Source organism: Thermococcus sp. 9N3 (assembly GCF_012027685.1).
In the GTDB taxonomy this organism is placed as follows: Archaea; Methanobacteriota_B; Thermococci; order Thermococcales; family Thermococcaceae; genus Thermococcus; species Thermococcus nautili.
The window spans coordinates 388060-440763 of the sequence record NZ_SNUV01000002.1; the positions used below are offsets into that span (position 1 = coordinate 388060).

The following is a 52704-nucleotide window of genomic DNA, read 5'->3' on the forward strand; positions in this document are numbered from 1 at the left end:
CCACGAGCGTGTTCAGCGTATCAACTCCGACGACCCGGTCTGGAACGCTGGGACCGAGGAGAACCCTGAGTATCGCCAGGAACGCTCCAATCGAGATTATCAGCGCCGAGTAGAAGAACACGGGCTCAATCATTTCCCCAACCTCCTGGCCCACTTCTCAAAGGGCCCCGCGACGGGTTCAGAGCTCTCGGGCCTTTCCAGTCCCTCCGGAATGTCAATCCAGTGGACGTAGAGGGCCTTCTCCTTCGGGCAGGCGTCTATGGTAAGGGTTCCCGGGGTGAGGGTTATCGAGTTCGCCAGAATCGTGTACTGGGCGTCCTTTTCGAGCTCAACCGGGACCTTGACGATTCCGGGCCTTATCTTTCCGGTTATGACGAGATAAGCTACGTGGAAGTTGGCCTTGACCATTCCCCAGAACAGGACCGGGACGTAGGCAATCCACTCGAGCCATCTTATCGGGTTCAGGAAGCGGGTTGATTCCTCCCCAACGATGTCCTTCGTCGCGTACGCTACTATCCCCGCGAATATTAGACCGGCTATCAGTTCCTGAGTGCTCCAGAGCAGTCCGTTCGTTCCCGCCGTTAAAACCAGCCAGGTGATGTAGGCGAAGACGAACGCGACTATGAAGGGCAAGCTACCACCTCCGCATTAACGCTTTTGTTTACTCTCGATTGGGACTTCTCTTTCCGGCTTAAAACGGTTTTCCAAAGCTCAGTTTGGCAAAAAAAGGTAGGAAACGCCTTGTTGTAAACCAAAGGTTTAGGAGCCCCCATGTTCTAACCTATGCAACGAAGAACTTTAACGGTTTTCGGTGAATAAAAATTGAAGAATCAGAGGTTGCGGGAAATTACCTCCGCCACCTTTGCCCTCTTCTCCTCCCCGCCGTCGGGGCCGTAGTAGATGGCATTGGCGGGACACATCTCGTGGCAGGCCGGCTTCAAACCCTCGGCCCTTCTCTCGGCGCACATGTCGCACTTGTAAACAACCCTAACGACCGGCTCGTAGCTTATCGCCCCGAACGGGCAGACCGAGAGGCACATAAGACAGCCTATGCACTTCTCCTCGTTGATTATGACCGCCCCGTCCTTATCGCGGGTGATGGCGTTTACTGGACATACCGCCATACAGGGTGCGTCGTCGCAGTGGCGACAGTTAATCGGGACGCCGACGCCGTTGCTCGCGAAAACCACCCTTATGTTGGGCCTTCCGTCGTGAATGAAGTCGCATACTGCCTCACAGGTCTCGCAACCTATGCAGGCGTTGAAATCCACGAGGAGCTTCATGCTCTCACCTCCATCAGCCAGAGGTGAACATCGCGAGCGGCGTAGAGGCCGTCTTTCGTTGCCCTGCCTACGAGTGAAGGGCCCAGAACAACGTCTCCGGCCGCGAAGATTCCCTCCCTGCTCGTCATGTGTCTCGAATCCACGACGATTCTGCCCTTTCTATCGGTCGCTATTCCGCAGTTCTCTCCGAATGGAGGCGTCGGCGTCTGCCCTATCGCGAAGACAATGTAATCCACGTCGACCGTGAACTCGCTTCCCTCGACCGGTATCGGCCTCCTCCTTCCGCTCTCGTCCGGCTCGCTGAGCTTTGTCCTGATGAGCTCCACGGCCTTGACCTTCCCGTTCTCGCCGATGATTCTCTTCGGCATCGTCAGTTCGAGCCACTCAACGCCCCTCTCGCGGAGGAGGTTTATCTCGTAGCTTCCTGCCGGGGCTTCTCTTATCGTCCTGCGATAGCTCATGTAGACCTTCTCGGCCCCCATCAGGAGGCTTTCAAGCGCGGCGTCGCAGGCCGTGTGGCCGGCTCCAACGACCATTACCCTCTTGCCCTCTATCTCGGGCACCTCGCTCCAGTCCATGTGGCCGAGCTTGGCGCTCTTTATCCTGAAGAGGTATTCCAGGGCCTTGAAGACGCCTTCAAGCTCTATTCCCGGAATATCTGCGAGCCAGGAGCGCCACGTTCCAGTGGCTATCAAAACGGCGTCGAAGTCCCTAACGAGCTCCTCAAAGTCAACGGTCTTCTCGACGAACTCGTCGCCCTCGTCCTTCCTCCCACCGGAGACGACCTTGACTCCCGTGTGGAAGACGACTCCCATGCGCTCTGCAAGGTCTCTGTAGCCAAGTCTGACCCTCTCCACCGGAATCCTGAACTCTGGAATCCCGAAGAGCATTAAGCCACCTGGCTCGGGCAGTTTGTCGTAGACGTGAACCTCGTGGCCCTTACAGGAGAGGTAGCCGGCCGCCGCCAAACCTGCGGGGCCGGCGCCTATTATCGCCACCCTCTTTCCCGTTGGTTCGGGACGTTTGAGGCAGTGGAAGGCGAAGTTCATGCCGTTCATCCTCTCACCCCCGGCTTTGCGATTCTCGCCAGGGCGAAGGTTCCGGCTATGTAGTAGACGCTCAGCACGAGCGGGAAGGCGTAGAGGTTGTTCTTGAGGGCGAGGGCTATTCCTGCTGGAATCAGGGTCGCGAGGACCCAGAAGGCCACGAAGACTACGGTGAAGTCCACTATCTCCTTCGCAAGCCTCCTGGCCGTTAGCTCCGGGTGGCTGAGGTACCAGTAGTAGAAGCTGACGAACAGGAAGCCTCCGATGGCGTTTCCAAGGGTTACTGGAATCAGGTTGTGGAAGAAGTTGGCCCAGTTTATAGCCCCGTTGCTGAGGAAGACGCCCATTGGTATTGCCCACATGTTGGCTATGGCGTGCTCGAAGCCTATGGCAACGAAGGCGAATATCGGGAACCATATTGCCAGTATCTTTCCTGCCCCGTCCTGGACCCTCGCCGACTGCCATATCGCGACGTTCACGAGCCAGTTACAGCCGATTCCGAGGAAGAGAAGGGCAACGAAGTCCTTGGAGACCTTGCCGTGCGCTATGGCGACTATCGTCTTTCCGAAGGTGTTCGGGTCTCCGACGTGGCCGAAGAGCCCGGTGAGCTGGACCGCCAGGAGTGCTATGAAGACCGAGCCTATGAAGTTGCCACCGTAGCTCCCGAACCAGTTGTAGAGGACACACCTGAAGTCTGCGTAGCCCTTGGCCTTTGCAGAGCTGAGGAACTGCACGTTGCCCGTCCACAGGTCGGCTCCCGCTAATATTACCGCGATTAAGCCGACCGGGAAGACCGCTCCGAGGAGGAGTTTGAAGGCTGAGGGGTTGTCGTGGAAGCCCGTGGCGGCTATAACAGCTAAAACGAAACCGAAGGCTATGTAAGCTCCGGCCATGAAGCCCGCGAAGAGCAACCTTCCCGGGGTCGTCTTGAACTTCGGGGTTGCCTTCTTCGCAATCCCCTCAAAGGTGGAGTCAACCCCGTACAGGATTTCGCTCATTCCAATCCCTCCCCGATTTTTCTTGCCGATTCAACCCTTCTGCAGGTTGAGCAGAGGAAAACGGTGAAATGGCCCATCTTCCGGGCCCATTCAACCTCCTTAACAGTGAAATCCGTCAGCCTTCCGCAGTTCTCACAGCGGGCCAGCTCGAAGGTGGCCGAGCTCTCCCCGCTCTCGTGGTTTGGGAAGCCCTTCACCGCGTTTACCGGGCAGACCTCAACGCAGAGCAGGTCACCGTCGCAGAGCCTCGGCTCGAAGGTTATCCGTCTAACCCCGTTTTCGTCCCTGTAGCTCAGGGCGCCGGTTTTGCAGGCCCTCACGCAGGCGAGACAGCCTATGCACCTGTCCCAGTCAAAGACCGGGCGCATTCTCAGACCTCCTGAGGGCGAGCCTCTCGGCGTAGGCCTTCCTTCTTCCCGCGGAGAAGTCGTTGGGCTCGACGTATCTCAAAGCCCCCGTCGGGCAGGTCTGGACGCAGAGCGGAAGCTTCCCCTCGGCCCTTCTCTCCGGGCATAGGTCGCACTTCACCATGACCTTTCCTGCAATCTCCGGAATCCCGAAGGGACAGGCCAGGAGGCACACCTCACAGCCTATGCACTTCTTAACGTCCACCATAACGGCCCCATCCTTGTCCCTGAAGAGCGCCCCGGTCGGACAGGCGTCTATACACGGTGCCTTCTCGCAGTGGCGACAGTTCAGCGGAACGGCCGAGCTTTCAAACTCGAAGACCGTTATGAAGCTCCTCCCGTGCTCCCTCTCGCAGGCAACCTCGCAGGCCCGGCAGGCTATGCACTTGCCGGGGTCGATTAGAATCCCGCTCAAGCTACCACCCCCTCGGCCCTCAGCTCCTCCAGAATCCGCCTCGCTTCGGCCTCCCCAACGGGCTTAACGCGGCAGGCGCAGGCTTTAGTGTCTGGAATCTTCGAGACAGGGTCGAGGGCGTCGTTGGTCAGGACGTTGACCCCCCAGTGCCAGGGAATAGCGACAACTCCGGGCTTCACAGCTTTGGTAACCTTCACCCTCGCGGCGTATCTCCCGCGCCTCGTCTCTATGAGTGCCCAGCCGTTGTCTTCAAGCCCGAAACGCCTTGCATCGCTCGGGTGGACCTCAAGGAACGGCTCCCTCCAGCGCTTCCTCAGGAGCTCGCTCCTTCCAGTCATCGTCAGCGTGTGGAAGTGCCCGACGTAGCGCGTTGTCGTCAGGATGAGCGGGTATTCATCGTCGGGCGTTTCGGCCGGCGGTCTGTGCTCGACGCTCGCCAGGTGGGCCTTTCCGTCCGGCGTTAGGAAGCGCTCGGTGTAGAGCAGGGGCGTTCCCGGGTGGTCTTCGCTCGGGCACGGCCAGTGGATTCCGGCAAGGTTGCTCTTCAGCCTCTCAGGCGTTATGCCCCTGTACTGGGGCGTGCAGGCGTTTATCTCCCTCAGAACGTCCTCCGCCGAGCGGTAGCCGAAGCCCTTCGGTCCATTCCCGGTGAAACCGAGGGCCTTTCCGACCTCGCTCACTATCCACCAGTCCGGCCTCGCCTCCCCGGGTGGTTCGATTGCCTTGAAGCTCCACTGCACGCGCCTCTCTGTGTTGGTGAGCGAACCCTCGTTTTCGAGCATTGAAGTTGCCGGCAGAACGATGTCCGCCAGTCTCGCCGTCTCGGTCGGGAAGATGTCCTGAACGACGAGGAACTCGAGCCTTCTAAGGGCCTTGACGGCGTTCTTTGAGTTGGCCTCGCTTATCACCGGGTTCTCGCCGACGATGTAGTAGGCCTTCAGCTTCCCCCTCAGAGCCTCGTGCGTCGCCTCGACCGTCGTAAGGCCGACCTCACCGCTCAGCTCAATTCCCCAGAACTCCTCGAAGAACCTCCTCTTTTCCTCGTCCGTAACTGCCTGATAGCCCGGGAAGACGTTCGGGAGAACGCCGAGGTCGCAGGCTCCCTGGACGTTGTTCTGCCCGCGCATTGGAGAGGCTCCGTTTCCGGGCTTCCCTATGTGGCCCGTGATTGCTATGAGAGTTGCAACTGCCCTGACGTTGTCGTAGCCGTGAACCGACTGCGTTAGCCCCATCGCCCACGTAACTACGGCGTTCTCGGCTTTTGCAAAGGTAACCGCCGCCTCCTCTATCAGCTCCGCGGGAACACCGGTTATCTCCTCGACCCTCTCGGGCGTGTACTTCTCGATGGTCTTCTTCAGCTCCTGGAATCCGACGGTTCTCCTCTCCACGAACTCCTTGTCGTGGAGGCCGTGCTTTATGATGACGTGCATCAGGCCGTTGGCGAGCGCTATGTCCGTTCCGGGGTAGAGCTGGAGGAAGATGTCCGAGAACCACGCAGTCCTCGTGTAGCGCGGGTCAACGACGATGACCTTCGCGCCCCTCTCCTTGGCCTTGATGACGTAGCGGAAGCCGACGGGGTGGGTTTCGGCGTAGTTGTGGCCCCAAATCATTATCACGTCCGCCTTCTCGATGTCGCGGTAGGTGTTGGTCATCGCCCCCGCTCCGAAGACGGCTTTCAAACCTGCGACCGTTGAGGAGTGGCATAGGCGGGCGCAGTGGTCGATGTTGTTGGTCCCGAGCATTCTGGCCAGCTTTTGAACGAGGTAGTTCGGCTCGTTGTAGGTCTTTGCCGAGCCGAAGAACATAAGCCCGTTGGGGTCGTCTCTGGCTATCTCCCTCAGCCTCTCGGCGACCTCTTTGATGGCCTCACCCCAGCTCACCTCGACGAACTTACCTTCTTCCTTCGCCTTCAGCGGTTTTCTAAGCCTGTCCTTCGAGAGCAAATCGAGGACGGCGTTGCCCTTTGGACAGAGGCTTCCGTTCTCGTTGGGGATGCCTGGTATATCGTCAGCGTAATCCAGCCTGTAACCGCTCGGCGTCCGCTCGATGTAGAGCCGACAGCCGACCCCACAGTAGGGGCACACGACGGGGACCTTCAAGCTCCCACCCCCATGAACAGATATGTCCACGTGCACATTTTTGTTCCCTCATTCCGAAGTTCACCGAAGAATTTAAAACGCTTTTCCAAATCCTCGGTTCCAAACAAAAGGTGTTATACGGCCTTCTTTCGCCGAAAAAAGCTCGCAAAAAGCTTTTTTGTATTCCCTTTCCGGGATGGAAAACAAAAGTGTTTAACGAATCTGCCAAAAAATAAAGGCTCAAAAGGTTCAGAGGAGCTGGGCCATGTTCCTCTGGGCCCTCGCGAGCTTCTCTCTCGCCTTTTTGAGCACGTCGCCGAGCACGTGGGAGCCGTCGCGGAGTTCAAGGTAGCCCTCCTTCTCGGCTCCCCTGACGAGCTCTTCACCGCGCTGGTTCCTCGTTATCAGCACTGTCCAGCCGGGTTCGCTCTCGACGAAGCCCGCCGAAACGTCGCTCCACACCCCGGTGTAGTCGGAGCATACCAGACAGCCCGTCTGGAGGTAGGAAAAAGCTTCCTTCAGCGGTATCGCGAGAACGCCTGTCTCCCTGTGGATTTCGAGGAATTCTCTTGAGAGCCTTATGTCCTCTATCTCCTCGGCCCTGACGCCGTACTTGACGCGCAGGTAGTTCAGGAACGCCTCGAAGGCGAAGGTGCCCATGCAGAACAGGCTGACGATGTACTTAATCCTGTTGCCGAAGTCCGTTTCGAGTATCGGAAAGTCCCTCATCTGACCGAAGAACTGCGCCTGGCAGGGAAGACAGACAACCGCGACCCTCTTCAGGTCTTCCTCCTCTATCTTCGCCTTAATCCTCGCCGCGAACGGGACTATGCTCCAGCGGTTTCCCGCGGTTTCGAGGAGCTCTTCCTTCGTCCTTGCAACGACGGCCTCGCCTTCAAGGCCCTTCGTCCTCTTCGCGGTAACTACACCCTCTATGAGGTCCTTTTCGAGGGCGTAGGTGAGCATCGCAGTAACAGCGCCGCCGCTTGCGACCTTCCGTTTCAGTATCTCTTCGTCGGTTGCCCTGCCGAGGTAAACGGCCCTAATCTGGCCGAGAAGGGTTTCCCCAACGGGCATCATGTCTTAACACCCCCGAGGCATATAATCTGGCTCGCGCGCGGACAGCGGATGTAGCAGGTTCCACAGCGTATGCACCTCTCCTGGGCCAGGGTCGGCCTCTTGTCTATGAGCTTGATGGCCCCGGTCGGACAGGAGAGCTCGCAGGCTCCACAGCCTATGCAGAGGCCCGTTAGAACGACGTCGTCGATGAGGTCGAACCCGCTGAGCTTCTTCACACCTGCCGTAACCTTAAACAGCTTGAGCCTCGTCTCGTTTCCTGCCATGAAGTACTTGAAGAATGACTGGAGCATCTGGGGCGTCGGCGGACAGCCCGGTATGGAATAGTCAACCTCTATGACGCTGTTTATCGGCTGGAAGTTCCTGTGGTCCGGCCTCGGCGCCTGACCGCCACGGCAGAAGCGCAGTATTCCTCCCAACGCCGCGCACGAACCGAATGCAACGACGACCTTGGCCTTCTCCCTTATCTCCTTCAGCTCCTCTCCGATTCTCGGCTCGTTCATGCAGACGCCGCCGGTTATGAGGGCCACGTCGTACTCGTCGTACATGCATTCCCCGTCGCGGAGGTAGGATATGTCGAGCTCTACGCTATCCATGAGCTTGGGGTAGGCCCTGATGATGCTCACGTTACAGCCCTCACAACCGCCTATATCAACGTGAAGGACCTTCAGCTTCTCCATAACCATCACCTCATCCTCACGACGTGGGTCGTGCAGGGGATGCACGGGTCGTAGAGCCTCATAACTGCCTCCGCCGCCTTAACGCTCAGCCCCTTCGCCATCTCCTCCATAACCGGGATGTTGAACATCGTCGGGACGACTATTTTCGAGCTGACCACGCGCCCCTCCTCGCCGAGCTCAAGGTAGTGTATCAGCGTCCCCCTCGGCGCCTCGTAAACGCCGACTCCCCTGCCCGGGCCGAAGGTGATGTTTTTGACCCTGAAGGCTTCGTTCATGTCAATCTCGTCGAGAATCTCTCCCAGACGGAGGATTGCGAGCTCTGTATCGAGAACCCTCGCGAGGTGGATTCCGTAGAGAGAATCGTCCTTGAACTCGCGGTAGGTCTTCATCCTCGCCCTCGGGCCGGCCTCGACCTTCTTTCCGTCATAGAAAGCAACGAGCGTCGTTGATTCCCTCGCTGGTTCCTCCTTCCTGAACTCGTAGTAGGGCATCGTCTCCACTTTGTCAGTCCTTATGTTGTAGCGGTCGCCGTAGAAGAAACTGCTCGCGAGATAGGGCATCTCCCTCCTCGCTTCCCTAAGCTCCTCCGCTATCTCGGTCTGGACGTCCTCGTCGAGGAGAACCTCCTTCAGCTCTTCCCAACTCTTCATGAGGTCTGGGAACCTCGCCTTCAGGTTGTTGAAGACGCTCCACTTCGGAACGCGGAGCATTCCGCCTATCGTCAGGTTCGGCGGGTGCGTCGCGGCGCCACCGAGCTTGAGCAGGTAGTCGCTCACCTTGGCGTGGAAGTCCATGAGCTTGAATAGCACCTCGTTCCTTTTTTCCTCCCGTATCAGGTCTCCCGCCATCATGAGGAACTGGAGCGTGTGGCTCTGGGCCCTGTTTATTAGCCCCAGCGCTTCCCTCATGAGCAGGCCGTTCCTCGGAGGGGCTATTCCTATCGCGTGTTCGACCGCTTCCACCGCCGCGATGCCGTGGGACGCGTGACAGAGGCCACATATCCTCATGACCGCCTCGACGGCGAAGAGCGGGTTCTTCCCTATCACCATCTTCTCGAAGCCCCTGACCGGCGCGGTCGCGATGAAGAGCGCATCCTGAACGGTTCCGTCCTCCTCGTAAAGTATCAGCTTCGCCTCGCCCGCGACGCGACAGACCCTGTCAAGCCTGACCTCGCCCAAGGTATCACCCCCAAAACTTGAATTTCATCTCACCCGTTATTGTGTAATCGGCTTTTGATAAAAGGGTTTCCTGAACCGAAGGTTTGGAACCGGGGATTCTCGTCAAAACACCACCAAACGCCCTTATTTTGAAAAACGGTTTTGTTTTCCTTTTCAAGAACGGCAAACGGACGCACCCAAAGCTTTATATACCCTCGAACCTACTTCCCAACGGGACTCTTCTCGGAGTCTTTCGGGAAGGTTCCAGAAATGTGTAGGTTGTGTTGTGTATGTACGGAGACAGGTTTGGTGGATATGGAAGGGACTACGGAAACGAAGCCCCGGTTAAGGTTGGAGAGCGCTACACCGTTAAGATTGAGAGCCTTGGTAAGGGCGGCGATGGAATCGCCAAGATTCAGGGCTTCGTGATATTCGTCCCGAACACCCAGGTTGGAGACGAGGTTGAGATTGTGATTAACTCCGTCAAGAGGAAGTTCGCCTTCGCCTCGGTCATCGAGTGATTCTTTTCCCTTTCCTACTCTTATTCCCAGTTCTGAACCATATATTTTTTAAGGCCCTCCTTGGAGCGCCCACCGATGGTTAAAGTTCACGTCGAGAGCTACGGCTGCTCAAGGAACAAAGCTGATGGCGAGATAATGGAGGCCCTCCTTCTGAAAGCGGGCCACGAGTTAGTCGAGACTCCGGAGCAGGCCGATTACGTTGTCGTCAACACCTGTGCGGTTAAAGACCCGACCGAGCTCAAGATGGCGAAGAGGATTAGGGAGCTCCTCAATTCCGGGAAGAGAGTAATCGTTACCGGCTGTCTCGTCCACGTCAACCCCGATGTAATAGACCCGCGCGTTTCGGGGATTTTAGGCGTTAAGAGCATAGACAGAATCGCCGAGGCGATTGACGTTGCCGAGCGCGGTGGAAAGCTCGTCAGCGTGGAAGGCTGGCGGGAAAGAAACCCCGACAAGCTCGAACTCCCGAGGCTCTGGAAGCCCGGCGTCGCCTTCGTGGTTCCCATAAGCGAGGGTTGCCTCAACGCATGCACCTACTGCGCGACGCGCTTCGCCCGCGGGGTTCTCAAGAGCTACAAGCCAGAACTCGTCGTCAAATGGGTGAAGGAAGCCCTAGCAAGGGGTTACAGGGAGATTATTCTATCGAGCGAGGACACCGGTTGCTACGGCTTCGACATCGGGACGAACTTAGCTAAGCTCCTTGACGAAATAACGGCCATCGAAGGGGAGTTTCGAGTTAGGGTCGGCATGATGAACCCCAACCACGTCCTCAAGTTCCTCGACGAGCTGATTGATGCCTATCAGGACGAAAAGGTTTACCGCTTCCTCCACCTGCCTGTCCAGAGTGGCGACAACGAGGTTCTCAGGAGAATGGGGAGAACATACACCGTTGAGGAGTTCGAGGAGATAGTTCGTGCCTTCAGGAAGGAGATTCCGGAATTGAACCTCAACACCGACATCATCGTTGGCTTCCCTGGGGAGACCGATGAGGCCTTCCGGAACACGGTCGAGCTTGTAAAGCGGATTAAGCCGGACAAGATTAACGTCTCCCGCTACTCAGCAAGGCCGGGAACGATAGCGGCAAGGTGGAAGCAGTTGCCGGGCTGGCTCGTCAAGGAGCGCTCGAGGCTTTTGCACCGCCTGAGGCTTCAGATAGCCTACGATATAAACAGGGCTTACGTCGGCAGAACCGTCGAGGTTCTCGTCCACGGCCCGGGCAAAAAAGGGGGAGTGGAGGGGAGAACCTTCAACTACAAGGAGGTAATCCTCGACTCGGGCAGTGCCGGGGAGTTCATTGAGGTCAAGGTCACTTGGGCCGGCTCCACTTACCTAAGGGGCGTTCCTGTGGAGGATTGAGTTTTCTTGACGTCTCTTTGGGGATTTCTCAAGAACTTCTGGTTTTAATTGTGTTCAATCTAATGCAGAAATCGAACCATTAGGGTTCATTTTAGAAAACTATTTATACCACAGCCTCCAAGTGGGAAGGGAAGCTCAAACGGAGGTGGCTTGAATGAGGAGGAACGCCAAGAAGAGGTTGCTCCCGCTTGTTTTTGCATTGGTTCTGACTTTACTCGGAACTGCGCTCGCCGTTCCAAAGATTGGCATAACTGTTCAGAAGGTCGGTGCCGGTACCACCGACACTGTTGCCATTGATACTACCAAGGCTGCCGTGAACTGGGAGTTCTCGGGGCTGGTAATCACTGGTGCCACAATAACCCTTGACAAGGGTCCTGGAGTTGATGGAAACTGGACGTTTTATGTAACTCTTGAGAATGGGACCGTTATCTCAAAAACGGGTTCAATAACCTCAGACCAAACTACCATAACTGTCTCAGGCCTCAACATAGACCTTGAAGACACTTACATAACAAAGGTTTCCCTCGTCATCGCAGGCAAGCAGGTTTCCGTTAGCTGATGGAAGTTTTGAATAAACAATCGCCCCGCCCCCTCTTTATTTACCATGTCTGGAGTTGTACCAACTCTACGCGTCATTGGTTCCCTGGTTCTTGTCGTCGGATTAGTGCTTTCATCCGCATATTCCGTACCTTCAATGACTCTTGAAGTCCAGCCAATTGGCTCTTGCACCATGGGAAAATATTACATCGAGCTGAACATCACGAACCTTGAGAACCGCGAGCTCGTTAATCAGACTTTTAACGTCACGATTCCTGCGGTGGAAATTCCCCTATACTCAAAGCTTAAGGCGGGTAACGTCTACGTCCTCGATTCCTCTGGAAAGCCTCTCTACTTCTGGGTCATGAGGAGAACATCAAAGGTCTTCACGGTCTTTTTCAGGGTTTCCAGGATTCCTCCAGGGGGATGGGCGGTCGTCAGGATTTATTACGGTTCTACCAATCCATACAGAAGGTACCGGAAGCCCGAGATGCTCTTTGTGTACTTCAACGGATTTAACCGGTTGGGGGATTATCCCCACGTTGACACGGGAATATTTGACGACTCGAAAAATTTTGAATCCGGGGAGTTGAGGGTTCGGAACGGGAAGTTGATAGCCAACTCGACGATATGGCCGGATTTTTCCTCTTGGGACGTTCGTTCTGTTTCAAAGGAGGTTGAACTAACCAGGTTTAAAGTTAATGACAGATACGCCGTCGTTTTCAAGTTCAAGAGACGGTCGGATGTTCAATATGCCGAGAGCTATCCGTTCTATATGTTCATCCACGCGAAGGTCGGAAACAGGCACAGGTACGACTACATCGCGGTCAAGGAGAACGCAAATTCAAAGTTCCTCTTCGAGTTTGGAAATGATAGGGCAGGGACGGTTGAGATAAATAAAAAAGTGGGCAAGCAGTACTACATAGGCGAGATTTTAGTAACCCCTACCGGTAGCTGGGGAAGGGTTGAGAAGTTTTCGAGCGGAAAGGTTATAGCCTGGCACTCCTTTGAAAACCGTGGAAGGTTCAGAAACCGTGAGGTTTCGGTTGGCTTTGGACAGGCCAACGTTGACTGGTTCCCGGTGGAGCTGACGGCTTACGTTGATTGGGTTTACGTTATGAGAACTGCTGAGTATCGGGTTAAACTTATCGGGTTCGGAGGGGAATGCGAGTTTAATTAGGGTGGTAAAATGAAGAAGCGCGTGGACTGGTATTCCCTGCTTTCATACGCGCTTGCAATTTTTGTCGCGGTCGTGTTAGTCCTCCACTTCGTCTTCGGCTTCCAGTACGTTGTTATACTGACTGACTCAATGAAGCCCCACATAAACCCCGGCGACCTCGTCGTCACCAAGCCGGTTTCTCCATCCGAGCTTCACGTCGGCGACGTGATACTCTACGAGATTCACCTCGGAAACGCCACTTACAGGATAACCCACAGGATAGTGGCAATCAAACGGGACGATTCTGGCCGAATCTACTTCGTGACGAAGGGCGACAACCGAAAGTACACCGACCCCTGGCGCGTTTATCCGGACCAGGTTATAGGGAAGGTAATCCTCGTGATTCCGAAGGTTGGCATGGTCTGGTACTACACTCCCCTGATAGTCCTCCTCATCTTCCTGTTCATCATCGGCAGCCTGGCCTACGAGATTGCCCTCATACTCCTTGAAGAAGAGCCTCCGAGGCCCAAGTGGGCCAAACCTTCACTGCTCGCAATCAAAAGGAAAAAGCTGAAGAAGTACTACCGCCGTTAAGCCCACTCCTCCTCGGGGATGGCCTCTTTCTTGGCCGGGATGAGGCAGAGGAACTCGAAGGTGTCAGTTAGGGCCTTGTAGCCGTGGGGTTCGTTGGGCGGGACGTAGAGGAAGTTCCCGGCCTTGACGTGGTACTCTTCCTTTCCGTTGGTTATTATCCCCTCGCCCTTCATTATGAAAATCTCGTGCTCCCAGTCGTGCTGGTGTATCGGAATCTCGGCGCCCTTCTTGAGAACGAAATAGCGCATCGCGAAGTTCTTCGCTCCGAGCTTCGGAGAAACGAGCCACCTTATCGTCACTCCCTCAAAACCGGTGTCCTTCTCGGGGACGTCCTTGTAGTGCCCGACGAACATGGTATCACCGATTACCTTTAGGGAGTTTCATATTTAAACCTTCACGCTTTTAAGGCTAACATAGAGTTTCGACGGGTGGTTGCATGAGGCGTTTGATTGCACTTGCCTTGGTTCTCGTTGTTCTAGCCAGCGGTTGCATAGGCTCAAACCCTGACAACGGCTCAACGACTCAAACTCCCCAGTCGAGTGGGATTAACTTCGCCAAGTATCCCACCGGAAAGGTCATCGGAAGCTGGTGGGAGCTCTTCAACGAGACGTTCTACGTCAGCGACGGCTACGAGGGCCTGGTTAAGCACTACTTCCCGAACGCAAAGGTCGAGCCCTTCTCCCAGTTCAATGGAAGCGGTATAGTCGTTCTCTCGCCGGGGGACGAGGTTAAGTCGAGGATACTCTTCGGAAAACCCGTCCAGGTTCAGAAGCTCGAGCCCTTTGGCTACATCGCCTACAAGTACGGAACCCACCTCCCAGGCCCTTGGCTCGGCGCGATAGCAATTCTCAACTCCGATAAAGGCCCCCTCATGGTCGTTACCGGAACGAGCAGGGCCGGCGTCGGTGCTTCGCTCTACTTCCTCAGGGAGCTCAAGGACGGAAAGCTTTCCGTTGACCCCAACGCTGTCGTTCGCTCAGGTTCCTTCGAGGGAATTCTCCTCAAGGAGTTCGGCGACGTTAACTTCAACGGAATCCCCGATAGCGATGAGCACTACGAGCTCTACCAGCTCCTCTACGACGAGCCCTTCAACTACTACTGGAGGGTTGTGAAAGGCGAGAACGTCACGGTCAATGGCGGCTTTATAAGGCTCGTCAACGGCACGACGGTCTACATAAGGGCCCTCGGCTTCAACGTCACCGTGAAGGTTGAGAACCCGAAGAACGTCCAGCTGACCTACGTCATCGAGAACGTCAACCCGGAACTCATGGTTCTCCCCGAGGGAGTCAAAGTCCTTGACAACACCACGATAGAGTTCCAGACGAGTGAGCCGAGCTTTTCAATAGTTGCCAGGAACGTCAGCGAATACCGCGTCCTCGCTTTCGGCGACCACAGGCCGGCGAGCGGTGACAAGCCCCCGGAGGTCTTCCTCAAGATAATGGCGGACGTCAACAACGAGAGCGGGGCCTTCGTCATAGACGGTGGCGACCTCGTTTACTCCGGCACAATCTACCAGTGGGCCGAGCTCATGAAGGTCTGGCACTGGAACAAACCCGTCTTCATAGCGGTTGGAAACCACGAGTACCAGGGCGAGGGAGTGAGCATCTTCCACTACTACTTCGGTCCAACTGATTACGCCTTCAGCCTTGGGGGCTACCGCTACATCTTCGCCAACGACATAAGCAACGACTACAGCCTGACCGACGAGCAGTTCGCCTGGCTCAAGAAGCAGTTTGAAATAGCCAAGGGGCGCGGTGAGAGGCCGGTCGTCGTTATGCACGCACCGCCCTACGACCCGAGGCCCGGCGGAGACGACCACGCGATGAGCGAGGAGAGCGCGAAGGAGCTCCTAAAGCTTATGAAGGAGTACAACGCCTTCGGAATCTTCAGCCACATCCACATATACTGGAACGGAACCTACGACGGCGTTCACTTCATCATAACCGGCGGAGGAGGCGCGCCCCTCTACGCGAAGCCCGACGAGGGTGGCTTCTACCACTACACCATACTGACGATGGAGCCCAACGGAAAGGTTGAGATAAAGGTGGTCAAGGTCTCCACCTGAGCTTTTCTCTTTATTCTATTTGTGTCTATATAGAGACCTTTAGCAGGCTATATTTTATTGCGGCAAGGTATTTATTTTGTGCTATTTAGTTCCGCCCGGTGGTGTGGATGGACCCCTGGCTGCTAATCACAATCCTCCTGGGTTTTGCCATGGCTTGGGCGATAGGTGCCAACGACGCCGCCAACTCGATGAGCACGGCAGTGGGAGCGAAGGCGATAACGCCAAAGCAGGCGGTGGTCATAGCCGGAGTGCTTGAGTTCACGGGTGCCTACTTCTTTGGAAAGAGCGTTACCGAGACGATAAGGAAGGGAATCCTTGACCCGAGCAGAATCACCGACCCCAACGTCCTCATTTACGGCTCAATAGCGGCCCTTTTAGCTGCGACGATTTGGTTGATAATAGCGACCAAGTTTGGACTGCCTGTTTCAACCACTCACTCGATAATCGGCGGAATAGCCGGCTACGGCATCGTTTACGCCGGGACGAGCATCGTTAACTGGGGCAAGATGACTCAGGTGGTCCTCAGCTGGATTCTCTCCCCAATCGTCGGCGCGATAATGGCCTACCTCGTCTTTAAGGCCCTAACGAGGAGCATTTTCATGAGCAAAAATCCCGTTAAAAACGCCCGTGTGTGGTCGCCGTTCTGGATTGGGCTCGCCTTCGTTGTCATAGGGACGATGTTCTACATCAAGGTTCTCCACGGCAAAGACCTGAAGGCAGGCGTTCTCTTCTATGGAATCCCTGCGGGTTTCCTCGTTTTCCTGATTACCTACGCTCTGATACGGCTCAGGTTCCCCATAAACGACCCCTACATAGGGGTTGAGAGCATATTCCGGCGCGTTCAGGTCATCACCTCTGGCTACGTGGCTTTAGCGCACGGTGCCAACGACGTCGCGAACGCCATAGGACCAGTCGCTGCAGTCTACGCCGTCGCGAGTATGGGAATGGCGGGAATGAAGGTTCCTGTTCCGAGGTGGATTTTGGCCCTCGGAGGTCTCGGCATAGCGGTCGGCGTCGCCACCTACGGCTACCGCGTCATGGAGACAGTTGGGAAGAAGATAACCGAGCTGACGAACACGCGCGGCTTCACGATAGACTTCTCGGCCGCGACGGTCGTCCTCTTCGCGAGCTGGCTCGGAATGCCGATTTCAACCACTCACACCGTTGTTGGTGCGGTCGTTGGCGTCGGCCTGGCGAGGGGAATCAAGGCGATAAACACTTCAATCCTGAAGGACATAGTAATCTCATGGTTCGTTACCGTTCCGGTCGCCGGCCTAATCAGCGCCGTCATATTCAAGGTCTTAATGCTCGTGGGGTGATACCATGCAGGTTTGGACCAAACTCTTCGCGAAAAGCCCATTCAAGCCCCTGATAAAGCACGCGGAAGTGGTCATCCAGACGGTTGAAACCCTTGAGAAGGCCCTCCAGGCCTGGCACGATGGAAACGCGGAGGATATGGAGAGGCTTGCCATCGAGGTTGACCGGCTCGAAGACGTCGCCGACAGGATAAAGGAGGAAATCCGCGACTCGCTCAGCTCGAAACTCATGATGGCGGTCTCGCGCGAGGACGTTCTCATATACCTCCACATGCAGGATAAGGTGGCCGATTCAGCCGAGGACACCGCCAAGTGGCTCCTCGTCAAGAGCCCGTGCGAGATTCCAGCGGAGATAAAGGACGTAATCCTCCAGATGGGAACCGAGAGCATAAAAGCTGCTAAGCTCGTTTACGAGGCGATAGTGCAGATGGACAGGGTTATAGAGAGTGGCTTCGCTGAGAACGAGATAGCGAGGGAATACGAACTTATTCGGGCAATAGAAGACGTCGAGAGCAAGATTGACGGCCTCGACACCAGGCTGATGAAGCTCGTCTTCGAGAACGCCGATAGGCTCGATTGGGGAACCGGCTTCTGCATCCTGAACATCGCGAGGACAATCAGCAACATATCGGACAAGGCAAAGGACGCCGCCGAGAGGATAAGGCTGATGATGAACAAATGAGGGTTACTTTTTTAAACCTCCTTCCTAACTTTTTCGGGTGGGAATGAGGGACGACTTTAGAATAGTTCCCAACTTTTATGGAAGAATTGCCTCATCGTTTCACCGTGCTGGCGTTACAGGTGAACCCCTTACTTCTCAGGGTGAGTTGTAGGTGGTGCGAAATGAGAACTAAGCTTCTGCTTTTCCTTATCTCTCTCTTCCCGGCCATAGCGGTCGAGATAGACGTTAACAGGTTTACCTTCCACTACCCCAACGTGTCTCCCGAACGGCTCGGCTACCTGATAACGGCCGATTTGCTCTCTAAGTGGCATCCAAACTTCATCAAGTATCTTCTGGCTCCCCTGCTCTTAATTTTGCTCCTCTCGCACTTTGGCTCGGAATTCGAGCGGGGCAACGTTCTCCTAATGCTCTCAAGGCCCCTCACAAGGAGGCGCTACTTCCTCGGCTGGTCCGTTGAGGGCCTAAAACTTGCCCTGATTTCTGCTGTGGGGGTAGCTGTTTCCGGGACACTCGCGATGCTGGCTCATGGTTTCGAAGTTAAAGACTACCTCATCGGCTCCCTCGTCCTTTCGCTCTCGCTGGTCGGCGTCCTCGGAATCGCCCTGCTCCTTCTTCCATTAGCGACCTCTCACGATTCGGGGGTCTTCCTCGGACTTGGGGCGTTCGTTGTGCTCCTGCTCCTCGGAAAGTTCGATTATTCCTTCATTCCGACGGCTTACATTGAAAGGGCAATCTCCATCGGGGAGAGCGTCTCGGTCTCTCACCGCGCCGTGGGGGAGCTCCTGGCCCTTTCTGCTGGCCTGTCGCTCGCTGGAATGGAAGTCTTCCGTGGGAGGGAGTTGAGGGGTTCTGAGTCTATCATCGTCCCCGGTTTTCCCTTCTCTCCACGCGGGCTTCACGGTGTTTTCCTCGGGCTGAGCCTTCAGAGCAAACGCTTCATGGCTTTTGTCGCCTTTACTGCCCTAATGGCGTTTTTAAATAAGGCCACTCTCAACAAGTACCACTCCCTTTACGGCCCTACTGGCGTTTTGAACGCTCTAATCTCGGCTCTGGCTGGAGTATTCCTACCATTTGTTGTCCTCCCTCTCGGGGCGGTCTCGATAGGCTCGGCCATCGAGAATGGGACCGTAAGGGTTCTGCTGAGCAAGCCGTTGAGGAGGAGGGATTTCTTCCTTGGAACGCTCCTGAGCGACATCTCTGCCGTCTTCATCGGGACCACCCTCTACCTGGCCATCCTCGTTGCCTACGCCCTCCACTTGGGTGCTCCCTTGAGCAGAACCCTTGAGCTTGGCCTTGCCTTTGGCTCTCTCCTCTTCCTCTCGCTCGTCCAGTACTTGGCGCTCGGCTATTTGCTTTCGGTCTTTATGCGGGGCAGGAGGGTGCTTTTCGTCTCGCTGGTACTGGCCTTCCTGCTGAGCTTTGCAGTTCCAATCGCCGTCATTGCAGCCTCAAACTCGGCGGGGGAGTCATTAGTTGATGTTCTGGCCAAAAACTCCCTTCCCACGCCGAGTCCTTTTCTGCACTACACCGTGCTTGGGATGGCGGTCTCTCCGAAGAGGAGCCTTCCGCCAAGGCCCCTTTCAGAGATTCTCAACTATCCCGGGAGCTTGACGATGCTAATTTTCCCTACGCTGGTTTACCTCACAATCGCCTGGCTCAAATTCAGGAAAGCCGACCTGAGATGATGAGCCCAATCTCCGCTTGTGGAGATTAAGAATCGTAGAGAGAAGAACGAGAGAATCAGATGGCTATCATCGTCGAGGTCATCTGGATTTCCGGCATGCGCCTTATCTTCTCGGTTATGAACTGGTCGAGGTCCTTGAGCGTGTCCGTTTCAACTTTGACAACGAGGTCGTACTCGCCGTAAACGACGTAGGCCTCCTTAACTTCTGGCATGGCGAGAAGCTTCTCCATAACTTCCCTTTCCTTTCCAGCGGCCGTAACCATCAAAATAAAAGCCGTCACCATGGGCTATCACCAAAAATATTTAACCCGCGACCTATTTAAGCTTATCGAGTATGACGTTCGAGAACATCATCGGTCGTAAGAAACTGGAGCGGTTTCTGAACCACCTTGAGGGTCTTGGGTTAAGTGGGGTCAGGCCGTTCTCCAAAGGCACTACGAGCCTCGTCTTCCTCGGCGAGTTCAAGGGAAGAAAGGTCGTCGTGAAGCTCCAGAGGCCGGATTCGCCGAGGAACAACTTTGAAAGGGAGGCGAGGATACTGAGGGCGATAGAGCCCTTCGGAATCACGCCCCCGCTCCTCTTCACGGGGGTCTTTGAGGGCCTGCCCTACCTCGTCAGGGAGTTCGCCGATGGTGAGCCCGTTCTCTACGCCGACATTGAAAAGCGTCACCTCTTCGGAATAGCCGAGAAAACGGCCTTACTCGACAGGCTCTACCTCGACCACGGCCAGATTCAGGGTGGCAAGCACATCATCGTCGGCGAGGGGGTTTACATTATAGACTTTGAGAAGGCCGGCTGGAGGAAGCCGAACAACCTAACCTCGGCCTTTTCGATGCTCTTCGTCGGCAGAAACGCGATTTCAGAAAGGTTATACATGAAGTTCGGTCTCGACGAGGGTTTCAGGGAGGAGGTAAAAGAAGCGCTGAGGGAGTACAAGAGAACCGGAAAGCTTTCACGCCTTCTGGGCCTTCTTTCCGGCCTTTAGCCTGTCGGCGTAGAGAGCAAGGAGCGGAACGACGATGGCGAGGGCTATGAGTCCAATCCTCGGGTCGAGGAAGTAGTTGAAGACGAGGATTACAACTATCGAGATGCCAATCATGAGGAACAGGTCCCTGTCGTAGAGCCTCGACTTCGCGAGTATGTTCTGTTCTCGGGCGGTGTATGCGAGGTACGCCGGTATTCCGAAGGCCGCTATGGCTATCCCGATGTAGTTCTTCAGGAGCAACGAAACGCCTATCCCCACGGCCAGGATTATCGCTATGGCGCTCGTTTCCTTCATTCTCTCACCTGTCCCGGCACTATCGGCGGGCTCCTTTTAAAGGTTCCCGTGTTCATTGATGTCCATTGGAGTTAAGCTTTTATACCTCGGCGCCTATCATAACTGGGTGATAGCGTTATGAGCGGTATCGAATGGAACGAGAAGACCTTTTCTCGGTTCGCCTACGTGAACGACCCTCGGATTGAAGGGAGCAGAATAGCCTACACCCTGACCAAGGTCAACATGAAGGACAACAGGTACGAGAGCACTGTAGTCGTTGAGGACCTTGAAACGGGCTCAAGGCGCTTCATAGAGAACGCCTCAATGCCGAGACTCTCGCCGGATGGGAGTAAACTTGCCTTCACGAGGCCCAACGAGGAGAAGAAAGAAACAGAGGTCTGGGTTGCCGAGCTTGAGACGATGAGCGCCAAGAAGGTTCTCTCGGCCAAGAACATCCGCTCCCTCCAGTGGAACGACGACTCGAGGAGGCTATTGATAGTCGGCTTCAAGAGGCACGACGATGACGACTTCGTATTCGACGACGACGTTCCCTTCTGGTTCGACAGCATGGGATTCCTGGACGGTGAGAAAACGACCTTCTGGGTCCTCGACACCGAGGCGGAGGAAATCATAGAGGAGTTCGAGAAGCCCCGCTTCAGTTCCGGCCTCTGGCACGGGGAGGGAATACTCATCAACGTTCCGCATCGCGAGGACGGCAAGCCGGCGCTCTTCAAGTTCTACGACATCTACCTCTGGAAGGACGGAAACGAGGAGAAGCTCTTCGAGCGCGTTTCCTTCGAAGCGGTTGACTCCGACGGAAAGGCGATTCTCCTGAGGGGCAAAAAGGAAAAGCGGTTCATCAGCGAGCACGACTGGCTTTACATCTACGACGGCGAGCTTAAGCCCGTCTACGAGGGTCCGCTCGACGTCTGGGGCGCGAAGCTAACGGAAGGCAAGGTCTACTTCCTGACGCCAGATGCGGGCAGTGTTCACCTCTGGCTCTGGGACGGTAAAGCTGAGAGGGTCGTCGTTGGTGACCACTGGATTTACGGCTTGGATGCCAGCAACGGAAAGGCGTTGCTCCTCATAATGACGGCAACGAGGATAGGCGAGCTCTACCTCTACGACGGTGAGCTCAAGCAGGTCACCGACTACAACGGGCCAATCTTTGAGAAGCTGAAAACCTTCGAGCCGAGGCACTTCCGCTTCAAGAGCAAGGATTTGGAGATAGACGGCTGGTACCTCAAACCTGAGCTCAAGGAGGATGAGAAGGCCCCGGTGATAGTCTTCGTCCACGGCGGGCCGAAGGGAATGTACGGCCACCGCTTCGTCTACGAGATGCAGTTGATGGCGAACAAGGGCTACTACGTGGTCTACGTCAACCCGCGCGGCAGCGACGGCTATAGCGAAGACTTCGCGCTCCGCGTTCTTGAGAGAACGGGTCTGGAGGACTTCGAGGACATAATGGCCGGTATAGAGGAGTTCCTCAAGCTTGAGCCTCAGGCAGACCGGGAGCGGGTTGGAATAACGGGCATAAGCTACGGCGGCTTCATGACCAACTGGGCGCTAACGCAGAGCGACCTCTTCAAGGCCGGAATCAGCGAGAACGGCATAAGCTACTGGCTGACGAGTTATGCTTTCTCGGACATAGGCCTCTGGTACGACGTTGAGGTCATCGGCCCGAATCCACTCGAAAACGAGAACTATCGGAAGCTCAGCCCGCTGTTCTACGCGGAGAACGTGAAGGCCCCGATACTGCTCATCCACTCGCTCGAGGACTACCGCTGTCCGCTCGACCAGAGCCTGATGTTCTACAACGTTCTGAAAGACTTCGGCAAGGAGGCCTACATAGCCGTCTTCAAGAGGGGCCCGCACGGCCACAGCATCCGCGGAAGCCCGAAGCACCGCTCAAAGCGCTACAAGCTCTTCATAGAGTTCTTTGAGAGGAAACTCAGGAAGTACGAAGAGGGCTTCGACGTTGAGAAGATACTGAGGGAGAAACCTTAATATACACCTTTGGACATCCCCCTTTTCGGGGGGTGTCCAATTCTGTTCATTTCTTCCCCGGTTTTCTCGCCACGACTCCAAGTGCCTCTTCAACGCGCTTAACGCTGACGAAGCCCGCTTTTCGTAACCGCTCCATGACGCCCCTTTGGAGGTCTTTTCTTCTGTATTTCTTTCCAGGGTTGCCGACGTAGTGGAAGAGCCTTCCGCCGGGCTTCAAAACCCTGAAAAGCTCGCGGTAGAACTCCTCCGAGTAGAGCTGGCCGGCTAAGGAAAAGCGCGGCGGGTCGTGGAGTACAACATCGAAGCTCTCGTCGTTAAAGCGCTTTACGACCTCGAAGGCGTCGCCGTGAATCACCTGGATTTTACCGCCCGTGAAGAGCTCCCTGCTCCAGGGGTTTATCTTTGCCAGCTCGATGACGTTTGGGTCTTTCTCGATTGTTATGACGTAGGCTCCGCGCTTTGAAGCCTCTATGGCGGTATAGCCGAGCCCCATGCAGGTATCTAAGACCGTCTCGCCTTCCTTTGGTTTTACCGTGTTAACCTTGTTCCTCGTGTCCTGGAGCGGGTTTACTTCCTTCGTCCTGTGCATCCTGATGCCGTTTATCTCAATCGTCGGCGGAATCGTCGGGACGAGCTTGTAGAAGTGCTCTCCAGCGATGGCGGCCTTGTAAACTCCCCCCTCTTTAACGAAGTAAACGCTACCCTCGTCCCTTGCTATCCTCTCGATGACGTCTCTCGAAACTCGCGTTCCGTCGGGGAAGATGAACTCATCACCTTCCCGCGTTACCTCCCACGTCCTGTTGGTCTTCCTGAGGTCGAGGTTGAGCCTGACTGTCCCCCGTGAGAGGAGCATCCTCCTCGCGTCCTGAGCAGTTAAAAAGTAAGCGTTCATGGCCTTTCCCTCTTCCAGGATGGGACACCTTTTTATATAGTTTTACCTCACTTATTAATAAGCGGGAGGCTGATAGGATGAGGGCCGGCGAGAGGGTTCGCACCGGAATCCCTGGCTTTGACGAGCTCATCGAGGGTGGCTTCGTTCCTGGAAAGGCCTACCTGGTCACAGGCCCTCCAGGGAGCGGTAAGACCACCTTTGCTATGCAGTTCCTCGTGGAGGGCGCGAGAAACGGCGAGAGGGTTGCATACATATCACTCGTCCACAATCCTGAGGAAGTCATCAAAGACTTTGAGCGCTTCGACCCGGAGGTTAGAGACCACATCGCCCACGGGAACCTAATCCTCTACGACCTTGGACGGGAACTCTGGGGCTCCACGGCCAAACCTCCCCAGTGGAGCAGCGTTATGTTCCGCATCAAAGACCTAGCGAGGGAGGCGAAGATTTCGCGCCTCGCCATAGACCCGCTTACCGCCATAGACTTCCCCACAACAGACCCCGCCGAGAAAAGGGCGGAGCTGGCGACGTTCCTCCGAACCATTGAAGACCTTGGGATAACAAGCATACTTGTTGCCGAGCTGACTGAGCTCGACCGCTACACCGAGGAGCACTACCTCGTCGATGGAGTCATAATGCTCCACTACTACCTTGACGGCGTCAAGATGGTTCGCGCCGTTCAGGTTCTCAAGATGCGCAGGACGAACCACGAGACGAGGATGTACCGCGTTGAGTTTGGTTCCCGCGGACTCTCCGTTAGGGGGCCGCTCATATGAGTATGAGAAGGCGTTTCAGAAGAAAACCCGTGACAATAGCGGAAATACTCTCGGAGGAGAGTCCTGTTCGAAAGGCCTATTTGCTCGGCTACTTTCTGGGCTACTCCGGCCACTTGGCTTGGAGCGGCTGGTCGAGGGAGCTTAAGGAGCGCGTTCTTCGGGAGGCAGAGGCGAGGAACGTTCTCGGCCCGGCCCTCGACTCCTTCAGAAAAGGAAGAACTGAGGGTGCCTCGGACAGGGAGCTTGACGTCATGCTTGGAGTTTACAGGCCTCCCGTTCTTGAGGCGGAGCTCAGTGCGGAGTCAGTTCGCTCGGTCGTTGAGCGCTCAAGGATTCTGGGCATGCTCTCCGTCCGGCTTACTGGTGAAGCGAGGTTCCTCGGCTTCGTGCGCTTTTCCAACAGCAGGGGGCATCTGGGGATACCCTCTTTTCTCAGGAGGCCTTAGGTTACCCTCTCAAAAACTCTTTCAAAGTTCTTGAAGGCTATTGCCTCCACCTCTTTCTCGCTGAAGTTTTCCCTCAGCTTTTCAATGAGCGCAGGAATCTTCGATTCATCCTCAAAGCCCTCGACGCTCCTCCCGCTCCAGCCGCTCAGGTAGTAGACGAAGTCAAAGCCGAGGCCAACGTGTTTGTAGCCTATGAGGTCGGCCATGTAAGTTATGTGCTCGACGTACTTTTCCAGCGTCGGCTTCTCCTTATCCACGAAGCCCGGTATGGCGACGGCACCAACAACGCCGTCCCTCTCGGCTATCGCCTTCAACTGCTCGTCGGTCAGGTTCCTCGGGTGGTCGCAGAGCTTCCTCGCGTTGGAGTGCGACGCTATGACCGGGAACGAGGTAACGTCCAGCGCGTCCCAGAAGCCGGCCTCGTTTATGTGGCTGAGGTCTATTACTATCCCCAGCTCCTCGGCCTTTCCAACGACCTCCACGCCGAAGTTGGTGAGGCCTCCGTTGGTCCTCTCGAAGACGCCGTCGCCTATCGCGTTCCTCAGGCTCCACGTGAGCGTCAGAACGCGGAGCCCTAGGCGGTGAAAGACCTCGAGGAGTTCTAAACTCTCGCCTATTGGCTCTCCCCCTTCGAGGCCCAGCCAGAGTGCCACTCTGCCGTCCTCTATGGTTTTTCTCATCTCCTCAACGTTCCTCACGAGCTCGAAGCGCTCGCTCTCCTCGACGTCCTTGAGAAATGCGTTCAAAACCTCGAAGCCGTAAACGGTTGCGTCCTTTCGTCTGTCCGGCCTCGTCCATATCGCCATAACCCTTGAACTAACCCAGCCGTTGAAGAAGTGCCAGTTCCCTTCGAGGACGCGCGTTTTTCCTGCCTTCCTTTCGTCGTAGATGAAGGTGGGCAAATCCGAGTGTGCGTCGAAAATCATGGGCTCACCCAAGGGACATCGTCTCGACGTCCCTTAAGGTTTCCGCCCTGACCTCGGGTAAGGGTATTGACTCGGCCACCTTTTTGGCCTCGTCGTACTCCTCCCTCTCGGCGAGGGCAATCGCTATTCCCCTGAGGGCGCTGCTCTTCCGCCCGGGGTCTTCTATCATCTCCGCAAAGGTCAGCGCGTCCCTGAGGCTTCCGAGCTGGGTCAGGAGCATCGCCACCCTCTGGGCGCTCGCCGGTGAGAGCTCAACGTTGCCGGCCTCGCGGAGTGCCTCTTCAATAACCTCTACGTAAGTCGGCTCGTTTACGCGCTTCATCCAAAGGGCCGCCTCGAGTTCCCCAATGAGCTTCGACGCACCCTTGAACTTCCTCCTTATCAGGGCCAGCGCGTAGTGGTAGCGTCCCTCAAGCAGGGCGCGCCTTATCTCCGGCAGCCCAGTCTCGCTCATTATCTCGGCGAGCTGGAGCTTCTTTTCTGTGACGCCGGCCCTCTGGTTCACGTGGAGCTTGTCGAAGATGTCAAATGCGGTCCGGTAGAAGCCTATTGCGTTTTTAGAGAACAGCTCATCACCGGCGTTCTCCATGAGTTCAGCTATCTTGAGAAGGCCGTCAACTTTAGCCCGGTATTCTACCTCCGCCCTGGCTATAACGTCGAAAGCAACATCGAAAAGTTCCATAGCGGTTTCGGCGTCGCCGGTTGTGGCAACGTAGTAGGCTACCGTTGCCAGAGCTTCCCCCTTTAGCAGTGGGTCCTTTATCTTGCCGGCCTCCTCTATGGCGGTGTTGAAGGTCTCAGCCGCCTCTTTGTAGTATCCGAGGGCATGAAAGGCAAAGGCGATTATGCCGTATCCCACCGCCCTTGTGTACGGGTCTTTTGAGTGCTCGGCGATGTATTCAGCATCCTCGAGGATTCCGGGAATCCAGTCCTCGGGGCCGCCTTTTCGTCTTATGGCTAAGGCAACGTTGATGAGGGCTTCAATCTGGTCGAGCTCATCATCTAGCTCCCACACCCTCTCAAGCGCGTCCTCGAACTGCCCCCTCTCTGCCAAAGCCCTAATCTCTTCGAGGTCGGTCATGGCAACTTTTAATTAACTTCCAAATCCTTATAAACCTTCTCGGACGTCATACAACCATGCCGATGCTAACTTTGGCCCTCTACAACACCTACGATGCCAGAAGGCTTCACGAGGCACATCTGCGCGCAATAGCTCGCTCCGCCCCGATAGCGTACGCCTACGGCTTCCATCTGGCCCTAATCGGCTTCCCTCTCGATGGAAAGCCCCTCGACGTTGCCGAGGAGGTCAGCGAGCACACGACGATAGGGGAGGGTGGCAAATACCTCGTTGAACTCGCCAGGGGAAACCGCTTTCACCTCCTTGACTTTCCGAAGAAGGGATTCCCCCCGCAGTTCGGCGTTCCCGTTGCCACGACGAGAAAGCCCTCGGAGGAAAAAGAAATTACGCCCCTTGAACTTGCTGAGAGGGCCCTTAACGGCGAGCGTTTTCTCCTCCTCATAGGGCTCGGCCGGCACGGACTGCCGAAGGAAACCTTTAAGTTGGCGCGCCACCATATGGACGTCACGGGAAAGAGGGTCAGCCTCGAAACCTGCACAGCCATAGGCGCGATAGCCGTTAGAGTTGCCACCTACATGGAGGCCTTGAAATGGAGGAGTGGAAGAAGGAAGTAGCGTGGTTTTTGGTGGCAATCGTCGTCGTTTTCGGAATTCAGGCGGGCCTCAGGGTGGCCCTTCACACGGACTCGCCCCTCGTTATAGTGGTGAGTGGCTCTATGGAGCCCGTCTTTTACAGGGGGGACGTCGTTCTCCTCAAGGGCGTTACCAACCCCGACCAAATAAAGGTCGGCGACGTGATAGTTTACAAGCGTCCCGGTTACGAGTACCCGATAATTCACCGCGTTCGCTACATCTACACGGTTAAAATCGATGGGAAGCCTGAGAAGTGCTTCGTAACCTGGGGTGACAACAACCCCGTTCCGGACCCGCCGTACCCAACTTCGGACGGCCTGCTTGAGGTCCAGCTCCCCGACGGCTACATAGCCGGATGCGTGCCGACGTACGCCGTCGAGGCCAAGGCCGAGTTTGTGTTCCCGAAGATAGGCCTCATCCCGCTCTGGATTCGCAACGCCCTCGGCCTGGGATGATGTGAGGGTAGGTAACTGAGCCGTGATGAGCTAATCGGCCCCTGACCGCTTTCTGTCAATTTTTCTTTTCATCGAAAGGCATTTTAACTTCTATATGCCAACCCCTTCGGTGGTCGAATGGACGCGAGGGATTTTCACAGGGGTAACTTCATCGGCAATGGCAAAATAGAGGTTATTCCAAAGGTTCCGCTAACGAGGGAAACCCTTCCCCTGGCGTACACTCCGGGTGTCGCCGAGGTCTCGCGCGGGATAGCTGAAGAGCCTGAGAAATCCTATGATTACACCAACAGGGGCAACACGATAGCTGTTGTAAGCGACGGGACGAGGGTTTTAGGCCTCGGCGACATAGGGCCCCTTGGCGCTCTCCCAGTTATGGAGGGCAAGGCCCTGCTCTTCAAGGCCTTCGGCGGCGTTGACGCGTTCCCGCTCGTCTTAGCAGAGAAGGACCCCGAAAGGTTCATAGAGGTCGTTAAAGCCGTCTCACCTTCCTTTGGTGGGATAAACCTTGAAGATATAGCCTCACCGAAGTGCTTCTACATCCTCGACAGGCTGAGGGAGGAACTTGACGTTCCGGTCTTCCACGACGACCAGCAGGGCACGGCGAGCGTCGTTTTAGCAGGTTTAATCAACGCCCTCAAGGTAGTTGGTAAGAAGCTTGACGAGATAAGCGTCGCGCTCTTCGGGGCAGGGGCGGCCGGTTTCGCAACGCTCAGATTAATCGTCAAAGCTGGGGTTAAGCCTGAAAACGTCCGGGTCGTCGAGCTGATTGACGGGGAGCCGAGGACTCTAACGCCGGATTTGCCCCTTGAAGAGCTGTTCCCGTACAGGGGCGAACTCCTCGCGAAGACCAACGGCGAGGGGATTGAGGGGGGCCCGGCAGAGGCGCTCAGGGGAGCGGACGTTCTAATCTCCTTCACGAGGCCGGGACCGGGCGTCATAAAGCCCGAGTGGATAGGGAACATGGCCGACGACGCGATAGTCTTTCCGCTCGCCAATCCCGTTCCGGAGATACTGCCGGAAGATGCTAAAAAGGCCGGCGCGAGGATTGTGGCAACGGGAAGGAGCGACTATCCGAACCAGATAAACAACCTCCTCGGCTTTCCGGCGATTTTCAGGGGTGCGCTCGACGTGAGGGCTAAGACGATAACGGACGGCATGATAATCGCGGCATCAAAGGCAATGGCTTCGGTCATAGAGCCGAGCGAGGAGGAGATAATCCCATCACCGTTCCACCCCGACGTTCATCCCGTCGTGGCTAAGGCGGTAGCGGAGGAGGCCATGAAGGAAGGCGTTGCGAGGGTTCGCGTTAATCCAGAGGAGGTCGCGGAGAGGCTTAGGAAGTGGAGGGAGTTCTACTCCCAGTTCATAGTCCCCATGAACGAGGAGCGTAAGGCCTACCGGTAGAGCGAGTTTCCGTGCGCGTCTATGGCCACAATCAGCGGGAAGTCCTCCACCTCAAGGACCCAGAGGGCCTCCGGTATTCCAAGGTCGAGCCAGTGGGCGGCTTTAACGCGCTTTATGCTTTTGGCGGCGAGCGAGCCGGCTCCACCGGTGAAGGCGAAGTAAACCGCTCTGCCCCTGAACGGCTCAGCTTTCATTCCTCCCTTTCCTATTATCCCCCTGACGCCCAGGCCGAGAATTTCATCGAGGTAGCGGTTCATCCTTGCGCTCGTCGTCGGCCCTGCCGAGACTATCTCGTAGCCCTCCCCGGTTTTCCTCACGACAGGCCCGCAGTGGTAGATTACGGCCCCCTCGGGGTTGAAGGGCAGTTCCTCCTTCGGAAGGCTCAGAATCCGCCTGTGGGCCGAGTCCCTCGCCGTGACGATTTCTCCCGACAGGTAAACGACGTCCCCCGCCTTCAGTCTAAGGACGTCCTCCGTGCTCAGCGGGGTTCTCAGCTTCACTGCCATATATCGACCCTCCCGTCGGGTTTTATCCTGAGAAAAGCCCTCCGGTTGGCCCAGCACTGGACTATTAGGCCAACGGGAAAGCTCGCCGGGTGCCTGTGGGCGACCTCTATCTTCACGTCCAGGGCGGTCGTTCTCCCGCCCATCCCCATCGGGCCGATTCCAAGGGCGTTGATTTCCTCCAAAAGCTCCCCCTCGATTTCCGCAATCCTTTCGTCGGGGTTCCTCTCGCCGACCCTCCTGAGGAGGGCCTTCTTTGCCAGCAGGAGGGAGTAATCGGCGCCACCGCCGACGCCTATGCCCAGAACAACCGGAGGGCAGGGCTTTCCTCCGCAGGCCTTAACCCTCTCGACCACGAAGCGCTTAACGCCCTCCCAGCCCTCGCCCGGCGTGAGCATCGCCAAAGCCGAGCAGTTCTCGCTTCCGCCACCCTTCGGCAGAACCGCTATCTCGATTTCATCGCCCCCGGTAAGCTCCCAGTGGATTACCGGAACGCCCCTGCCCGTGTTGTCGCCCGAGTTCTTTCCCGTGAGAACGTCCACCGCGTTGGGCCTGAGCGGGACTTCCTTCGTGGCAAGCCTCGTGGCTTCCACTATCGCCCCCTCGATTTCCCCCAGGAACGGGCTGTTCAGGCCGGCTTTCACGAAGAAGGTGAGCGTCCCCGTGTCCTGACAGACTGGTATTGCTTCTGCCTTTCCAATCTCTATTGCCCTCAGGATGTTCTCAAGGTTGAAGCGCGCCACTCCGTTTTCCTCGCGCTCGTAGGCTTTCTTCAGAGCGGAAACGACGTCGTCTGGAATCCTCGTCACCGCAAGCCTTATCGCCTCGACGATTGCCCCTATCAATAGGCATTCACCTGTCTAAGGCTGGGTGTGAGAGTTAAAAAGATTGACGCGAGAATGCTATACAAGCTCCTAAAGTTTACCACCATACCGGTAAACTTTTCCCCAGAACTCTACCACTATACTGGTAAACGTTTCACTCGAACGCACACACCATACCGGTAGTTTCTGCTCCCAAGAACCCTGCTTCAGCGGGCGCCAGAATTGGGAAGTAATAAGGAAAAGGGCCTCAGCCCTTCAGAATCTCGACTATCTGCTCCGCGACCTGGACTCCAGCGCGCATCTGGGCCTCCTCGGTGGAGGCTCCGATGTGCGGGGTAAGGACGACGTTGTCGAGCTTGGTGAGCGGGTGGTCAGCGGGGAGCGGCTCCTCCTCGAAGACGTCGAGACCCGCTCCGTAAATCCAGCCCTCCTGAAGTGCCTTGACGAGGGCGTTAGTGTCAACGACGGCCCCACGGGCGGCGTTTATGAGTATAGCGGTCTTCTTCATGAGCTTAAGGCGCTCCTCGTTTATGAGGTGGTAGGTGGCATCGATGAGCGGGACGTGGAGCGTTACGACGTCGCTCTCCCTGAGGAGCTCTTCAAGCTCGACGAACTTTCCGCCTACTTCCCTCGCGCGCTCCTCGTTTGGCTTGGGGTCGTAGAGGAGGACGTTCATTCCGAAGGCGTTCGCGATTTTCGCGACCTCGTAGCCTATCCTTCCGAAGCCGATTATACCTATCGTCTTGCCCTCGAGCTCGATTCCCATGCACTGCTTCTTGGCCCAAACGCCTTCCCTCATCTTCCTGTCGGCGAAGGCCACCTTTCTGGCAACTGCAAAGAGCAGGCCGAAGACGAGCTCGGCGACGCTCCTTGAGCTCGCTCCGGGGCTGTTGACGACCTTAACCCCCCTCTCCTTCGCGGCCTCAAGGTCTATGTTGTCCAGGCCGACGCCGGCCCTTCCGATGACCTTGAGCTTGGGAGCGTTTTCGATGACCTTTCTCGTCACCTTCGGCTTGCTCCTAACGATAATCGCGTCAACATCGCGGACGAGCTCTATCAGCCTCTCCTCGTCCGGATACTCCTCATAAACAATCTCAAAACCCGCTTTCCTTAAAACCTCCAAAGCTTTCTCGTGCAGTGGCGCCGCAACGAGAACCTTCATGCTTTCACCCCCTCCTTTTTATAGCCATCAGCATTACCTGGTCGGAAGCGTCTTCCGCGCGGTCGGCTATGTCGCCGACCTTCGTGATTGCCTGGTTCCATATTAGCTTTGCGTAAGTTGTTATCGTCTCGCTCTCAAACACCATCGCCTTGAGCTTGTACTCGACCTTGTCAGCGTTCTCCTCGAGGTCTTCTGTCTCCTTTGCGAGCTCCAAAGCCCTGTCAACGTCCTCGTTGAGGGCTTTTACCGCTTCCATGAGCTTCTCGTAGGTTTTTACCGCCTCCCTCACGAGGGCCATTATCTCCTCTCTGAGCTCCTCTGGAACCTTCGGCTTTGCCAGAATAAGGGTGTGGGCCGCGCTCTCGGCCGCGTCCGCCACCTGGTCTATGAGCTCGCTCAGCCTCACGTAGTCTCCCCTGCTGGCGGGCAGAAAGGCCCCCTCGTAGAGCATGAGCTCGATGCTCCTCCTCAGCTTGTCGGCCTCGCTCTCGAGCAGGGTTACCCTCTCCTCAAGCTCCTTCGCGCCCTCAAAATCACCGTTCAGGTACGCCTCGATGAGCTTCTCAAAGGCCTTGACGGTTTCGTAAACGACGTTGAGGTGCCTGTCTATGGCGTCAAAAACGTTGCTCTCCTTACCCCCAAAGAGTGGCATCTTCACACCCCGCTCAACGATTGGTTGAACCCCTATTTAGGTTTTCCTTCCCCTTGATGAGTGCCCACAGAAGTTCGTTCCTCGGGGCTTCGAGGCCGACGGAGTGAGCGTATTCCACGATTTTGCCGTGAATATAGTCCACCTCCGTCCTTCTTCCGCGCATTATGTCCTGGAGCGTCGAGTTGTAGTTCTCCCGCGTTCTCTCTATCGTGTCCCAGAGCAGTTCGAGGGGGTGAATTTCGAACTCGATGCCGAGTTGCTGTGCGACTATACACCCTTCCCGCGCTATCTCTATCGAGATTCCCTCCAGTTCTGGAACCTCGCGCAGGGCCCCATTCTTAACCTCCAGAACCGTTCCAAGCCCGTTTATGACTGAGTTCACTATGGCTTTTGCCCACTTCCAGCCGACTGCGTTTTCAGTGACCCTCGTCTCTATCCCGGCCTCGTTGAAGACCTTCGCGACCTCCTCGACGAACTCAGCCCTTCCCGTTGGATACTTCCCGATGACGGTTATCCCCTTTCCCGTCCACCTGACGACGCCCCAGTCAACGAGCATTGCGCCGTTGGTGGTTATTCCCCCGATGACGTTGGGCGTCAGCTTCAAGGCTAACTCCTCGTTTCCGAGGCCGTTCTGGACGCTCAGAACCCACGTTTCTGGCCCGATGCAGTTCCTCGCGCACTCTAAGGCGGTCTTCGTTGAGTAGGACTTCGTTGTCAGGAGGAGCAGGTCCGGAGGCTCGTCCGGCGCGTGGAGGGAAGCCTTGACCTTCACATCGAACTCCTCTACTCCAGTAACCTTCAGTCCTTTCTCGTTTACGGCTTTAACCTGCTCCTCTCGTCCTATGAGAAGGACGTCGTTTCCGGCCCTCGCCAGGAGCGCGCCGAGAAGGGAACCTATGCTCCCCGCTCCGAGCACGTAAATCCTCATCCTCTCACCTCAGGAGCTTTCTCAGGTGGTTGAGCGAGTAAACGTAAACCAGCGCGAAGAGGGCCAGCTTGACCCTCTCGGGGACCTGGTACTGGCCTATTAGGTAGAGTGCCGACGCCGGGAGGAGTCCGAAGGAAGAGAGAACCCTGTTCCTCAGGAGGAGTAACGGAACGGCGACCCCGAGAACCGCTCCTGTGCTCCCGAGGTTGTAGAGGCCGAGCGCTATGGCAAGACCAGTCCCCCCGATTACCGCGTTGATGAAGCGCTCCCAGAACTTCACCGGCTGTTTCTCGTAGGGGTAGCCAAGGGCAAGAATGAGGGCCGAGAGCGCTATTAGCGCGTACCTCTCCTCTTCCCCGAGCGGGTAGGTCAGCGCGAAGGCGAGAACTGCGCCGGCCGAGAAGGGTCTGGCCTTTTTCTTCACCGCCGGGACGATGAGCGGAATGTATAGGTAAGGAATCCACTCCATGCTCCCACCGCAAGCGTTTAAAGAGTCCTCCTTAAATGCATACCGATGATAAGCCTAGTTCTCGTCGAACCTGAGGGGCCGGCGAACATAGGCATGATTGCCAGGACGATGAAGAACTTCGGCTTCTCGCGGTTAGTCCTCGTGAACCCGAACCTGACCGAGGAGAGCTACAGCTACGCGGTCCACGCTACCGACGTCCTTGAAAACGCGGTCATAGTGGATACCTTTGACGAAGCCTTAGAGCTGTTCGATTTGACCGTCGGAACCACTGGAAAGCCGGGAAAGAGGTTCATACCCTACCGCGCACCGCTCTACCCTTGGGAGCTGAGGGAAACCCTGAAGGGCTACACCGGCGAGGTCGGCCTATTCTTCGGCCGGGAGAGCATAGGGCTTAAGAACGATGAGCTTGAGAGGCTCGACCTAATCGTCACTATTCCGACGAGCGACGCTTACCCGGTTATGAACTTAGCTCAGGCGGTCGCGGTTATACTCTACGAGCTCTCGAAGGCTAAACCGGAACCTTCCGTCGAAGCCCTAAAACCTGCGACGATGGAGGAGAAGGAGGCGCTAGTAAGAGTATGGGCCGAGCTTTTAAACGTCCTCAACTACCCCAAGGACGAGGAGAGGCGGGCTGTCTTCGTCAAGGTCTTCAGGAAGGCAATCGGTAAGGCCTTCCTCTATGGTCGAGAAGTGCACACCCTCATAGGTCCGCTGAGAAGGGCCGTTAAGAGGCTGGAGGAATGCTGAATGCTCGCGGTGGAGAGGTTTAGGGTCAGCGGCCGGGACGTATGGATTGGGGTAATCTTTCACGTTAGGATTCAGGGAATCAGCTTCGCCTTCACGAGGGGCGAGCTTTTGGGGAGAATCAGAAACCTCGCCGGGTTCCTGCGGGGGAGAAACGTTGCCGTTTCCCTCGACGTCCAGCCGAGCAATTACACAGAGCTCGTTTATCGCGTTATGGTTGGGGAGCTTGACAACGGGAAAGCCCTTTCCGAGCTCTCCTTCGAGGGTGTAACGCCCTTTGAGAGGCGCGTTTACGAGTGGCTCACGAAAAACGTTAAAAGAGGCACCGTTATAACCTACGGTAGCCTTGCGAAAGCCCTTGGAACGTCGCCGAGAGCCATCGGCGGGGCGATGAAGAGGAACCCGTATCCGATAATCGTCCCCTGCCACAGGGTCGTGGCGAGCGACGGCATAGGCTACTACAGCTCCGGGATTGAAGAAAAGAAGTTCCTGCTCGAACTTGAGGGGGTGAAAGAATGGACAAGCTGAAGGCATATATAATCGGCTTCCTCGTTGTCCTCCTTGCGGTGGCCGGTTTCATAGTCTACAACTGGGGCTTCTGGAAGCTGGTGCAGGTTGTCCTCGCGATAGGCTTCGTCGGTTTCACGCTCGCGCTGCTCTTCTTCACGGCGCTGACACTCTACGCCGAGAGCTGGAAGTACGGGACTATTCTAGCAGTCCTCACCGCGATAGCGGGCTATGGCTCCTACCTCGTGCTCACCTGGCAGAAGCTGGAAATCGTTGGAGGAATCATAGCGTTCTTCGTCTTCCTGCTGGCCTTTGGAATATGGTACATAAGCGAGCCCGATTTGAGCATAGCGGACCGCTTCCGCTCGGCTGAAAAGCTTGAGAGGATGGGACGCTACAAGCAGGCCGCGAGGAAGTACGAGAAGGCCGGAAACTATGAGAAGGCGGCTGAGATGTACCTGAAGCTCGGCTGGCTTGAGAGCGCGGCGTGGGCCTACGAGAAGGCCGGGAAGTATGAGAAAGCTGCCGAGCTCTACGAAAAGCTCTACGAGAAGGAGAAGGACACCTACTACCTGAAGGAGGCCCACGAGTACTGGAAGAAAGCTGGAAACATGGAGAGGGCCGCTAAGGCACTTGAAAAGTACGCCGAGGAGGAGCCTTGGTTCTGGGAAGATGTTGCCAAGCTCTACGAGGAGCTCGGAAACGAGGAGAAGGCCAGGGAAGCCTGGGAGAAGGCCCTTGAGTACTACACCAAGGAGGCTCAGGAGGAGGGCGTCTTCTGGGAGGACGTTGGCAACATAGCGAGGAAGCTCGGTAGAGAGGAGCTGGCCCGCGAGGCTTACCAGAAGTTCCTCGAGTACTGCCTCAAGGAGGCGGAGGAGGACCCGATGTGGTGGAAGCACGTTGCAGAGGCCTACGAGTACCTGGGCGAGGCGGAGAAGGCTGAAGAAGCCAGGAAGAAGTACGAGGAGTACAGGCAGAGAATCCTTAAGGCCAACGAGGAGACCTCGCACTTCCCGGGGAATTAACCTTTTAAGCTCTCCCTCCCTACCTTTTCTTCGGGGATTGCCTTGGACGAGGAAAAGCCGAAGCTGAACGTTATCAAGCTCTCCAAGATGCCGATAAGGCTCGCGATGGAGGAGAAGTTCCTCCGCCTGAGCCCGGACGACAGGGTCGAGGACCTAATCAAGGGCCTCGAGCACAGAACCTGCGCCGTCGTAACCGACGAGTCCGGAAAACTGCTCGGATTCATATCCGTTGACGAGATAATAAACCTCCTCCTTCCGCCGTCCGATTACGTTCTCGTTGGCCTCGACGCCCTCAGGGAGGCCCACTTCGACTGGGACAGGCCGGTAAAGGAAATAATGAACCCCCGGCCGATAACGCTCTCCCCGGACGATAAGCTCGGCTACGCACTCAGCATGATGCTCGAAACCGGCGTGAGGCAGTTCCCTGTGGTTGAGAGGAAGAAGGTCGTCGGAACCTTCTCGGCTCAGAGCGTCATACGCTTGCTCAGGGTCTTCGCGCGGTGAGGGAAGTTGATTGAGCTAATCCTCTACCTCGCGCTCATGCTCTTAACGGCAGAAACCTTCGGCTGGCTGTTCTCGAGGATTGGACAGCCCGTGGTTCTCGGTCAGATAGTCGGAGGAATCCTCCTCGGGTTGGCGTTCCCGCCGACGGAGGAAGTGAAGGACATATCCATGATAGGAGTTTTGATGCTCCTATTTCTGGCGGGCCTTGAGAGTAGCGTTGAAGAGCTCAAGAGCGCCGGCAAGAGCGGTTTTTCCGTCGCTTTCGTCGGTGTCGTTGTGGCCTTCGCAATGGGCTTTGGGATAGCCTACCCATTCAAGGGCTTCGACCAGGCCCTCCTCTACGGCGCGCTGACGACTCCAACGAGCGTCAGCTTAACCGTCAGGGTTCTGATGGAGATGGACCGGCTGAAGAGCCGTGAGGGGACTACAATCCTCACCGCGGCGATAGTCGACGACATACTCGGCATAATCGTCCTGACGGTTGTCATATCGTCCCTCGTCTCCGGGGGCGTCAGCGTCGTCAGTCTCGTTGAAATCCTCGCCAAGGTTGGCATCTTCATAGCCCTGATGCTCTTCGCGATGCCGAGGGTTCTCGACTACGCCCTCAGGAAGGTCGTGAGGATAGGCTTCGCAGATTCGACGGTTACCCTTTCAATGGCCGCCCTCTTCGCTTTCGCCTACCTTGCCGAGCACATGAACCTTGCCTCTATCCTGGGTGCCTACCTGCTCGGCCTCGCGCTGAGCGAAACCGAGTTCAGGAAGCCTATTTTCGAGCACTCGAGGATAATAGCGCATTCGGTCTTCGTCCCGCTGTTCTTCGTCGACGTCGGTATGAACATACCGGTTAAAGACCTCAAGAGTGCTGGACTCTTCGCGGTGCTCTTCAGCCTCGTGGCGATAGCGAGCAAGGTAATCGGCTGTGGAATCGGGGCGCTAATCGGTGGTATGAGCCCGAGGGAAGCCCTGCGCGTCGGCGTTGGAATGGTTCCGAGAATGGGTGTCGAGCTCGCGATGCTGGCGATAGCGATGAAGGCAGGAATAGTCGGGAGCGATGCCTACCTCGTGATAGTCCTGATGATATTCCTGAGCACCCTCGTTACCCCACCGCTTCTCAAGCTTGCCTTCAAGGGTCAGTAGACGTCTCCAGAGTCTTCGAGCTCCTTCAGTTCCTCCTCAATTTCCCTCTCTTTCCGTTCGGCGTAGCGCTTGAGGTAGTCCGCGAGAACGTAGAGCGCCACTCCGCCAAGGGCCGTGAGAAGAAACGCCGCTGCGAGGGTTCTGAGGGTTACGTCGCCTCCGGACGGCAGGGGCATCGTCACCACCGGAGACCTTTCGAAGAAGGCCGTTAAAATCTTCCGCCAACCTTTTAAGAGCCCCGGCGAACCTTAGCCGGTGGTTGAGATGATGGGAATGAACCCAAGGCAGATGAAGAAGCTCATGCGCCAGCTCGGCATAAAGATGGAGGAGATGGAAGGCGTTAAGGAGGTCGTTCTTAAGCTTGAGGGCAAGGAAATAGTCCTCAAGAACCCCGTTGTCACGGTTATGGTCGTCCAGGGCGAGAAAACCTACCAGATTGTCCCCGGGAGCGAGGAGGTAAGGGAGGTCATAGAGATTCCCGAAGAGGACATCGAGCTCGTCATGGAGCAGGCCGGCGTTGACAGGGAAACCGCGCTCAAGACCTTGAAAGAAACAAAAGGTGACATAGCGGAGGCAATCCTCAAGCTCAGCGGGGAGTAATCACTCCTTCTTGAACTTCTCTATTGCCTTCATGAGCGGTATGAGGTGCATTAACGCCGGGCCTCCGGCCATAAGAACTGCGACCAAACCGGCCTCTATGAGCTCCTCCGGCTTCGCTCCCGCCTCCAAAGCCTTCTGGGTGTGGAGGTAGATGCACCACTCACAGCCCTGGGCAATGCCGAGGGCGAGCGCTATAAGCTCTTTCTCCCTGGTTGTAAGGGCCTTGTTGTCGAGGGTCTCGCGAAGGAACCTTGAGAACGCGGCAATCTCCTTCGGGTGCTCCTTCCCGAGCCTGTCAAGGAGCTCCTCAATCTCCTTAAGCTTGACCTCAACCTCGGCGTACTCCATAGAAACCACCGAGGTAAGTTGGGAAAAAAGAATCTTAAGGCTTTCCTGAACGAAACGTTCTCAACCACTCGTTGGAACTATTCCCTGCCTGCGCATCTTCAGGATGTCGTCTATAACGTCTACCAGCCCCGCTATTATCTGGTCGTACTTGCCCCCGTCCTTTCCGTAGATTTCCTTCAGCTTGTCCTCAAGTGCGAAGAGGTCCTCGGTGTCGAGGTCAAGGAGCTTCTGGGCTTCCCTCGCAATCACGCGGAGCGTGACCCCCCTGGTTCTGTCGTCGTCGAGCAGTTTCAGAACGAGCTTGAGCATGCCTGAGAGCATTTCCCTTGAAGGAAGCCTGTCCGAGAGCCGGGCCATGAGCTCAAGGGCTCCTTCAACGTCCCTCTCCTTACCGGACTTGAGGAGCGTGTCTAGTAAACTGCTGAAGAACTTGGAGGTTCCCGGGTAGAGGGCGTAGATATCAGCTAAAACCCTCGCGGCGGTTTCCCTTGCCCAGGGGTTCTTGCTCTTCAGGAAGTCCCCGAGAACCGGGAGAATTCTGTAGGCGTCGCTCGGGGTTAGATGACTCGTCAGCCTCGCCACAATCCAGAGCGCGTCCATTCTCCTGCTGTAGTCGTCGCTCTCCAGCATGCCGAGAACCCTGTCCATGACCTCCGGGTCGAGCTTTGCCATCTCCGCCACTATCTCCGTTTTTCCGGCGTCCAAGAGCCTCTCGATGTCGTCTATGCTGTACTGGCTTATTTCGAGCCTCTTCTTGGCTTCGGTCTCGCTCACGAGCTCTTCGCTCGTTACCGCGCTTTTCTCGAGCTTCTCAAGAACCTGCGACGCCTTGACACCGAGCTTGACGTCTCCCTTGAGCTCCTTTATCCTCGTTATCGCCTTCAGCTTGTTCCTCGTGCTTATATCCTTCTCGCGGGAGAGCATCCTCTCGATAGAGTACAGTGCCCTCTCAACGACGTAGGGGTCGGGATGGGCAAGTAAATCGGCTATCCCGTCGAAAACTTCGTTCAGGACCTTTCTATCGTCGGTCTTCATCGCCATCTCTGTAAGGGCCGTTATAGCCGCGCTCTGAACTTCCCTCTTCTTGCTCGACCCTATGAGCGAGAACAGCCAGCGGATAATCTTGTACGCTATCTTTGCGACCTTTGCGCCGAGTTTTCCAAGTCCCTCCGCCGCGTACTCGCCGAGGACGGGCATTCCGGACTTCACCACGTCCTTCAGGGCCTCGGTGACCCTCTCGTACTCCTCGTCGGTGAGCTCGCCGGTTTCGAGGAGTGCGTTTATGAACTCCAGCGCCTTCAGCGCCACCCGCTCATCGTCGTCCTTCACGAGCCCAAGAACCGCGTCCAGCGCGAGCTTCTTCCTCTCACCGTCAAGCTTTCCCTCGGAGAGCATGTCTATAAGCACTTGAACCACGTTGGCACGCACGTGGGGGTTCTCGTCGTTCAACAGTTCGAGCAGAACCTTGAAGACCTTGTCGTACTCCTCGGCCAGCGCCCGAACCTCCTTGAGGCGCCAGGCGAGCAAATCTTTTCTAAGGCCCTCCTTGTCAACTATGATATCGCCACCTTTTAGCACGGCGAGAAGCGTCAAACCCAGCATAGTCTCCCCCCACTATATTACGGTGCGTTAGGATTTAAGCTTAGCCCAAAGGTTATTAAGGGCCCCTCCGATGGGGTGGACGATGAGGGCAGTAGGCGTCATAAGGTACTCGCGAAGGGAGAGGCTCAGCAGGGAGGAGTTCGAGGAGCTCTTGAGGAGCGCTGGTTATGAAGTTCTGGCGGTTCTTGAGCAGAACAGGGAAGAGCATCCGCGCTACAACATCGGAAAGGGGAAGCTGGAGGAGCTTAAGGAACTCGTCAGGGAGCTTAAACCGGACAAGGTGGTTTTTGCGAACCGGTTAACGCCTTCCCAGGCCTACAACCTCTGGAAGGAGCTTCGCGTTGAGGTCATCGACCGCTGGCAGCTCGTCCTTGAGATTTTCGAAAAGCGGGCCCACTCAAAGGAGGCCAAACTTCAGGTGGAACTCGCGAGCCTCCAGTACGAGGTTCCGCTCGTGAAGGAAGCGATAAGGCGGATAAAGCTCGGCGACAGGGCCGGTTTCAAGGGAATGGGTGAGTACCAGACCCAGCAGTACCTCAAGCACATCAGATACAGAATGGGCAAGATAAGGAAGGAACTTGAGAGGGTCAAGGCCGAGCGGGAAATCAGGAGGAAGAAGCGCGAGGAAGTCGGCTTTATCCTCGTCTCTCTGGCAGGTTACACGAACGCCGGCAAATCAACGCTCCTCAACGCCTTAGCTGGAGAGAGCGTCGAGGCAAGGAACCAGATGTTCACGACCCTCGACACAACTACCAGGCGCTTCAAGCTCGGGAGCAAGAGGGTTCTCGTCACAGACACTGTCGGTTTCATAGATGGCCTTCCTCCCTTCATAGTTGAAGCCTTTCACTCGACGCTTGAGGAGATTGTCAAGGCCGACATAGTTCTCCTCGTCCTCGATTCGAGCGAGCCCTGGCGCGAGATAGCGAGGAAGTTCCGGGCGTCGGTAAACGTTCTCCGCGAGCTCAAGGCCCTCGACAAACCATTGGTCGTTGTCCTCAACAAGGTTGACCTGATTGAGAGAGGAGATGCCGAGGAGAAGGCGAGGCTCCTGGTTGAGCTGAGCGAGAACCTCGGGGTCTCGATTGAGGGGGTGGCGAAAGTTTCGGCCAAGGAGAGGCAGCTTGACGAGCTCTACTCGCTCCTCGAACGGGTTCTCCTCAAGCTCCCCAAGTACGGGGCCTTTGAGATAGTTGTTGAAGACCCCTCAAGGGTTCCGGCGGTGATGGCCTTCCTGAGCTCGGTTGGTGAGGTTCTGTCGGTTGAATACGGCGACGTAACGAGGATTAGAGCCTACGTCCAGACCGGCATGCTGAAGGAGCTCACGAGAATGGGGGTAAAGATAGAGAGGTCTTCGTAGTATGGGACGTAATTCTTTTATCCCTCTTTGTTCTAAAACCTTCGGTGGCGAGGCATAGGGAAGCTACGCGTTCTTATCCTTGTCGTTTTTCTGGTGGTTTCGCTGGGTTGCATGGGGAGTGGAGTCGAGGAAAAGGCTTCTCAGCCTGAGTTCTCGGTCAATATATCGGCTGGGGAGGGTGGCATTAGGTTCAACCTGTCTTTCGACGGGCGTTCCTTCGCTTACCTGCTACCCGGGGAATTTGGAGGATACGTCAACGTTTCTGGGGGAGTCCTTCTCTACGCCCTAAGTCCCTCTAACGGCACGAGCGAGTACGCATTCGTTGATTCAGCGGGGGCGGAGAGATGGAGAAGGGCCATTGAGGGAGTTTTCCATCCCGTTGGAGGTGGAGAAGGGCTCGTGGTTCTGGCGAGGGAGGTTGAGGACTGGTCTGAAAACACCATCGTGTACGTTATTGACGTTCCCACGGGGAATGAAACGCGGTTCGTGATTCGTGAGAGGGCCTTTCACGTGAGCGATGCTCTGGTTCTCAACGGAACCCTTTATCTCGCAGGTGCGAGCGCCTTCTCGGGTGATGCCTTTGTTTACGCTTTCGGTAAGAACTCGAGCAGAAGAGCCTTGGTGGACTCCGCTGGAGACCGTTTGGTTGGTGTGAGAGTTCTCATGGATTCCGATGGAAAGAGAATCGTCATCGCCTACGACCTCTACACCTGGCAGGGTGAATTCAAGAGAGGCCTTCGCGTTTTCAGTCTGCCCGGGCTTGAAGAAGAGGCAAGTTTTGAGGTTCCTGAGGGGCCACTTGTAGACGTTAAAATCAATGGGGGAAAGATAACCGTCAAAACAGAGGAAACAACCGTTAGCTACTCTCTTAGCTAAAGCATCCCGGCGAAGCTGAAGAGCTTAACTAGTGCAAAGGATATCCCTATCGCCGTTAGCGGCGTTGCGACCCACCCGAAGAGGATGTCCTTGATTACTCTCTTTTCAACGCCCTGACCAGCGAGCAGGCCAACCCCGACGACGCCGCCGACTATTGACTGGCTTGAGCTGACCGGCAGTCCGAGGAAGTTCGCGAGGCTGACCGATATCGCCGAGCCGAACTGGGCCGCGAAGGCCGAAACTGGTCCGAGGGCGGTTATCTTCTTTCCAACGGTGTGCATCACCGCGTAGCTGAAGGTCAGGGAACCGATGGCCAGGCTTATCGCGACCAGAATCCCGGCCGTTTTGGGCTCCATGAAGCCCGCCCCGACTATTGGACCCGAGGCGTTCGCGACCTCGTTGGTTCCGAAGTTGAAGGCCATGTATGAGCCACCGAGAATCGCGAGGGCCTTGTAGAGGGCTTCAATCGTCGAGACGCTCTTTATACCAGAAATCACGCGTGAGTAGAACTTGTAGAGAACCATCGCAAGGATTCCCGAGAGTATCGGTGAGATAACCCACGCGGCCGCTATTTTCCCGAGGGTGGACCAGTTCACCGGGGCGTTCATCGCCAGGCCAACGCCTATAACGCCGCCGACTATGGCCTGGGTGGTTGAAACCGGAAGGCCTTTGACAGTTGCCACCGTAACCCAGATTCCGGCGGCGAGGAGAGCTATCAGGGCCATCTCCATCGTGAGAAAGCCCTCCGGGACTATGCCCTCTCCGACGGTCTTCATGACCTTGTAGCCCTTCAGGTAAGCCCCGAGAATGACGAATATCGCTATCGTGAGAGTCGCCTGCCGAAAGCTCAGTATTCCCGAACCGACGGCGGTTCCCATAGCGTTCGCCGAATCATTTGAGCCTATGTTCCAGGCTATGTAGAAGGCCACTGCGATTATAGCAACCGCAAGTCCCTCCATCGCTCACCACTGGCTATATAGTCTATATAGTCAATTAAAAAAGTTTTCGAGAAACGATGAGCGGAAAAAACCATCGGAGGAATTTAAAGTTCACCCTTACCCAGAAAATCCCGTTTAGGGTTCCTTAACACGATACCGAAACCTAAATAAATGTTTCGGACTAACTACCGGTGAAAAACCCACAGGAGGCAGGGAAGATGATTGAGATACGTTTTCACGGTAGGGGTGGACAGGGTGCCGTTACGGCCGCCAACATCTTAGCCTCTGCAGCGTTCAAGCAGGGAAAGTACGTCCAGGCGTTCCCCTTCTTCGGTGTTGAGAGGCGTGGAGCACCGGTTACCGCATTCACCAGAATTGACGACAAGCCGATAAGGATTAAGACCCAGATTTACGAGCCCGACATCGTCGTCGTTCTCGACCCGAGCCTTCTCGACACCGTTGACGTTACCGCCGGTCTCAAGGACGGCGGAATCGTTATCGTCAACACCGAGAAGAGCAAGGAGGAGGTTCTTGAGAAGCTCAAGAAGAAGCCGGCCAAGCTGGCCCTCGTCGACGCCACCACCATCGCCCTTGACATACTCGGCCTTCCGATTACCAACACGGCCATCCTCGGTGCCGTTGCCAAGGCCACCGGCGTCGTCGAGCTCAAGTACGTCCAGGAGGCCATCAAGGAGACCTTCTCAGGAACCCTCGGCGAGAAGAACGCCAAGGCCGCTGAAGAGGCCTTCAACAAGACCGTTGTCTACGAGCTCTAATCTTCTCTTCCCTTCCTTAACCGAGGCGGGTGGTGGTAAAGTTGAACACCTTGTTTGGAGAAAAGAAAGCCCAGGCTGAGAAACTCGTCTTCACGTCAGTGGAGCAGTACCCCGAGGCGCCGATAACCCTTGGAACGACCCTCAGCAACTTCACGGGTGACTGGAGAACCTTCATACCCGTTGTGGACGACGACAAGTGCGTCAAGTGCTACATCTGCTGGAAGTTCTGCCCCGAGCCTGCAATCTACATCCGCGAGGACGGTTACGTCGGGATAGACTACGACTACTGTAAGGGTTGTGGAATCTGCGCGAACGAGTGCCCGACCAACGCCATAACGATGGAGAAGGAGGAGAAGTGATATGGCGGAGTACAAGCCGATTAGGAAGGTTGTGAGCGGTAACTATGCAGCTGCCTACGCGGCCAAGCACGCCCGCGTCCAGGTCGTTGCCGCTTACCCAATCACCCCGCAGACGAGCATCATCGAGAAGATAGCCGAGTTCATCGCCAATGGAGAGGTGGACATCCAGTACGTCCCCGTCGAGAGCGAGCACTCCGCCATGGCGGCCTGCATAGGTGCTTCCGCCGCTGGAGCGAGAGCTTTCACCGCAACCTCCGCCCAGGGTCTCGCTCTCATGCATGAGATGCTCCACTGGGCGAGCGGTGCGAGGCTCCCGGTTGTGATGGTCGACGTCAACAGGGCCATGGCTCCCCCGTGGAGCGTCTGGGACGACCAGACCGACAGTCTCGCTCAGCGCGACACCGGCTGGATGCAGTTCTACGCCGAGAACAACCAGGAGGTTTACGATGGCGTGCTCATGGCCTTCAAGATAGCCGAGACCGTCAACCTTCCCGCGATGGTGGTCGAGAGCGCCTTCATACTGAGCCACACCTACGACGTCGTCGAGATGATTCCGCAGGAGCTCGTTGACGAGTTCCTTCCGCCGAGGAAGCCCCTCTACGACTTAGCGGACTTCAGCCAGCCGTTCTCGGTTGGCGCCCTCGGTGGGCCGAACGACTACTACGAGTTCAGGTACAAGATAGCCAAGGCCATGGAGGACGCAGTCAAGGTCATCAAGGACGTCGGTAAGGAGTTCGGCGAGCGCTTCGGCAGGGACTACAGCGAGATGATTGAGAAGGGCTACGTTGACGATGCCGACTTCGTCTTCATGGGTATGGGTTCACTCATGGGAACCGTCAAGGAAGCGGTGGACCTGCTCAGGAAAGAAGGCTACAAGGTCGGCTACGCGAAGGTTAGATGGTTCAGGCCGTTCCCGAAGGAGGAACTCAGGGAGATAGCCGAGAGCGTCAAGGGCATAGCCGTCCTCGACAGGAACTACTCCTTCGGCCAGGAGGGCATACTCTTCAACGAGTCCAAGGGCGTTCTCTACAACACCGACGCCAGGCCGATAATCAAGAACTACATCGTCGGACTCGGTGGCAGGGACTTCACGGTTGGAGACGTCAGGGCCATAGCGGAGAACATGAAGAAGGTTATCGAGGCAGGAAAGCTCGATAGAGAGGTTGAGTGGTACCACCTCAAGAGGTGAGAACGATGGAGATTCCTGAGAACGTTAGAAAAAGGCTGAGCATCCCCGCTGAGGAGCACTTCTTTGCCGGCCACACGGCCTGCCAGGGCTGTGGCGCCTCGCTCGGAATAAGGTACGTCCTCAAGGCCTACGGCAGGAAGACCATCTTCGTCATCCCCGCGTGCTGTTCGACCATCATAGCCGGTCCCTGGCCCTACACCGCGCTTGACGCTAACCTCTTCCACACCGCCTTCGAGACGACCGGAGCTGTCATAAGCGGTATCGAGGCGGCACTCAAGGCGAGGGGAATAAAGGTCAAGGGCGACGACGGGGTTATGGTCGTCGGCTGGGCCGGCGACGGTGGTACAGCGGACATAGGCCTTCAGGCCTTGAGTGGCTTCCTTGAGAGGGGCCACGACGCCGTTTACATAATGTACGACAACGAGGCTTACATGAACACCGGAATTCAGCGTTCGAGCTCAACCCCCTACGGAGCCTGGACCACCAACACACCGGGAGGAAAGAGGCACTTCCTTGAGAAGAGGCACAAGAAGAAGGTCATTGACATCGTCATCGCCCACGAGGTTCCCTACGCGGCCACGGCAAGCGTCGCCTTCCCGGAGGACTTCATAAGGAAGCTCAAGAAGGCCAGGAAGGTTGAGGGTCCGGCTTTCATACAGCTCTTCGCCCCCTGTCCGACGGGCTGGCGCTCACCGACTGACAAGAGCATCGAGATTGCCCGCTTAGCGGTTCAGACCGCCTACTTCCCGCTCTTCGAGTACGAGAACGGAAAGTACAAGATAAACATGCCCTCGCCCAAGAAGGAGCCGAAGCCAATTGAGGAGTTCCTCAAGCTCCAGGGCAGGTTCAAGTACATGACCAGGGAGGACATTGAGTACCTCCAGAGCTGGGTGCTTCGCGAGTGGGAGAAGCTCAAGAAGCTCGCCGAGGTCTTCGGCTGACCTTTCCTTTTCCAACTTTGGGTTTCCATAAGGTTTAAGTTTCCATCTGACAACTCACCAGAGGTGATACATATGGCTGAGAGCCCGTTTAAGGCCGACATAGAGAGGGTTCAGAAGGAGTATAGCGAAAAAATGACGCCGGGAGCGATTGCCTACATCCCGGGGAGTAGCGTAATCAACAAGACCGGTTCCTGGCGTGTCTTCATGCCCGAGTTCCACAGGGACAAGTGCGTTAGGTGCTACCTCTGCTACATCTACTGCCCGGAGCCGGCCATCTACCTCGACGAGGAGAACTACCCGGTCTTCGACTACGACTACTGTAAGGGTTGTGGAATCTGCGCCAACGAGTGCCCGACCGACGCGATAATAATGGTTAGGGAGACCAAGTGAGGTGGTGAAAGATGCCGATTAGGACGGTTATGAAAGCCAACGAGGCGGCCGCCTGGGCCGCGAAGCTTGCCAAGCCGAAGGTCATAGCGGCCTTCCCGATTACGCCGTCAACCCTCGTCCCCGAGAAAATCAGCGAGTTCGTCGCCAACGGCGAGCTCGACGCGGAGTTCATCAAGGTCGAGAGCGAGCACTCGGCAATTTCAGCCTGTGTCGGTGCCTCAGCGGCGGGCGTTAGGACCTTCACCGCGACAGCTTCACAGGGTCTCGCTTTGATGCACGAGATACTCTTCATCGCCGCTGGAATGCGCCTTCCGATAGTTATGGCCATTGGAAACCGCTCTCTGAGCGCGCCGATTAACATCTGGAACGACTGGCAGGACAGCATAAGCGAGCGCGACACCGGCTGGCTCCAGTTCTACGCAGAGAACAACCAGGAGGCCCTCGATTTAATCCTGATAGCCTTCAAGGTCGCCGAGGACGAGAGGGTCCTTCTCCCGGCGATGGTCGGCTTCGACGCGTTCATCCTCACCCACACCGTCGAGCCCGTTGAGATACCTGACCAGGAGCTCGTTGACGAGTTCCTCGGCGAGTACGAGCCGAAGCACGCTTACCTCGACCCGAAGAGGCCGATAACCCAGGGTACTTTAGCGTTCCCGGCCCACTACATGGAGGCCCGCTACAAGGTCTGGGAGGCCAATGAGAGCGCGAGGAAGGTCATCGACGAGGTCTTTGCCGAGTTCGAGAAGAAGTTCGGCAGGAAGTACCAGAAGATTGAGGAGTACAGGACTGACGACGCCGAGATAATCTTCGTCACCATGGGTTCACTCGCCGGAACCGTCAAGGAGTACGTCGACCACCTCCGCGAGAAGGGGGTAAAGGCCGGTGCGGCAAAGCTCACCGTTTACAGGCCGTTCCCGATTGAAGAGGTTCGCGAGCTGGCCAAGAAGGCTAAGGTTCTCGCTCTCCTCGAGAAGAACGTCACCTTCAGCGTCGGCGGAGCCCTCTTCCAGGACTTCAGCAGGACCCTCGTGAACGAGAAGGAGAAGCCGGTCATAGTGGACTTCATACTCGGCCTTGGAGGCAGGGACGTCACCTTCAAGGACCTTGACGAGGCCCTCGCGATTGCGCAGAAGGCCCTCAACGGAGAGGAGTTTGACGAGGTCAACTGGATAGGCCTTAGGAAGGAGATTCTGTGAGGTGATGAAGATGGCCGTTAGGAAGCCCCCGATTACAACTCGCGAGTACTGGGCACCGGGCCACGCCGCCTGTGCCGGCTGTGGCTGTGCAACCGGAATGAAGCTCGTTACCAAGGCCTTTAGCGAGGCCATGGAGGAGAAGTACGGCGACCCCGATGCCTTCGCCATTGCCCACGCAACGGGCTGTATGGAGGTTGTTAGCGCCGTCTTCCCGTACACCGCCTGGAAGGCCCCGTGGGTTCACGTGGCTTTTGAGAACGCCGCGGCAGTGGCGAGCGGTGTTGAGGCCGCTTGGAAGAAGAAGGGACTCAAGGGCAAGATTCTTGCATTTGGTGGAGATGGAGGAACCGCGGACATCGGTATGCAGGCCCTCAGTGGTATGCTTGAGAGGCGTCACAACGTCGTTTACGTCATGTACGACAACGAGGCTTACATGAACACCGGAATCCAGAGGAGTTCCTCAACCCCCTACGGAGCCTGGACAACCACCTCACCGCCTGGCAAGTACTCCATCGGTGAGGACAAGCCCAAGAAGTGGGTCGCCCTCATAGCTGCAGCCCACCAGATACCCTACGTGGCAACCGCGAGCATAGGCAACCCCTTTGACCTGGTTAGAAAGGTGAAAAAGGCGGCAAAGGTTGATGGTCCGGCCTTCATTCAGATGCACTGTACCTGCCCTACCGGCTGGAAGAGCCCGCTCGAGAAGGGAGTTGAGATAGCGAGGCTCGCCATCGAGACAGGAATATGGCCACTCTTCGAGATTGAGAACGGCGACTTCCACAACATCAAGATACAGAGCCCAGGAGGAGGCGCGAAGGTCAAGCGCGAGGGAGGCAGAGTAGTTGCCATAGAGTTCAAGAAGCCCATCGAGGAGTACCTCAAGCTTCAGGGCAGGTTCAAGCACCTCTTCAAACAGCCAGAGGCAATCGACGTTATGCGTGAGCAGATAAAGGCCATGTGGAAGGTCCTCGGCGTAGAGGTCACCCTCCCGAAGCCGGAGGAGTGAGCCTTCTTTTCTTCTGTTTTTTCCATTTCGGAACGTTAAGTTTAAGGTTTCATTCTTTAGTCAACTCTTGGTGGATTAAATGACACTCGAAATTGAGAATATCGTGGCATCGATTGACCTGCATGGCCCCATAGATATGAACCTCGTGGTAAAAAATCTCGCTCCAATTAAGTATAACCCCAGAACTTTTCCGGGAGCCGCTTACAGAATGCAATCACCGGAGGTTACTTTTTTGATATTCTACTCCGGACGCTTGGTATGCACCGGAGCCAGAGACGTTAAAACGATAGAAACCGCAGTCCTGTATCTCAGGCATATGCTTGAATCTCTGGGAATGAAGTTTGAAGGAAGTCCATCTATTAAAATTGAGAACATTGTGGCCGCGGGTGATATAGGTCTTGGAAACGTCGAGCTTGAGGAAATCGCACTAACCCTTCCAAACGTTGAGTACGAGCCTGAGATATTCCCCGGTGTTGTTTACAGGGTGAGAGATTCTTCAATGACTATCCTTATATTCAATAGTGGAAAAATTGTCGTTTCTGGGGCAAAGACGGAGGAAGATATCAAAAAAGCAGTTGACCGCTTAAAAAATGACTTGGAGCGATACGGCTTAATCTCCAGCTAAAGGTACAAAGCTGATATTCCAAGCGCCAGATTTTCAACGCACTCTTTAATATTGAGTGTTATTGTTTTTTCACTTCCTGGCTGGCAGCCGAGAAGCAATATTTTAGTGTCAGGTAAGAGCTCGCTCACGTGCCTCAGGGTGACCTCAAGTTGCGGTCTGAACTCCTCGGGAACGTCTTCAATGGCCTCCCAGGGCTCGGCAACGACGAGCTTTCCTGGTTCCTCACCGAGCTCGAGGGGGACTGCGATGATAAGAAGCTCAGGGGCAAATCTAACCGTGACCCCGGCCTGGCTCTCCGGAACCTCCCTGCAGTTGAGGACGAGGAAGTTCGGGTTTCTAATGGCTATCATAAGGGCCTCAGCAAGATAGGCCCCGAAGCCGTAGTCGCCCCGCTTTTCGTTTCCTATTCCCCACAGGACTACTCTCCTTGCGTTCCCGATAACGTCACTCAGCCCTATCCTTTCCATTTTCACACCACCGAAACAAAAAGGTGTCAGAGAACGGAGTAGCCGGAAGTAACGCTCCTCTTCAGCTCCTCATCGCTTAGCTCGCGCTGGTGCTCCGGAATGTTCTTGGCGCGCCTCTCCTTAACGAGTTCGAGGACAATCTCAAGCGGGCCGTACTGAATCGCCTCTGCCGGGCACATAAGGGCGCAGGCCGGCTCGAGTCCCTCCTCGCGTCTGTCGGCGCACATGTCGCACTTGGTTATCGCCTTCACCTTGAGGCTGTAGAATGGAACGCCGTAGGGGCAGACCTGCAGGCAGGCTAGACAACCGATGCACTTCTCCTCGTGGATTCTAACTGCACCGTCCTCGTCGCGGTATATCGCGTGGGTGGGGCAGACCCTGAGACAGGGAGCATCGTCGCAGTGCTTGCAGTTTATCGGGACGTACTGCTTGTTCTCGGTCACGTAAATCCTGATGTTGGGATTGCCATCGTGAATGAATGCACAGACGGTTTCACAGGTCTCACAGCCGATGCAGGTGAGGTAGTCGAGGTAGAGGTACTTCCGCTCCATCAGAGCTCCCCCCTGAGCCATTTGTCTATTGAAACCGCCGTGTACAGGCCGTCCTTTATGGCCCTGCCGACTTTCGTCGGGCCGTTGACGACGTCGCCGGCCGCGAAGATTCCCTCGGCGCTCGTCATGTGCCTTGAGTCAACGACTATCCTTCCCCTCCTGTCAGTGGCGATGTAACCCCCGTTCACTGGTGGAGTTGAAACCATTCCTATGGCGAAGACGAGGTAGTCGAGCTCGACCTGAAACTCGGAGCCTGGAATGGGAATGGGTCTCCTCCTTCCGGTTTCGTCCGGTTCACCGAGCCTCGTCCTCAGGAGCTCGATGGCTTTAACCCTGCCGTTCTCACCTATAACGCGCTTCGGTGTTACGAGCTCGAACCATTTAACTCCCCTGTTTCTCAAAATGTTTATCTCGTAGGCTCCCGCCGGAGCTTCCCTTATCGTCCTGCGGTAAAATATCTCAACCTCGGCTCCGAGGCGGTTGCACTCGAAGGCAACATCGACCGCCGTCAAACCGGCTCCTATGATGCCGACCTTCTTGTCCTTTAAATCGGGAACCTTCTCCTTTGGAACGTAGCCGAGCTCGTGCCCCTTTATCCAGAAGAGGAGCTCGAGAGGCGAGAGTATGCCCTCGAGGTCGTCTCCGGGAATTCCTATCCTCCTGACGTTCCATATCCCCGTCGCTATGAGCACCGCGTCGTACTTTTCCTTCAGCTCGCTCAGCTTGACAACCCTCTCGTAGAACTCGTCGCCCTCGTCCTGTCTCTCACCTTCCATGACCTTCGTTTTTGGATAGTATGTTACCTCAAACTCTTCCTCAAGCTCTTTAGCTCCGAGGCGAACCCTCTCAACCGGAATCCTGAACTCCGGGATAACGAAGAGCATGAGCCCGCCGGGTTCCGGCATTTTATCGTAGATATCAACGTCATGACCCTTACAGACGAGGTAACCGGCGGCAGTCAATCCCGCGGGGCCGGCCCCGATTATCGCCACCCGTTTGCCGGTTTTCTCCGGTTTGCTCCTGCAGAGAAACGAAAACTTCATGCCCCTCATTTGAGCATCCCCCCGAAGAACTTCAGGTACTCGCTCGGGAACTCCTTAACGCGCTCGTGCTTGCACCTGTCGCACATGAACACAATCTCTGGGTAATCGTAGAACTTTCCGAGTTTGCGGTAAAGAAACTCCGCGGTCTTGACCGTGTAGTCGAGCTTTTTACCGCAGACCTGACAGTGGGCGTATTCAAATTCAAGGTCAATTCTCGTGGGCTTCCCTTTGATTGCCTGAGTGGGACAGATACTGTTGCACTCGTAGTTGCACTCCCCACAGAGTTCTGGGTGGAAGGAAACGACCCGTTTATCGTTATCCATAACGAATATCGCGTTGTGTGGACACACCTGAGCGCAGAGTCCACAGCCGATGCAGGCGTCGGCTTTAACCCCCTCGAATTCCTCCTCCATGGTATCACCTCAAAAAGAGTGGAGAAAGGAGAAATCAAATTCCAAGCTCTTTCCTCTTCTTCATGATGTGCTCGTACATCAGCTTTGCTGCCTTGTACGGGTCTGGCTCCACTATGAAGGCCGCTCCAACGATGTCGTAGAGATCCTGCGTAAGAATCTTCACGACCTTGGGCCCGCCGAGAACCGGCGGAACGACGCCAAGGTGAGTTGTTATTCCGCTGGCGACGAAGTAGGTTCCTATTGAGACCGCCTTCTCGGTCATTGCCTCAGGTGCCGAACCAACGACCGGCAGTGCCGAGATGGGCACATTGAGGTCCCTCGCTATGAGGTCGGCCAGGACGAGCATTCTCGTACAGTCAACGCACGAGCCCATGTTGAGCGCCGGGGGAATGCCCCACTCCTTGGCGAACTCCCTCAGGCCGGGCCCGACGTTCTCTGTGTCTGCGTACTCGGGCAGGAAGATGCCGTACTTCATCGCCGCGGTGGCCCAGCAACCTGTTCCAATGAGGAGGACGTCCCTCTTCATGAGCTCGTTGGCTATCTTTATGTGGTTGTGGTCCTGCTTCACCTTCGGGTTGTTACAGCCGACGAGGCCGGCGACGCCCTTTATCTTGCCCTCAACGATGGCTTCCTCGATGGGCTT

The 52704-nt window shown here is 56.1% G+C and carries 64 protein-coding genes (2 of these 64 cut by a window edge); 32 read left to right on the forward strand and 32 right to left on the reverse strand.

What is annotated here, in order from left to right:
• The 11 genes from E3E30_RS09030 to E3E30_RS09080 all read right to left on the reverse strand — a co-directional run.
• On the reverse strand, nt 1–133 hold the 5' portion of the coding sequence (locus tag E3E30_RS09030; protein ID WP_042692218.1) for a cation:proton antiporter. The gene continues 131 nt to the left of window position 1, outside the view; 133 of the gene's 264 nt are visible here — the first part of the coding sequence; its start codon is at nt 131–133; its stop codon lies off the left edge, out of view.
• Nucleotides 130–633 carry a monovalent cation/H+ antiporter subunit E gene (locus tag E3E30_RS09035; protein ID WP_042692220.1) on the reverse strand — a complete coding sequence of 168 codons (504 nt, stop codon included), beginning with the start codon at nt 631–633 and terminating at the stop codon, nt 130–132. Before E3E30_RS09035 ends, E3E30_RS09030 begins: the two co-directional genes overlap by 4 nt.
• A gap of 197 nt (nt 634–830) precedes the next feature.
• Nucleotides 831–1283 carry a 4Fe-4S dicluster domain-containing protein gene (locus E3E30_RS09040; RefSeq protein WP_167729297.1) on the reverse strand — a complete coding sequence of 151 codons (453 nt, stop codon included), beginning with the start codon at nt 1281–1283 and terminating at the stop codon, nt 831–833.
• The gene (locus E3E30_RS09045; RefSeq protein ID WP_167729298.1) at nt 1280–2341 is read right to left on the reverse strand and encodes an FAD-dependent oxidoreductase; all 1062 of its coding nucleotides are present in this window, start codon (nt 2339–2341) and stop codon (nt 1280–1282) included. Before E3E30_RS09045 ends, E3E30_RS09040 begins: the two co-directional genes overlap by 4 nt.
• Nucleotides 2338–3327 (reverse strand): formate/nitrite transporter family protein, encoded by a 990-nt coding sequence (locus E3E30_RS09050; protein WP_167729299.1) that lies wholly within the window; start codon nt 3325–3327, stop codon nt 2338–2340. Before E3E30_RS09050 ends, E3E30_RS09045 begins: the two co-directional genes overlap by 4 nt.
• The gene (locus tag E3E30_RS09055; protein WP_167729300.1) at nt 3324–3695 is read right to left on the reverse strand and encodes a 4Fe-4S dicluster domain-containing protein; all 372 of its coding nucleotides are present in this window, start codon (nt 3693–3695) and stop codon (nt 3324–3326) included. Before E3E30_RS09055 ends, E3E30_RS09050 begins: the two co-directional genes overlap by 4 nt.
• Complete coding sequence (locus E3E30_RS09060; RefSeq protein WP_167729301.1) at nt 3679–4149, reverse strand: 4Fe-4S dicluster domain-containing protein; 471 nt, start codon at nt 4147–4149, stop codon at nt 3679–3681. The genes E3E30_RS09055 and E3E30_RS09060 overlap by 17 nt, the downstream gene beginning before the upstream one ends.
• A complete protein-coding gene (gene fdhF / locus E3E30_RS09065) occupies nt 4146–6248 on the reverse strand; it encodes a formate dehydrogenase subunit alpha (RefSeq protein ID WP_206205127.1) in 2103 nt (700 codons plus the stop codon). Before fdhF ends, E3E30_RS09060 begins: the two co-directional genes overlap by 4 nt.
• Nucleotides 6249–6476: 228 nt before the next feature.
• Entirely contained in the window at nt 6477–7307 is an 831-nt protein-coding gene (locus E3E30_RS09070) for a Coenzyme F420 hydrogenase/dehydrogenase, beta subunit C-terminal domain (protein WP_167729303.1), read from the reverse strand.
• Nucleotides 7304–7990, reverse strand: a complete 687-nt coding sequence (locus E3E30_RS09075; protein WP_240922662.1) for a 4Fe-4S binding protein — start codon at nt 7988–7990, stop codon at nt 7304–7306. The genes E3E30_RS09070 and E3E30_RS09075 overlap by 4 nt, the downstream gene beginning before the upstream one ends.
• On the reverse strand, nt 7990–9162 hold the full coding sequence (locus E3E30_RS09080; protein WP_167729304.1) for a nickel-dependent hydrogenase large subunit: 1173 nt from the start codon (nt 9160–9162) through the stop codon (nt 7990–7992). The genes E3E30_RS09075 and E3E30_RS09080 overlap by 1 nt, the downstream gene beginning before the upstream one ends.
• Nucleotides 9163–9431: 269 nt before the next feature.
• On the opposite strand from E3E30_RS09080, the gene E3E30_RS09085 reads away from it, so the two are divergent.
• The 5 genes from E3E30_RS09085 (at nt 9432) to E3E30_RS09105 (ending at nt 13308) form a co-directional block, all read left to right on the forward strand.
• The gene (locus tag E3E30_RS09085) at nt 9432–9662 is read left to right on the forward strand and encodes a TRAM domain-containing protein (protein ID WP_042692243.1); all 231 of its coding nucleotides are present in this window, start codon (nt 9432–9434) and stop codon (nt 9660–9662) included.
• 75 nt (nt 9663–9737) lie between these two features.
• On the forward strand, nt 9738–11018 hold the full coding sequence (locus tag E3E30_RS09090; RefSeq protein ID WP_167729305.1) for a tRNA (N(6)-L-threonylcarbamoyladenosine(37)-C(2))-methylthiotransferase: 1281 nt from the start codon (nt 9738–9740) through the stop codon (nt 11016–11018).
• A 154-nt stretch (nt 11019–11172) separates the two neighbouring features.
• Complete coding sequence (locus E3E30_RS09095; RefSeq protein WP_167729306.1) at nt 11173–11577, forward strand: hypothetical protein; 405 nt, start codon at nt 11173–11175, stop codon at nt 11575–11577.
• 171 nt (nt 11578–11748) lie between these two features.
• Complete coding sequence (locus E3E30_RS09100) at nt 11749–12735, forward strand: hypothetical protein (protein WP_167729307.1); 987 nt, start codon at nt 11749–11751, stop codon at nt 12733–12735.
• Between the two features lie 9 nt (nt 12736–12744).
• The gene (locus E3E30_RS09105) at nt 12745–13308 is read left to right on the forward strand and encodes a signal peptidase I (RefSeq protein WP_167729308.1); all 564 of its coding nucleotides are present in this window, start codon (nt 12745–12747) and stop codon (nt 13306–13308) included.
• Here the strand turns inward: E3E30_RS09105 and E3E30_RS09110 are convergent.
• Entirely contained in the window at nt 13305–13661 is a 357-nt protein-coding gene (locus E3E30_RS09110) for a cupin domain-containing protein (protein WP_042692251.1), read from the reverse strand. The two genes, E3E30_RS09105 and E3E30_RS09110, sit on opposite strands and share 4 nt — an antisense overlap.
• Nucleotides 13662–13744: 83 nt before the next feature.
• Here E3E30_RS09110 and E3E30_RS09115 point away from each other — a divergent pair, with 83 nt between their 5' ends.
• From E3E30_RS09115 to E3E30_RS09130, 4 genes are all read left to right on the forward strand, one after another.
• Entirely contained in the window at nt 13745–15373 is a 1629-nt protein-coding gene (locus E3E30_RS09115) for a metallophosphoesterase (RefSeq protein ID WP_167729309.1), read from the forward strand.
• 107 nt (nt 15374–15480) lie between these two features.
• Entirely contained in the window at nt 15481–16692 is a 1212-nt protein-coding gene (locus tag E3E30_RS09120) for an inorganic phosphate transporter (protein WP_042692257.1), read from the forward strand.
• Between the two features lie 4 nt (nt 16693–16696).
• On the forward strand, nt 16697–17371 hold the full coding sequence (locus E3E30_RS09125; protein ID WP_167729310.1) for a TIGR00153 family protein: 675 nt from the start codon (nt 16697–16699) through the stop codon (nt 17369–17371).
• Nucleotides 17372–17532: 161 nt separating this feature from the next.
• Entirely contained in the window at nt 17533–19056 is a 1524-nt protein-coding gene (locus E3E30_RS09130) for an ABC transporter permease subunit (RefSeq protein WP_167729311.1), read from the forward strand.
• Between the two features lie 55 nt (nt 19057–19111).
• On the opposite strand, the gene E3E30_RS09135 is transcribed toward E3E30_RS09130, so the two are convergent.
• Nucleotides 19112–19339 carry an Lrp/AsnC ligand binding domain-containing protein gene (locus E3E30_RS09135; RefSeq protein ID WP_014122803.1) on the reverse strand — a complete coding sequence of 76 codons (228 nt, stop codon included), beginning with the start codon at nt 19337–19339 and terminating at the stop codon, nt 19112–19114.
• Nucleotides 19340–19389: 50 nt separating this feature from the next.
• On the opposite strand from E3E30_RS09135, the gene E3E30_RS09140 reads away from it, so the two are divergent.
• Nucleotides 19390–20040, forward strand: coding sequence for a phosphotransferase (locus E3E30_RS09140; protein ID WP_167729312.1), 651 nt, complete (start codon nt 19390–19392; stop codon nt 20038–20040).
• Here E3E30_RS09140 and E3E30_RS09145 read toward each other — a convergent pair.
• The gene (locus E3E30_RS09145; protein ID WP_042692266.1) at nt 20008–20334 is read right to left on the reverse strand and encodes a hypothetical protein; all 327 of its coding nucleotides are present in this window, start codon (nt 20332–20334) and stop codon (nt 20008–20010) included. The two genes, E3E30_RS09140 and E3E30_RS09145, sit on opposite strands and share 33 nt — an antisense overlap.
• A gap of 117 nt (nt 20335–20451) precedes the next feature.
• Between E3E30_RS09145 and E3E30_RS09150 the strand changes: the two genes are divergently transcribed.
• Nucleotides 20452–22320 carry a S9 family peptidase gene (locus E3E30_RS09150; RefSeq protein ID WP_167729313.1) on the forward strand — a complete coding sequence of 623 codons (1869 nt, stop codon included), beginning with the start codon at nt 20452–20454 and terminating at the stop codon, nt 22318–22320.
• A gap of 46 nt (nt 22321–22366) precedes the next feature.
• On the opposite strand, the gene E3E30_RS09155 is transcribed toward E3E30_RS09150, so the two are convergent.
• A complete protein-coding gene (locus tag E3E30_RS09155) occupies nt 22367–23212 on the reverse strand; it encodes a methyltransferase domain-containing protein (protein ID WP_167729314.1) in 846 nt (281 codons plus the stop codon).
• 77 nt (nt 23213–23289) lie between these two features.
• Here E3E30_RS09155 and E3E30_RS09160 point away from each other — a divergent pair, with 77 nt between their 5' ends.
• Nucleotides 23290–23985 (forward strand): RAD55 family ATPase, encoded by a 696-nt coding sequence (locus tag E3E30_RS09160; RefSeq protein WP_042692273.1) that lies wholly within the window; start codon nt 23290–23292, stop codon nt 23983–23985.
• Nucleotides 23982–24431, forward strand: coding sequence for a hypothetical protein (locus E3E30_RS09165; RefSeq protein ID WP_051482204.1), 450 nt, complete (start codon nt 23982–23984; stop codon nt 24429–24431). The genes E3E30_RS09160 and E3E30_RS09165 overlap by 4 nt, the downstream gene beginning before the upstream one ends.
• Here E3E30_RS09165 and E3E30_RS09170 read toward each other — a convergent pair.
• Nucleotides 24428–25357, reverse strand: coding sequence for a dipeptidase (locus tag E3E30_RS09170; protein ID WP_167729315.1), 930 nt, complete (start codon nt 25355–25357; stop codon nt 24428–24430). The genes E3E30_RS09165 and E3E30_RS09170 overlap by 4 nt on opposite strands.
• Before the next feature lie 4 nt (nt 25358–25361).
• Complete coding sequence (locus tag E3E30_RS09175; protein ID WP_042692280.1) at nt 25362–26438, reverse strand: hypothetical protein; 1077 nt, start codon at nt 26436–26438, stop codon at nt 25362–25364.
• 62 nt (nt 26439–26500) lie between these two features.
• On the opposite strand from E3E30_RS09175, the gene E3E30_RS09180 reads away from it, so the two are divergent.
• From E3E30_RS09180 to E3E30_RS09190, 3 genes are all read left to right on the forward strand, one after another.
• On the forward strand, nt 26501–27049 hold the full coding sequence (locus E3E30_RS09180) for a DUF531 domain-containing protein (RefSeq protein ID WP_167729407.1): 549 nt from the start codon (nt 26501–26503) through the stop codon (nt 27047–27049).
• Entirely contained in the window at nt 27025–27522 is a 498-nt protein-coding gene (locus E3E30_RS09185) for a signal peptidase I (RefSeq protein ID WP_042692283.1), read from the forward strand. Before E3E30_RS09180 ends, E3E30_RS09185 begins: the two co-directional genes overlap by 25 nt.
• A 117-nt stretch (nt 27523–27639) precedes the next feature.
• A complete protein-coding gene (locus tag E3E30_RS09190) occupies nt 27640–28926 on the forward strand; it encodes an NADP-dependent malic enzyme (RefSeq protein WP_167729316.1) in 1287 nt (428 codons plus the stop codon).
• Here the strand turns inward: E3E30_RS09190 and E3E30_RS09195 are convergent.
• The 6 genes from E3E30_RS09195 to E3E30_RS09220 form a co-directional block, all read right to left on the reverse strand.
• The gene (locus E3E30_RS09195) at nt 28917–29432 is read right to left on the reverse strand and encodes a FumA C-terminus/TtdB family hydratase beta subunit (protein WP_167729317.1); all 516 of its coding nucleotides are present in this window, start codon (nt 29430–29432) and stop codon (nt 28917–28919) included. The two genes, E3E30_RS09190 and E3E30_RS09195, sit on opposite strands and share 10 nt — an antisense overlap.
• Nucleotides 29423–30274: a fumarate hydratase gene (locus E3E30_RS09200; protein WP_167729318.1), complete on the reverse strand. Its 852-nt coding sequence runs from the start codon at nt 30272–30274 to the stop codon at nt 29423–29425. Before E3E30_RS09200 ends, E3E30_RS09195 begins: the two co-directional genes overlap by 10 nt.
• 226 nt (nt 30275–30500) lie before the next feature.
• Nucleotides 30501–31415: a D-2-hydroxyacid dehydrogenase gene (locus E3E30_RS09205; protein ID WP_167729319.1), complete on the reverse strand. Its 915-nt coding sequence runs from the start codon at nt 31413–31415 to the stop codon at nt 30501–30503.
• Nucleotides 31416–31419: 4 nt separating this feature from the next.
• Nucleotides 31420–32067: a TIGR00153 family protein gene (locus E3E30_RS09210; protein WP_042692295.1), complete on the reverse strand. Its 648-nt coding sequence runs from the start codon at nt 32065–32067 to the stop codon at nt 31420–31422.
• A 13-nt stretch (nt 32068–32080) separates the two neighbouring features.
• The gene (locus E3E30_RS09215; RefSeq protein ID WP_167729320.1) at nt 32081–32995 is read right to left on the reverse strand and encodes a 2-dehydropantoate 2-reductase; all 915 of its coding nucleotides are present in this window, start codon (nt 32993–32995) and stop codon (nt 32081–32083) included.
• Nucleotides 32996–32999: 4 nt separating this feature from the next.
• On the reverse strand, nt 33000–33464 hold the full coding sequence (locus E3E30_RS09220) for a hypothetical protein (RefSeq protein WP_167729321.1): 465 nt from the start codon (nt 33462–33464) through the stop codon (nt 33000–33002).
• Between the two features lie 45 nt (nt 33465–33509).
• Here E3E30_RS09220 and E3E30_RS09225 point away from each other — a divergent pair, with 45 nt between their 5' ends.
• From E3E30_RS09225 to E3E30_RS09245, 5 genes are read left to right on the forward strand one after another with little or no spacing between them, the layout of a single operon-like run.
• A complete protein-coding gene (locus tag E3E30_RS09225) occupies nt 33510–34211 on the forward strand; it encodes an RNA methyltransferase (protein ID WP_167729322.1) in 702 nt (233 codons plus the stop codon).
• Nucleotides 34212–34736 carry a methylated-DNA--protein-cysteine methyltransferase gene (gene otg, locus E3E30_RS09230; protein ID WP_167729323.1) on the forward strand — a complete coding sequence of 175 codons (525 nt, stop codon included), beginning with the start codon at nt 34212–34214 and terminating at the stop codon, nt 34734–34736.
• Complete coding sequence (locus E3E30_RS09235; RefSeq protein ID WP_167729324.1) at nt 34724–35743, forward strand: tetratricopeptide repeat protein; 1020 nt, start codon at nt 34724–34726, stop codon at nt 35741–35743. The genes otg and E3E30_RS09235 overlap by 13 nt, the downstream gene beginning before the upstream one ends.
• A gap of 42 nt (nt 35744–35785) precedes the next feature.
• Nucleotides 35786–36247 carry a CBS domain-containing protein gene (locus tag E3E30_RS09240; protein WP_167729325.1) on the forward strand — a complete coding sequence of 154 codons (462 nt, stop codon included), beginning with the start codon at nt 35786–35788 and terminating at the stop codon, nt 36245–36247.
• Nucleotides 36248–36256: 9 nt separating this feature from the next.
• Entirely contained in the window at nt 36257–37384 is a 1128-nt protein-coding gene (locus E3E30_RS09245) for a cation:proton antiporter (RefSeq protein WP_167729408.1), read from the forward strand.
• On the opposite strand, the gene E3E30_RS09250 is transcribed toward E3E30_RS09245, so the two are convergent.
• Nucleotides 37378–37560, reverse strand: a complete 183-nt coding sequence (locus E3E30_RS09250) for a hypothetical protein (protein WP_167729409.1) — start codon at nt 37558–37560, stop codon at nt 37378–37380. The genes E3E30_RS09245 and E3E30_RS09250 overlap by 7 nt on opposite strands.
• A gap of 88 nt (nt 37561–37648) precedes the next feature.
• Here E3E30_RS09250 and E3E30_RS09255 point away from each other — a divergent pair, with 88 nt between their 5' ends.
• Nucleotides 37649–37984, forward strand: a complete 336-nt coding sequence (locus E3E30_RS09255) for a nascent polypeptide-associated complex protein (protein ID WP_167729410.1) — start codon at nt 37649–37651, stop codon at nt 37982–37984.
• Here E3E30_RS09255 and E3E30_RS09260 read toward each other — a convergent pair whose 3' ends face one another.
• The gene (locus E3E30_RS09260) at nt 37985–38332 is read right to left on the reverse strand and encodes a carboxymuconolactone decarboxylase family protein (RefSeq protein WP_042692320.1); all 348 of its coding nucleotides are present in this window, start codon (nt 38330–38332) and stop codon (nt 37985–37987) included.
• A 60-nt stretch (nt 38333–38392) separates the two neighbouring features.
• Nucleotides 38393–39934 carry a hypothetical protein gene (locus E3E30_RS09265; protein ID WP_042692323.1) on the reverse strand — a complete coding sequence of 514 codons (1542 nt, stop codon included), beginning with the start codon at nt 39932–39934 and terminating at the stop codon, nt 38393–38395.
• Between the two features lie 82 nt (nt 39935–40016).
• Here E3E30_RS09265 and hflX point away from each other — a divergent pair, with 82 nt between their 5' ends.
• Nucleotides 40017–41291 carry a GTPase HflX gene (gene hflX, locus E3E30_RS09270; RefSeq protein ID WP_167729326.1) on the forward strand — a complete coding sequence of 425 codons (1275 nt, stop codon included), beginning with the start codon at nt 40017–40019 and terminating at the stop codon, nt 41289–41291.
• A gap of 111 nt (nt 41292–41402) precedes the next feature.
• A complete protein-coding gene (locus tag E3E30_RS09275; protein WP_167729327.1) occupies nt 41403–42167 on the forward strand; it encodes a hypothetical protein in 765 nt (254 codons plus the stop codon).
• On the opposite strand, the gene E3E30_RS09280 is transcribed toward E3E30_RS09275, so the two are convergent.
• Nucleotides 42164–43126: an inorganic phosphate transporter gene (locus tag E3E30_RS09280; RefSeq protein ID WP_167729328.1), complete on the reverse strand. Its 963-nt coding sequence runs from the start codon at nt 43124–43126 to the stop codon at nt 42164–42166. The genes E3E30_RS09275 and E3E30_RS09280 overlap by 4 nt on opposite strands.
• A gap of 197 nt (nt 43127–43323) precedes the next feature.
• Here E3E30_RS09280 and E3E30_RS09285 point away from each other — a divergent pair, with 197 nt between their 5' ends.
• From E3E30_RS09285 to E3E30_RS09320, 8 genes are all read left to right on the forward strand, one after another.
• The gene (locus E3E30_RS09285; protein WP_042692331.1) at nt 43324–43881 is read left to right on the forward strand and encodes a pyruvate/ketoisovalerate ferredoxin oxidoreductase subunit gamma; all 558 of its coding nucleotides are present in this window, start codon (nt 43324–43326) and stop codon (nt 43879–43881) included.
• Between the two features lie 41 nt (nt 43882–43922).
• Nucleotides 43923–44240, forward strand: coding sequence for a 3-methyl-2-oxobutanoate dehydrogenase subunit delta (locus E3E30_RS09290; protein ID WP_042692334.1), 318 nt, complete (start codon nt 43923–43925; stop codon nt 44238–44240).
• A 1-nt stretch (nt 44241) separates the two neighbouring features.
• Complete coding sequence (porA, locus tag E3E30_RS09295) at nt 44242–45429, forward strand: pyruvate ferredoxin oxidoreductase (RefSeq protein WP_167729329.1); 1188 nt, start codon at nt 44242–44244, stop codon at nt 45427–45429.
• 5 nt (nt 45430–45434) lie between these two features.
• A complete protein-coding gene (locus E3E30_RS09300) occupies nt 45435–46370 on the forward strand; it encodes a 3-methyl-2-oxobutanoate dehydrogenase subunit beta (protein ID WP_167729330.1) in 936 nt (311 codons plus the stop codon).
• Nucleotides 46371–46442: 72 nt separating this feature from the next.
• A complete protein-coding gene (gene porD, locus E3E30_RS09305) occupies nt 46443–46760 on the forward strand; it encodes a pyruvate synthase subunit PorD (RefSeq protein WP_099209299.1) in 318 nt (105 codons plus the stop codon).
• A gap of 11 nt (nt 46761–46771) precedes the next feature.
• Complete coding sequence (porA, locus tag E3E30_RS09310; RefSeq protein ID WP_167729331.1) at nt 46772–47956, forward strand: pyruvate synthase subunit PorA; 1185 nt, start codon at nt 46772–46774, stop codon at nt 47954–47956.
• Nucleotides 47957–47966: 10 nt separating this feature from the next.
• Nucleotides 47967–48962, forward strand: coding sequence for a pyruvate synthase subunit PorB (gene porB, locus E3E30_RS09315; RefSeq protein ID WP_099209297.1), 996 nt, complete (start codon nt 47967–47969; stop codon nt 48960–48962).
• Nucleotides 48963–49041: 79 nt separating this feature from the next.
• Nucleotides 49042–49587, forward strand: a complete 546-nt coding sequence (locus E3E30_RS09320; RefSeq protein ID WP_099209296.1) for a TATA-box-binding protein — start codon at nt 49042–49044, stop codon at nt 49585–49587.
• On the opposite strand, the gene E3E30_RS09325 is transcribed toward E3E30_RS09320, so the two are convergent.
• The 5 genes in view from E3E30_RS09325 to cooS are tightly spaced (at most 34 nt apart) and all read right to left on the reverse strand, a layout consistent with a single transcriptional unit that may run on beyond the window.
• A complete protein-coding gene (locus E3E30_RS09325; protein WP_167729332.1) occupies nt 49584–50054 on the reverse strand; it encodes a hydrogenase maturation protease in 471 nt (156 codons plus the stop codon). The two genes, E3E30_RS09320 and E3E30_RS09325, sit on opposite strands and share 4 nt — an antisense overlap.
• A 26-nt stretch (nt 50055–50080) precedes the next feature.
• A complete protein-coding gene (locus tag E3E30_RS09330) occupies nt 50081–50605 on the reverse strand; it encodes a 4Fe-4S dicluster domain-containing protein (protein ID WP_167729333.1) in 525 nt (174 codons plus the stop codon).
• Entirely contained in the window at nt 50605–51657 is a 1053-nt protein-coding gene (locus E3E30_RS09335; protein WP_099209293.1) for an FAD-dependent oxidoreductase, read from the reverse strand. The genes E3E30_RS09330 and E3E30_RS09335 overlap by 1 nt, the downstream gene beginning before the upstream one ends.
• On the reverse strand, nt 51654–52061 hold the full coding sequence (locus tag E3E30_RS09340; protein ID WP_167729334.1) for a 4Fe-4S dicluster domain-containing protein: 408 nt from the start codon (nt 52059–52061) through the stop codon (nt 51654–51656). The genes E3E30_RS09335 and E3E30_RS09340 overlap by 4 nt, the downstream gene beginning before the upstream one ends.
• A gap of 34 nt (nt 52062–52095) precedes the next feature.
• A protein-coding gene (cooS, locus tag E3E30_RS09345) for an anaerobic carbon-monoxide dehydrogenase catalytic subunit (RefSeq protein ID WP_167729335.1) crosses the window boundary here: on the reverse strand, nt 52096–52704 show its final stretch. The gene runs 1362 nt beyond the window's last position; only the last 609 of its 1971 coding nucleotides appear in the window; the start codon falls outside the window, past its right edge; it ends in the stop codon at nt 52096–52098.

What these genes read in the sequence shown, in the direction of transcription:
- E3E30_RS09040 (WP_167729297.1), bottom strand. Translation starts at nt 1,283, where the DNA reads ATGAAGCTCCTCGTGGATTTCAACGCCTGCATAGGTTGCGAGACCTGT.
- E3E30_RS09045 (WP_167729298.1), bottom strand. Translation starts at nt 2,341, where the DNA reads ATGAACGGCATGAACTTCGCCTTCCACTGCCTCAAACGTCCCGAACCA.
- E3E30_RS09050 (WP_167729299.1), bottom strand. Translation starts at nt 3,327, where the DNA reads ATGAGCGAAATCCTGTACGGGGTTGACTCCACCTTTGAGGGGATTGCG.
- E3E30_RS09055 (WP_167729300.1), bottom strand. Translation starts at nt 3,695, where the DNA reads ATGCGCCCGGTCTTTGACTGGGACAGGTGCATAGGCTGTCTCGCCTGC.
- E3E30_RS09070 (WP_167729303.1), bottom strand. Translation starts at nt 7,307, where the DNA reads ATGATGCCCGTTGGGGAAACCCTTCTCGGCCAGATTAGGGCCGTTTAC.
- E3E30_RS09075 (WP_240922662.1), bottom strand. Translation starts at nt 7,990, where the DNA reads ATGGTTATGGAGAAGCTGAAGGTCCTTCACGTTGATATAGGCGGTTGT.
- E3E30_RS09085 (WP_042692243.1), top strand. Translation starts at nt 9,432, where the DNA reads ATGTACGGAGACAGGTTTGGTGGATATGGAAGGGACTACGGAAACGAA.
- E3E30_RS09090 (WP_167729305.1), top strand. Translation starts at nt 9,738, where the DNA reads ATGGTTAAAGTTCACGTCGAGAGCTACGGCTGCTCAAGGAACAAAGCT.
- E3E30_RS09095 (WP_167729306.1), top strand. Translation starts at nt 11,173, where the DNA reads ATGAGGAGGAACGCCAAGAAGAGGTTGCTCCCGCTTGTTTTTGCATTG.
- E3E30_RS09100 (WP_167729307.1), top strand. Translation starts at nt 11,749, where the DNA reads ATGGGAAAATATTACATCGAGCTGAACATCACGAACCTTGAGAACCGC.
- E3E30_RS09105 (WP_167729308.1), top strand. Translation starts at nt 12,745, where the DNA reads ATGAAGAAGCGCGTGGACTGGTATTCCCTGCTTTCATACGCGCTTGCA.
- E3E30_RS09110 (WP_042692251.1), bottom strand. Translation starts at nt 13,661, where the DNA reads ATGTTCGTCGGGCACTACAAGGACGTCCCCGAGAAGGACACCGGTTTT.
- E3E30_RS09115 (WP_167729309.1), top strand. Translation starts at nt 13,745, where the DNA reads ATGAGGCGTTTGATTGCACTTGCCTTGGTTCTCGTTGTTCTAGCCAGC.
- E3E30_RS09120 (WP_042692257.1), top strand. Translation starts at nt 15,481, where the DNA reads ATGGACCCCTGGCTGCTAATCACAATCCTCCTGGGTTTTGCCATGGCT.
- E3E30_RS09125 (WP_167729310.1), top strand. Translation starts at nt 16,697, where the DNA reads ATGCAGGTTTGGACCAAACTCTTCGCGAAAAGCCCATTCAAGCCCCTG.
- E3E30_RS09130 (WP_167729311.1), top strand. Translation starts at nt 17,533, where the DNA reads ATGAGAACTAAGCTTCTGCTTTTCCTTATCTCTCTCTTCCCGGCCATA.
- E3E30_RS09135 (WP_014122803.1), bottom strand. Translation starts at nt 19,339, where the DNA reads ATGGTGACGGCTTTTATTTTGATGGTTACGGCCGCTGGAAAGGAAAGG.
- E3E30_RS09140 (WP_167729312.1), top strand. Translation starts at nt 19,390, where the DNA reads ATGACGTTCGAGAACATCATCGGTCGTAAGAAACTGGAGCGGTTTCTG.
- E3E30_RS09145 (WP_042692266.1), bottom strand. Translation starts at nt 20,334, where the DNA reads ATGAAGGAAACGAGCGCCATAGCGATAATCCTGGCCGTGGGGATAGGC.
- E3E30_RS09150 (WP_167729313.1), top strand. Translation starts at nt 20,452, where the DNA reads ATGAGCGGTATCGAATGGAACGAGAAGACCTTTTCTCGGTTCGCCTAC.
- E3E30_RS09155 (WP_167729314.1), bottom strand. Translation starts at nt 23,212, where the DNA reads ATGAACGCTTACTTTTTAACTGCTCAGGACGCGAGGAGGATGCTCCTC.
- E3E30_RS09160 (WP_042692273.1), top strand. Translation starts at nt 23,290, where the DNA reads ATGAGGGCCGGCGAGAGGGTTCGCACCGGAATCCCTGGCTTTGACGAG.
- E3E30_RS09165 (WP_051482204.1), top strand. Translation starts at nt 23,982, where the DNA reads ATGAGTATGAGAAGGCGTTTCAGAAGAAAACCCGTGACAATAGCGGAA.
- E3E30_RS09170 (WP_167729315.1), bottom strand. Translation starts at nt 25,357, where the DNA reads ATGATTTTCGACGCACACTCGGATTTGCCCACCTTCATCTACGACGAA.
- E3E30_RS09175 (WP_042692280.1), bottom strand. Translation starts at nt 26,438, where the DNA reads ATGACCGACCTCGAAGAGATTAGGGCTTTGGCAGAGAGGGGGCAGTTC.
- E3E30_RS09180 (WP_167729407.1), top strand. Translation starts at nt 26,501, where the DNA reads ATGCTAACTTTGGCCCTCTACAACACCTACGATGCCAGAAGGCTTCAC.
- E3E30_RS09185 (WP_042692283.1), top strand. Translation starts at nt 27,025, where the DNA reads ATGGAGGAGTGGAAGAAGGAAGTAGCGTGGTTTTTGGTGGCAATCGTC.
- E3E30_RS09190 (WP_167729316.1), top strand. Translation starts at nt 27,640, where the DNA reads ATGGACGCGAGGGATTTTCACAGGGGTAACTTCATCGGCAATGGCAAA.
- E3E30_RS09195 (WP_167729317.1), bottom strand. Translation starts at nt 29,432, where the DNA reads ATGGCAGTGAAGCTGAGAACCCCGCTGAGCACGGAGGACGTCCTTAGA.
- E3E30_RS09205 (WP_167729319.1), bottom strand. Translation starts at nt 31,415, where the DNA reads ATGAAGGTTCTCGTTGCGGCGCCACTGCACGAGAAAGCTTTGGAGGTT.
- E3E30_RS09210 (WP_042692295.1), bottom strand. Translation starts at nt 32,067, where the DNA reads ATGCCACTCTTTGGGGGTAAGGAGAGCAACGTTTTTGACGCCATAGAC.
- E3E30_RS09215 (WP_167729320.1), bottom strand. Translation starts at nt 32,995, where the DNA reads ATGAGGATTTACGTGCTCGGAGCGGGGAGCATAGGTTCCCTTCTCGGC.
- E3E30_RS09220 (WP_167729321.1), bottom strand. Translation starts at nt 33,464, where the DNA reads ATGGAGTGGATTCCTTACCTATACATTCCGCTCATCGTCCCGGCGGTG.
- E3E30_RS09225 (WP_167729322.1), top strand. Translation starts at nt 33,510, where the DNA reads ATGATAAGCCTAGTTCTCGTCGAACCTGAGGGGCCGGCGAACATAGGC.
- otg (WP_167729323.1), top strand. Translation starts at nt 34,212, where the DNA reads ATGCTCGCGGTGGAGAGGTTTAGGGTCAGCGGCCGGGACGTATGGATT.
- E3E30_RS09235 (WP_167729324.1), top strand. Translation starts at nt 34,724, where the DNA reads ATGGACAAGCTGAAGGCATATATAATCGGCTTCCTCGTTGTCCTCCTT.
- E3E30_RS09250 (WP_167729409.1), bottom strand. Translation starts at nt 37,560, where the DNA reads ATGCCCCTGCCGTCCGGAGGCGACGTAACCCTCAGAACCCTCGCAGCG.
- E3E30_RS09255 (WP_167729410.1), top strand. Translation starts at nt 37,649, where the DNA reads ATGATGGGAATGAACCCAAGGCAGATGAAGAAGCTCATGCGCCAGCTC.
- E3E30_RS09260 (WP_042692320.1), bottom strand. Translation starts at nt 38,332, where the DNA reads ATGGAGTACGCCGAGGTTGAGGTCAAGCTTAAGGAGATTGAGGAGCTC.
- E3E30_RS09265 (WP_042692323.1), bottom strand. Translation starts at nt 39,934, where the DNA reads ATGCTGGGTTTGACGCTTCTCGCCGTGCTAAAAGGTGGCGATATCATA.
- hflX (WP_167729326.1), top strand. Translation starts at nt 40,017, where the DNA reads ATGAGGGCAGTAGGCGTCATAAGGTACTCGCGAAGGGAGAGGCTCAGC.
- E3E30_RS09275 (WP_167729327.1), top strand. Translation starts at nt 41,403, where the DNA reads ATGGGGAGTGGAGTCGAGGAAAAGGCTTCTCAGCCTGAGTTCTCGGTC.
- E3E30_RS09280 (WP_167729328.1), bottom strand. Translation starts at nt 43,126, where the DNA reads ATGGAGGGACTTGCGGTTGCTATAATCGCAGTGGCCTTCTACATAGCC.
- E3E30_RS09285 (WP_042692331.1), top strand. Translation starts at nt 43,324, where the DNA reads ATGATTGAGATACGTTTTCACGGTAGGGGTGGACAGGGTGCCGTTACG.
- porA (WP_167729329.1), top strand. Translation starts at nt 44,242, where the DNA reads ATGGCGGAGTACAAGCCGATTAGGAAGGTTGTGAGCGGTAACTATGCA.
- E3E30_RS09300 (WP_167729330.1), top strand. Translation starts at nt 45,435, where the DNA reads ATGGAGATTCCTGAGAACGTTAGAAAAAGGCTGAGCATCCCCGCTGAG.
- porD (WP_099209299.1), top strand. Translation starts at nt 46,443, where the DNA reads ATGGCTGAGAGCCCGTTTAAGGCCGACATAGAGAGGGTTCAGAAGGAG.
- porA (WP_167729331.1), top strand. Translation starts at nt 46,772, where the DNA reads ATGCCGATTAGGACGGTTATGAAAGCCAACGAGGCGGCCGCCTGGGCC.
- porB (WP_099209297.1), top strand. Translation starts at nt 47,967, where the DNA reads ATGGCCGTTAGGAAGCCCCCGATTACAACTCGCGAGTACTGGGCACCG.
- E3E30_RS09320 (WP_099209296.1), top strand. Translation starts at nt 49,042, where the DNA reads ATGACACTCGAAATTGAGAATATCGTGGCATCGATTGACCTGCATGGC.
- E3E30_RS09325 (WP_167729332.1), bottom strand. Translation starts at nt 50,054, where the DNA reads ATGGAAAGGATAGGGCTGAGTGACGTTATCGGGAACGCAAGGAGAGTA.
- E3E30_RS09330 (WP_167729333.1), bottom strand. Translation starts at nt 50,605, where the DNA reads ATGGAGCGGAAGTACCTCTACCTCGACTACCTCACCTGCATCGGCTGT.
- E3E30_RS09335 (WP_099209293.1), bottom strand. Translation starts at nt 51,657, where the DNA reads ATGAGGGGCATGAAGTTTTCGTTTCTCTGCAGGAGCAAACCGGAGAAA.
- E3E30_RS09340 (WP_167729334.1), bottom strand. Translation starts at nt 52,061, where the DNA reads ATGGAGGAGGAATTCGAGGGGGTTAAAGCCGACGCCTGCATCGGCTGT.